Here is a 55,942-nt window from a genome sequence, read left to right on the forward strand (position 1 = left end):
CAACCCCCCACAAGAGAGGATTGGACTTGATCCAAAGGAATCTCACCCCACCAAAAAGATGGAGTCGAGGTTATTTGGCATTTGACAAGTGCACGCTGTTGAGTTCTCAAGGATCGGATGCTCCCGCTGCTCAGTCTCTCGACCTCGCCCACGGGGCAACTTCCTGTTTGTGGTTTCGTATCGATGGAGCCGGCGCTTCGAACGATCGAGATCGTTCAGTGGTCCCTGGCTCCGTGATGGAAACCGGATCCCTACCTTAGCACATGCGTGCCGCTCCTCTTGCGAGAAGTTTTCGGTGGGGAGTGGTTCTCCGCTTGAGGGGGCGAGGCCTTTCGGCTTCTCGCTCTTCCCTGTGGGGCGAACAACAAGAACATTACGTGGGATCGGGCACGGTGCCAAATCACGCCGTCCGCCCGGGCGTGTCGCGCGTGTTTCCGCGGGTCGGCGTACCGTGTGCGCATGGACGATCGCGTGCCGCTGCCGGCTCACACCGACGTCGCCGGCTTCGCCGCGGCGTGCGTGCAGAACCTGGCCGCAGCGGTCGCGGAGATCGGGAGTGCTCCCCCGCCGGTCGACCCGCAGGCGGTGGCGCTCGCCTACACGGCGGAGCGGCACCTGCGCATCGCGGGTGAGCGCCCTGCCCCGTTCGCCGAGCTCTCGGGCTTCTTCGCCTGTCGTGACGGGTGGGTGCGCACCCACGGCAACTACCCGCACCACGCCCGCGCGCTGCGGGAGGCGCTCATGCTCCCCGCGGAGGCCGGTCGCGCCGAGGCGGCCGTGCGGATGGCGACCTTGCCGGCCGCGGAGGTCTCGGCCGCCGTCGCCCGGGCCGGCGGACTGTGCGCGGTGGTGGCACGGGAGGACCCCGCCCGCGACGCGGCGCTGCGCTCACTCCCCCTCGTGCGACTGTCCCGGCTCGGCGACGCCCCGGCGCGTGCCGTGCACGCCCGCGTGGGCGCACCCCCGCGTGATGCGCCGCTGCGCGGCATCCGCGTGCTCGATCTCACCCGCGTGCTGGCCGGCCCGACCTGCACCCAGACCCTGGCGCTGTGGGGCGCGACCGTGCTGCGGATCGACCCGCCGGCGCTCCCCGAGATCGCCTGGCAGCACGTGCTCACCGGCCACGGCAAGCGCTCCGCGCTGCTCGACATCGGCACGGCGACGGGACGGGCCCGTTGGGATGAGCTGCTCGCGTCGGCCGACGTGGTCGTGCTGGGCTACCGCCCCGCCGCGCTCGCGCGCCTGGGACTGTCACCCGCTGCCCTGGCCGCACAGCGCCCGGGCGTGATCGTCGCCGAGCTGCGCGCGTGGGAGCAGGCCGATCGGCGCGGATTCGACAGCATCGTGCAGGCGGCGAGCGGGATCTCGTGGATCGAGGGCGACGCCGATGCTCCGGGCGCGCTGCCCGCCCAGGCCCTCGACTACAGCGCGGGCTTCCTCATGGCTGCGGCAGTGCTGCGACTGCTGCGGCGACGGGCCGCCGAGGGCGGATCGTGGCTGGCGCAGACATCGCTGCGGCGGGTGGCGGCCGAGCTGCTGGGCAGAGCGCGCACACCCCGCGCCGAGCCGGCCGACGCGCGGCCGGATGCCACCGGTCGGCTGCAGCACTTCACCGTGGGCGGACGGAGCGTGATCACTGCGGCACCGCCCATCCGGCTCGGCGGCCGCGGATTCGCGGCGCCGCGCCCCTGGGGCGAGGACGAGCCGCGGTGGGACGAACCGTTCGACGAGCCGGTCAGCGCCGGGCGCGGCGGATGAGCACGATCACGCACAGCACCACCGTGATCGCCCCCCACACCGCGCACGCCGGGGGCAGCACGCGATATGCGAGGTGCTGCACCGTCCAGTCGGCGGTGATCGGGCCGTAGGCGGCGAGACCGATCAGCCACGCGGCGACGAGCGTCACCGGCAGCGACAGCCACCACAGCCACCGCACCGCGGCAGGGAACACGCGGTGCAGCGCCGACGACGACGCGCGTCGCCGCAGCCACACGAGCGCGGCGATGCCCAGGGCCGCGAGCCCGAGCACCCCCGACGCGTACTGCAGCCACTTGTATCCGGGCAGCGGCCCCCACGCGGCATCCAGGCCGGGTGCGAGCGCGACCCCCCAGCGCCCCTCGTGCGTGAAGGCGTCCCAGACGATGTGCGAGACGACACCCAGCAGCAGGGAGGCGGCGACGAGCACCGCGAACACCACCGGCTCCCGCCATACCTCGTGACGCGCGCCGGTCCGCGGCATCCGCACGCTGCGCCAGGCGGCGCCGCCGACGGCATCCCACTCCTCCGGGAGCCTCCGGGCCAGCCAGTCCGGCGACAGTTCGCGCACGGCGGGGCGCAACAGGCCGTACCAGGCCACCAGCAGCACCAGGGCGACCAGGCCCGACAGCAGCACGTTGGTGTGGGTCGCCTGGTAGGTCAGCGGCGTTCCGCGCAGGAACAGCGGCAGGTCGGGGGTCATCGCCCCCACCGCGATCGCCGCCGGCAGCAGCGGCGTGCGCACGAACGGCAGCGCCACGACGGCGTGCGACGGCGTGAACGGCATGGGCCGGCGTCAGGCGCTGACGAACAGGCCGGCGAGCGTCTTCTTGCCGCGACGCAACACCGACACGCCGCCGGGCAGCGACCCGGCGATGCCGGTCGCCTCGTCGTCGACCTTCACGCCGTCCAGCGACACCCCGCCCTGCGCGATCGCGCGCCGCGCCTCGGACAGACTCGCCACGAGCCCCGTCTCGACCAGCGCCTGCACGACCGACGTGCCGGCGGGCACCTCGGCGTGCGGCAGCTCGTCGAGCGCCGACCGCAGGGTCGCCGCATCGAGCGTCGACAGGTCGCCCTGACCGAAGAGCGCATCGGATGCCGCGACCACCGCCGCGGCGGCATCCGCACCGTGCACGAAGGTGGTGACCTCGAGGGCGAGGCGCTTCTGCGCGGCACGGCGGAACGGCTCGTCGGCCACCAGCGCGGCGTACTGCTCGATCTCGTCGCGGGTGAGGAACGTGAAGATCTTCAGGCGATCGACCACATCGGCGTCGGCGGTGGACAGCCAGAACTGGTACATCCGGTAGGGGCTGCACATGGCGGCATCCAGCCAGATCGCGTTGCCCTCGCTCTTGCCGAACTTGGTGCCGTCGGTGTTGGTGATCAGCGGCGTGCCGATCGCGTGGGCGGAGGCGCCCTCGACGCGGTGGATGAGGTCGGTGCCGCTGGTGAGGTTGCCCCACTGGTCGCTGCCGCCGGTCTGCAGCACGCAGTCGTACTGCCGGTAGAGCTCGAGGAAGTCCAGCCCCTGCAGGATCTGGTAGCTGAACTCGGTGTAGCTGATGCCCGCCTCGGAGTTCAGGCGCGCAGCGACGGCATCCTTCTTCAGCATCGTGCCGACGCGGTAGTGCTTGCCGATCTCGCGCAGGAAGTCGATCGCGCTCAGCGGCGCGGTCCAGTCGAGGTTGTTGACCATGCGCGCGGCGCTGTCGCCCTCGAAGCTCAGGAAACGCTCCACCTGCGTACGCAGGTAGCCCACCCACTCGGCCACCGTGTCCTTGGTGTTGAGCGTGCGCTCCGCGGTGGGGCGCGGGTCGCCGATGAGACCCGTCGATCCCCCGACGAGGCCCAGCGGCCGGTGCCCGGCCAGCTGCAGACGGCGCAGCAGCAGCAGCTGCACGAGGTTTCCCAGGTGCAGACTCGGCGCCGTGGGGTCGAACCCGCAGTAGTACGTGATCGGGTCTCCCGACAGCAGGGTGCGCAGGGCTTCCTGATCGGTGGACACGTGCACCAGGCCACGCCAGACGATCTCGTCCCACACGTTCTCGAAGGTGGGGTCGTTGGCGGGCGCCAGCGCTTTCACGACGGTTTCAGACACGCGTTTCAGGCTATCAGCGCGGCGCGTGCCGCCCGGATCAGGCGACGGCGACCTCGTCGTAGAGCCCGATGACGTTGCCCTCGCTGTCGCGGATGTACACCCAGCGCGAATCCTCGCCGAGGGGCTGGATCTCGCCGATCTGCTCGCCGCCGCGGGCCACGGCCCGCGCCACGACGTCTTCGATGCGCTCGACGGTGAACACGACGGTCGGATGCGGCACCCCGCCGCGCTGATGCAGATCGCCGTTGATGCCCTGCCCGTCGGGCTGGTTCAGCATGCCCATCTCCTCCCCCCACGGCTGATAGTCGAAGTCGAGGACGTCTTTGTAGAACGCCTGCGCGCGGGCGATGTCGTCGACGGGGATCTCGAAGTGCTCCACCTTGGCCATGGCCCCATCGTCGCGGGGATCGCCCGGGTGGGCAACCCTCGCGCCGGTCCGGCGGGGGTCAGCCGCGCCCCCACCAGATGAGGAAGGCGGCCGCCAGCGCAGTGACCCAGCTCACCAGGCTGCCGACGAGGAAGTACTCCGCGCGCACGCCGCCGTCGCCGTCGCGGGAGATCTCGGGGAAGCGCACGATGCCCTTCGCGGCGAGCACCGCCGCCAGCAGGGTGAAGGCGCCGGTGAGCGAGAGCGCGAACACCAGCAGGCGCTCGAGCGGGCCGATGAGCCGCCCGCCCTTGAGCATGGGGCGCTGCTCGTCGTCGGCGACGTCGCCGCTCTGCAGCGCGGCGCGCACGATCACGTTGCCCGACTCGAGGAGGAACACCATCGCCCCGACGACGAGCACCGCCACGTCGAGGCTGACGGCGCCGAGCGGCGTGGCCACGGGCCACAGCTGCCCGAGCGGTCCCTGATCGGCGCGCACGCCTCCCACCGCCACCGCGCCGGCGCACACCGCCGCCACGAGCACCACCGGCCAGAGCCCCGCCCGGCCGCCGCGGCGGTGCGGCATGGCCACGAGCCACAGGGCCGCCACCGCGATGGCGACGAACGCCCACACCGCGGCATCCGCCCCGGCAGAGCCGATGATCAGGAGGAGGGCCGCCAGGGCGAACAGCACGCCGCGCGCGCGGCGCGGCGCGGACAGGCGGATGAGGTCGGCCCCGCCGACGGCGAGGAGGACGAGCCCGGCGCCGATCATCGCGCCGCCTCGGCCGTCAGCGCCGCGAAGCCGGCGACCACGGCCCCCGACCCGGCGCGCAGCAGGGCCTGCGACACGGCCGACTGCGAGATGCCCTCGGCCTGCGCGAGGTCGCGCTGGGTGACCCCGAGGCAGCGCCCGTAGGTGAGCCGGCGCGCGCGCTCGCTCATGGCGCCGACCACTTCGTCGCGCGCGAGCAGGTAGGCGTTGGCGTAGAGCAGGTGCGCGTGCATGTCGGCATCCTCCTCCGGGGCTCCGACGATGCGCGTGCGCGCGCTCGGCACGGCGCGATCCTGCAGGGCGTGGACCTGCTCGATGGCGTCGCGCGCCGCCCACCAGCCGGGGCCGTCGGCGATGGCCACCGGCGTCGCGGCGACCTCGCGCAGCTGCCCCACCCCGATGCCGAACCGGCACGAGGCGCCGTCGGGCAGATCGAGCTGGATGAGCAGCAACGCCGCGAGCGCGGCCGGAAGGCTCGGATAGACCGCCTGGAACTCGTCGCCCACCGTGGCGGCGAGGGGCGTGCGGGCCGCAGGGCCCTCACGGTCGACGCGCCGGGCGGTGGTCTCGATCGCACGCTGCACGGCGGCGCGATCGGCGGCCTGGCGCGATCCGACGATGTCGGCGATCACAGCGATGTCCATGCGAGAAGCGTAACGCTTATCTGCGCGGAATATCAGTCCTGAGGTTATCTTTTCGAATGATCGGGTCAGGGCTGATCAGAAGTGCACGGCCTGCGCGGCCTGCTGGGCCCGCTCGACCAGGTGCAGCCGCTGCTCGGCCACCCGCACCGGAGCGGTGCCGCCGGCCCCCGTGCGCGAGGCCACCGACCCGGTGATCGACAGCACCTCCCGCACGGCGGGGTCGAGGTGCTCCGACACCGACAGCAGCAGTGCGTCGTCGGCATCCTCGAGCCCGATGCCGCGCTGCTCGCACGCGCGCACGAGCGCGCCCGAGACCTCGTGGGCGTCGCGGAAGGGCAGACCGCGCTTGACGAGCCACTCGGCGACGTCGGTGGCCAGGGAGAAGCCCTCGGGCGCCAGCGCCGCCATGCGCTCGGTGTCGAAGCGCAGCGTGGCGACCATGCCGGCGAAGGCGGGCAGCACGAGCTCGAGGGTGGCGACGGAGTCGAAGACCGGCTCCTTGTCCTCCTGCAGGTCGCGGTTGTACGCCAGCGGCAGCGCCTTGAGCGTCGCCAGCAGACCGGTGAGGTTGCCGATGAGGCGCCCCGCCTTGCCGCGGGCGAGCTCGGCGATGTCGGGGTTCTTCTTCTGCGGCATGATGCTCGACCCCGTCGAGTAGCCGTCGTCGAGGGTGACGAAGCCGAACTCGCGCGTGTTCCAGAGGATGATGTCCTCCGCGAAGCGCGACAGGTCGACGGCGATCATCGCGGCGATGAACGCGAACTCCGCGACCACATCGCGGGCGGCCGTGCCGTCGATCGAGTTCTCGGCGGGGCGGCTGAGGCCGAGTTCGTTGGCGACCAGCTGCGGGTCGAGGCCGAGGGTCGCCCCGGCCAGCGCACCGCCGCCGTAGGGCGACACCGACGCGCGCGCCGTCCAGTCGCGCAGCCGCTCGAGGTCGCGCACCAGCGGCCAGGCGTGGGCCTGCAGGTGGTGGGCCAGCAGGATCGGCTGCGCGTGCTGCAGGTGCGTGCGCCCCGGCATGATGGCATCCGGGTGGGCTTCGGCCTGCGCGACGATCGCGTCGACCAGCCGCAGCACGTCGCGCGCGATGAGCGCGGCGTGGTCGCGCAGGTACAGCCGCACGAGCGTCGCGATCTGGTCGTTGCGGCTGCGGCCGGCGCGCAGCTTGCCGCCGAGCTCGGCGCCGACCTCGGCGATGAGTGCGGTCTCGAGAGCGCCGTGCACGTCTTCGTCCTCGGGACGGGCGACGAGGATGCCGTCGGCGACGGCGCGACCGAGCGCGTCGAGGCCGGCGTGCATGCGCTCCGCCTCGTCGTCGGTGAGGTAACCCGCCGCGTGCAGCGCCGTCGCGTGGGCGTGGCTGCCGGCGAGGTCGTACGGCGCGAGCGTCCAGTCGAAGTGCGTCGAACGGCTGAGTGCCTGCAGCTCCGGTGACGGACCCGAGGCGAACCGGCCGCCCCAGAGTGCTCCCTCGTTCGTGCCATGCGCGCTGTTGTCTGTCACCGCCCCAGACTACCCGCCGCCCCCTCCCGCCCTCCGCCTCCCGCAACGCCGCCCCGCCGCGGCACGGCGGGTGGGCGGGGTCAGTGGATGCGGGAGGTCAGGGCGGCGATGCCGCGCTCGAGCGGGCCGCGGCCGAGCAGCAGCGCCCACGCGGTGCAGGCGACGAGGGTCGTGAGCAGGAACGGCCCGAGCAGCTCGAGGGCGCGGAAGCCGTCGAGGTCTCCGGTGTCGCCGAGGACGACGGCGGCCACGATCGCCCAGACCACGATCTGCCCGACGTAGACGGTGAGCGGCATCGACCCGACCGCGCGCAGCGGCAGCACGACCCAGCGCACCGCGGTGCGGCACACCAGCAGGCACAGCCCGATCGTCAGCAGCGCCCAGCCGCCCGAGCCGATCACCTCGAGCAGTCCGCTGGAGTGCGGCTGCGCCGTCCACACCTCGCCGAGGTAGCCGCCGGGGTCGGTGCCGACGGCATCCGCCCCGTAGGCGGCCAGGGCCGCGGCCGCGCCCCCGAGGGCCAGGGCGACCTGCGTGCGCGTGCGCCGCAGGTCGCTGCGCGCGGCGGCCAGGCCCGCCACGAGGAAGGTGAACCACACCGTGAACGGGTAGTGCCAGCCGATGAGCAGCGCCAGGTCGTTGCCGGCGACGGTCTGCCACATGTCGGGCGCGTCGAGCACCGGCTGCAGCCACGGCATCGCCAGCGCCGTGACCCCGGCGATGACCCACAGCGTGCGCGCCCGCAGCGCCAGCAGCGGCAGCGCCAGCACGAACAGCAGCGCGTAGGCGGGGAGGATGACGTAGACCGGCACCCCGGTGGCGATGAGCATGACGCCCAGCAGCAGCAGGATGACCGCGCGCACCGCGATCCGCTTTCCGGCGGTGACGAGCCCTCCGGCGCCCGGGCGCACCGCTCCCCCGGTCATCAGCCCGATCGACACGCCCGCGAGCGTGGCGAACACGATCGACGAGCGGCCGTCTGCCAGCGCGAGCCAGGTCGACGGGTCGCCCCACACGAGATCGGGCAGATCGATCAGGTGCGCGGTGAGCATCCCCAGCACGGCCAGACCCCGCGCCAGATCGACCCCCGCCAGTCGCGACGGGGCATCGAGGGCGATCGCCGGCACGGGCGGGTCAGGACTGACGCAGCAGCCAGACCAGCAGGGCCTTCTGCGCGTGCAGCCGGTTCTCGGCCTCATCCCACACGACGCTCTGCGGGCCGTCGATCACGTCGGCGTCGACCTCGTAGCCGCGGTCGGCCGGGAGGCAGTGGATGAAGATCGCCTCGGGGTCGGCTAGCGCCATGGTCTCGCCGGTGACCTTGTACTGCCCGAGGTCGCGCAGGCGCGAGAGCTTCTCCTCCTCCTTGCCCATCGACACCCACGTGTCGGTCACGACGACGTCGGCACCGGCAGCCGCCTCGAGCGGGTCGGTGTACAGCGTCACCGAGCCGCCGGTGGTCGCCGCGATGCGGTCGGCATCGGCCACGACGTCTTCGCGCGGCGCGTAGTCGGCGGGCGAGGCGACGCGCACGTGCATGCCGGCGGTGACGCAGGCGAGCACGTAGGAGTGGCCCATGTTCGACTTGCCGTCGCCGAAGAACGCGAGGGTGAGGCCCTTCAGCTCGCCCTTGTGCTCGCGGATGGTGAGCAGGTCGGCCAGCAGCTGGCAGGGGTGGAAGTCGTCGGAGAGGGCGTTGACCACGGGCACGCGCGTGTCGCGTGCCATCTCTTCGAGGCCGGCCTGCGCGTAGGTGCGCCACACGATCGCGGCGACCTGGCGCTCCAGCACGCGCGCGGTGTCGGAGGGGGTCTCCTTGCCGCCGAGCTGGCTGTTGGCGGTGGAGATCACCAGCGGCGAGCCGCCGAGGTCGGCGATGCCCACCGCGAAGGAGACGCGGGTGCGCGTGGAGGACTTGTCGAAGATGACCGCGACCGTCTGCGGACCGGCCAGCGGCTTCTGGGCCCACCGGTCCTTCTTCAGCTCGACCGCGAGATCGAGGATCTCGGACTGCTCGGCGGGGGTCAGGTCGTCGTCGCGCAGCAGGTGGCGGGTCATGCGGGCTCCTCGGTGTGGATGTCGTCGGTGGCGTCGGCGTCGAGCAGCAGAGCGCTCTCGACCGTGCGCAGCGCCTGGGCGAACAGGTCGGCGAACTCGTCGACCTCGACGTCGCCGATGGTCAGCGGCGGCGCGAGGCGGATGGTGGTGTCGTTGGCGGCGTTGACGATGAGCCCATGCTCCTGCGCGGCGGCGACGACCGCCTTGGCGACCGGATGCCGCAGGCCGATGCCGATGAGCAGTCCGGCGCCCCGGCACTGCTCGACCAGGCTCGAGTCGAGACCGTCGATCACCTCGCGCAGCTGCGCCCCGCGCGCGGCGGCGTTGGCCACCAGCCCGGCATCCTCGATCTCGGCGAGCACCGCGGAGGCCACGGCGGTGCCGAGCGCGTTGCCGCCGAAGGTCGAGCCGTGCGTGCCGGGGTAGAACAGCTCGCTCGCGGCCCCGAAGGTGATGAGCGCGCCGATCGGGAAGCCGCCGCCGATGCCCTTGGCCACCGTGATGGCGTCGGGGGTGATGCCGTCACGCTGGAAGGCGAACCACTCGCCGGTGCGTCCGGCACCGGTCTGGATCTCGTCGACGATGAGCAGCGCCCCGTGGCGGGAGGTCAGCTCGCGCGCCGCGCTGAGGAACCCCTCCGGCAGATCGATGACGCCCGCCTCGCCCTTGATGGGCTCGACGAACAGCGCCGCGACGCGGTCGTCGAGGGCGGCCTCGAGCGCCTCGATGGTGGTGTCGATGTGCTCGACCCCCGGGGTCATGGGGGCGAACGGCTCTTGCATGTAGGGCTTGCCGGTGAGGGCGAGCGTGCCCATCGTGCGCCCGTGGAACGCGTCGCGCAGCGACAGGATGCGGGGCCGGTCGGCGCCGCCGTGCAGCCGCGCGAGCTTGAACGCGGCCTCGTTGGCCTCGGCGCCCGAGTTGCCGAAGTACACGCGCCCCTCCGGGCCGGTGCCGGCCAGGCGCTTCAGCCGCGCGGCGAGCTCGAGCTGCGGCGGGGTGGCGAAGTAGTTGGAGACGTGCGCGAGGGTCGCCGCCTGGCGGGCCAGCGCATCCACGAACACCGGGTGGGCGTGACCGAGCGAGTTGACGGCGATGCCGGCCAGGAAATCGAGGTAGCGCCGGCCGTCGGCGTCCCACACCGACGCGCCCTCGCCGCGCACGAGCAGGGCCAGGCGGTCGCCCGTGCTCGCCATCAGGTCGCGTCCGACGTCCTGCTGCCACTCCATCGCGTCGCTCATGACGCCACCACCTCGGTTCCGATTCCCTTTTCCGTGAAGATCTCGACGAGCACCGAGTGCGGCTGACGGCCGTCGATGATGGCGGCCGTGTCGACGCCGCCGTCGACGGCATCCAGGCACGCCTGCATCTTGGGGATCATCCCCGATTCGAGCGTCGGCAGCAGTCGGCGCAGCTCGGATGCCGTCAGGTGCGAGACCAGCGAGTCGCGGTTCGGCCAGTCGGCGTACAGCCCCGGTACATCGGTGAGCACGACGAGCTTGGTCGCGCCGAGGGCGACGGCGAGGGCGGCCGCGGCCGCGTCGGCGTTGACGTTGAGCGACGACCCGGGGTTGTCGAGGTCGGGGGCGATCGACGAGACGATCGGCACCCGGCCGGCGGCCAGCTGGTCGAGCACGGGCTGCGGGTCGACGGTGACGACGTCGCCGACGTGTCCGAGGTCGTGCTCGAGCCCGTCGACCACCACTCCGCGGCGACGGCCGCCGAAGAGCCCGGCGTCTTCGCCCGACAGGCCGACGGCGAACGGGGCGTGGGTGTTGATGCGGGCCACCAGCTGCGGGTTGATCTGACCGGTGAGCACCATCCGCACGACGCTGATCGCCTCGGTGGAGGTGACGCGGTAGCCGCCCTTGAACTCGCTCGGGATCGCCAGGCGGTCGAGCATCTGCGAGATCTGCGGGCCGCCGCCGTGGACGACCACCGGGTGGACGCCGGCGAAGCGCAGGTAGGCGATGTCTTGGGCGAACGCGTTCTGCAGCTCTTCGGACACCATGGCGTTGCCGCCGTACTTGATGACGATGATCTGCTCGCGGAAGCGCTTGAGCCACGGGAGCGACTCGATGAGCACGGCGGCCTTCTCGGCCGCCTCTTCGGGCGTGGTCTGCTGCAGGTCGGTCATGACGAGTAGGCGCTGTTCTCGTGGACGTAGTCGTGGGTGAGGTCGTTGGTGCGGATGACCGCGCTGTGCTGGCCGGCCTTCAGGTCGATGAGCACGCTCGTGGCCCGCGGGGTGAGGTCGACCTCTTCGCGGGGGCGGTCGGGGGCGCCGGCGCTGCACAGTCGCACGCCGTTGAACGAGACGTCGACGGCGTACGGGTCGAACTCGGCTGCGGTGGTGCCGATGGCCGCCAGCACCCGGCCCCAGTTGGGGTCGTTGCCGAAGATCGCCGCCTTGAACAGGTTGTTGCGGGCGACCGAGCGGCCGACCTCCACGGCATCCGCCTCGTCGGCGGCGCCCACGACCTCGATGGTGATGTCGTGGCTGGCGCCCTCGGCGTCGCCCTGCAGCTGCACGGCGAGGTCGGCGCACAGCTCGGTGAGGGCGGCGCGGAAGGCCGCAGCCTCGGGAGTGACGCCGCTCGCGCCGCTGACCAGCAGGGTCACCTGGTCGTTGGTCGACATGCAGCCGTCGGAGTCGAGCCGGTCGAAGCTGACCCGGGTGGCCGCGCGCAGGTGGGCGTCGGCCTCGGCCGAGGTGAGCACGGCGTCGGTGGTGAGCACGACGAGCATCGTCGCCAGACCCGGGGCCAGCATGCCGGCACCCTTGGCGATGCCGCCGATCGTCCACCCGTCTGCGGTGACCGTGGCCACCTTGCGCACCGAGTCGGTGGTCATGATGGCATCGGCGGCGGCGACACCGCCGTCGGGGTCGAGGGTGGCGATGGCCTGTTCGGTGCCGGCGAGCACCTTGGCTCGGAACACCTCGTCACCGGTGCCGATGAGCCCTGTGGAGCACACGAGCACGTCGCCGGGGCTGACGCCGAGCAGCTCGGCCGCCTTCTCGGCGGTCTGGTGCGTGGTCTGGAAGCCGAACGAGCCGGTGAAGCAGTTCGCTCCCCCGGAGTTGAGCACGATCGCCTCGACCACGCCGTCCTGCACGGCCTGCTGCGACCACAGGATCGGGTTGGCCTTGGCCCGGTTGGAGGTGAAGACGGCCGCCCCCACCTTCAGCGGGCCGCGGTTGACGACGACGGCCACGTCGGACTTGCCGGTGGACTTCAGCCCCGCGGCGACGCCCGATGCCTCGAATCCCTGCGCTGCGGTGACGCTCACGGTGCCACTCCGTTCACACTCAGGCCCGTGGCCTCGGGGAGGCCGAGGGCGATGTTCATCGACTGGATGGCAGCGCCGGCGGTGCCCTTGACGAGGTTGTCGACGGCGGCGACCACCACGACGCGCCCCGCGGCGCGGTCGATCGCGAGCCCCATGAGCGCGGTGTTGGCCCCCTGCACGTCGGCGGTGCGCGGAAAGCGCCCCTCGGGCAGGAGGGTGACGAAGGTCTCGTCGCCGTAGGCGTCCTCCCACGCCGCGCGGATCTGCGCGTCGGTGGCGCCGCCCGCGATCGGGGCCGACGAGGTGGCGAGGATGCCGCGGGCCATCGGCACCAGCACGGGGGTGAACGACACGCGCACCGGGCCGGTGGCGCCGGCGCCGGTCAGCGCCTGCTGGATCTCGGGGATGTGTCGGTGCGTGCCGCCCACGGCGTAGGGGTTGGCCGAGCCGAGGATCTCGGCGGCGAGGAGGTTGGTCTTGAGGCTCTTGCCGGCGCCGGAGGGTCCGACCGCCAGCACGCTGACGATGTCGGACGGGTCGATCACGCCGGCGGCGACGCCCGGGGCGAGGCTCAGCGCGACGGTGGAGGCGTTGCATCCGGGTGCCGCGATGCGGCGGGCACCCGCCAGACGGGCGCGCTGCGTGCCGCCGGCGACGGGGAGCTCGGGCACGCCGTAGGTCCACGGGTCGTGGAACGGGCCGCCGTAGAACTGCTCCCACGCGGCGGCCGAGGTGAGCCGGTGGTCGGCGCCCGCGTCGATGACCAGCGGGGTGTCGGCCAGCGCGTCGGTGTACTGCCCCGACTGGCCGTGCGGCAGCGCGAGGAAGACGATGTCGTGGCCGGCGAGCACCTCGGGGGTGGTCGGCTCGAGCACCAGGTGCGCGAGCGAGCGCAGGTGCGGCTGATGGTCGATGAGCGGGTCGCCGGCGTTGGAGTGCGCGGTGACGGTGGTGATCTGCACATCGGGGTGAGCGGCGAGCAACCGCAGGATCTCACCGCCGGCGTAGCCGGAAGCGCCGGAGACGGCGACCGAATAGGTCATTGTCCAACCTTATTGTCTGGGGTGGCGCCGCCGATGACGGCGGCAGGGACCGGAGACGGCGACACCGGCGGCTCGACCCGGATGCCGGGGAGCGCGGGGTCGCCTAGAGTCGGCGGCCGCCCTGACGTCGACGCGCGCGCAGCACCGTGGAGACGGCGGCGAGGGTCGAGCGCATGTGGTGAGGCTAACGCCCGGCCGGGCGATGCCGCAAATCCGGCGCGGTCACGGCAGCTCGCGGAGGAGGGCGAGCTCGTCGGCGCGGGTCAGCCCCGCACGGCGCGGCCGGTCGAGGCCCCGCACCCGTTCGTCGGCGAGGGTGCGCTCGAGGGTCGTGCGCAGGGGCCGCAGCCTCCCGCCGAGGATGCGGAAGGCGGCGTTGGAGCGGCTCATGAACCCCGGCATGTCGGCCGGGAGCCACAGCGGCAGGGAGCGCGGCCCCGCCCAGTGGGCGACCTCGTGTGCGGTCAGCCATGCATCCGGCGCGGTGACGACGGTGCCGGTGTGGCCCGCGGCCTCGCGCGCGTCGGCGATGACCGAGGCGAACGGATGCGGGTCGCCCACGGCGTTGACGGCGCCGGTCCAGCGCTCGCGCCCGAGCGCCACTGCGAAGGCGGCGAGGTCGTCGACGTCGATGACCTGCACGAGGGCATCGGCCGCGCGCGGCACCAGCACGGGGCCGGCGGCGGCCAGCGCGAACCGCGACACCCAGTAGCCGAACCGGTCGCTGGGGTCTCCCGGTCCGGCGATCAGCCCGGGGCGGATGATCACCGCGCGGCGTCCCATGCCGTGGCGCACCGCCGCCTCGGCGCCCGACTTCTGCCGCGCGTAATCGTCGTCGTCTCCCTCGGCGGGCTCAGCCGGCGCGGCCGACTCGTCGGCGCCGGGCCGATCGTCGTCGGCATACACCGAGACGCTCGAGATGTAGGTCCAGTGGCGGGTGGCGAGCCCGAGCGCGGCGACGGCGGATGCCACGTGCCGCGCGCTCGAGGAGACGTCGACGATCTCGTCCCACTCGCGGTCGGCGAGCGCCGCATACGGGTCGGCGCCGTCGCGGTCGGCGACGACGAGCCGGGCGCCGGCGGGCGCGTCCCGCCCGCCGCGGGCCGCACAGGTGACGCGCGCACCGGCGTCGAGCCAGTGCTCCGCGATGCGGGAACTGAGCCACCCGGTGCCGCCGAGGAGGAGGACGTCGGTCATGACGCCATCTCACCAGATGGGGACGGCCGACTCCACCGTCGCCGCTGCCGCAACGGGGTCTTGACGCAAAGTACTTTGCTTTGCAAAGTGGATGCATGAGCGATGCACAGGAGACACCGCAGGACCCGCGCGAGATGCTCGCGCTGATGGAGCGCACCCGCCGGGCCACCGCGCGACGACTCAACGGCCGCTACGTCGGGCTGCTCGTGCTGTGGGCCGTGGCCTGGGCCATCGGCTTCACCGCGCTGTGGCTCACCGACGGCGTCGGCGGCGTCGCGCTGCTGCCGACGGCCGTCGGCTGGATCGTGTTCGCCGCCGCCATGATCATCGCCATGGTGTGGTCGGCGGTCGTCGGCATCGGCGCCTCGCGCGACGGCATCCGCGGGCGCAGCCAGCTGCAGGGGGCGCTCTACGGGTGCTCCTGGTCGATCACCATGTTCGCGGCGTGGCTGCTGATCGCGGGGTTGCAGCGCAACGGACTCGACAACGAGATGTCTCTCCTCGTCTACCCCGGCGTCTACGTCTTCCTCGTCGGCGTGCAGTACCTCGCCGGAGGCGCACTGTGGCGCGAGGTCCCGATGTACGTGCTCGGCGCCGCTTTGATCGTCGTCGCGGTGATCGCCACCTTCGTCGGTGCGCCCGTGCACTTCCTCGTGTACGCGACGGCGGCGCCGATCGCGATGCTCACCGTCGCCGTTCTCCTCTACGCGGGACTTCTGGGCTCGGGCGAGCCTCGCCCGACGCGCTCCGGCGCGGCCACGGACCCGCGGGAGTCGCTGTGACCGAGCTGGACCCCGTCATCCACGCTCCCGCCCGCCTGCGCATCATGACGACGCTCGCGGAGGTCCTGGTCGACGGCGACGAGATCACCTTCCCGGCGCTGCAGAAGCTGCTGGATCTGACGCCCGGCAATCTCACGACGCACCTCGCCCGGCTGGAGGCGGCGGGCTACGTCACGAGCACCAAGACCTTCGCGGGGCGCAAGCCGGTCACGTTCGTCTCGATCACCCCCACCGGACGCGCGGCCTTCCACACCTATCGCGCGCGCCTGCTCGACCTGCTCGGAGGAACCCGATGACCGGCACCGTCCCCGCCGATGTGCTCGTGCGCGCCGACGCGCTCGTCAAGCGGTTCGGCGACACCACGGCACTGGATGGCGTCACGCTCGACTTCCGCAGCGGCGAATGCGTCGGGCTGCTGGGACCGAACGGTGCGGGCAAGACGACACTCCTGACCCTGATCGAGGGGCTGCGTCAGCCCACCTCGGGCACGGTGTCGCTCTTCGGGGGCGACCCCCGCGACACCCGGTCGCGCGTGCACCTGGGCACCACCCCGCAGGCGACGGCGCTGCCCGAGTCGCTGCGGGTGCGCGAGGTGCTGCAGTTCGTCGCCGCGCACTATCCCTCCCCCGCCGACCGCTCCGCCCTGATCGAGGAGTTCGACCTCGGCGATCTGCTCGCCCTGCAGTGCGGCGCGCTCTCGGGCGGTCAGCAGCGCCGGGTCGCCGTCGCGCTCGCCTTCGTCGGCGATCCGCGGCTCGTGCTCCTCGACGAGCCCACCACGGGTCTCGACGTCGACGCGCGCCGGGCGCTGTGGGAGGCCGTGCGCGCCCGCCATGCCGCCGGCTGCACCATCGTGGTCACGAGCCATCATCTGGAGGAGATCGAGCGGCTCGCCCACCGCGTCGTCGTCATCGACGACGGCCGCGTGCGCGCCGACGACAGCCTCGAGTCGATCGTGTCGGGTGTGGCGCGCCGGCGGGTGACCGTGGCCGGCGTCACCGCCGACCAGGTGCGCGCCCTCGCCCCCGATGCCGCCGTCACCGTCGACCGCACGGCCGGCGACGTGCCGGCCGTGACCGCGGTGCTGGCCGACTCGGATCGCTTCGTCCGCGACCTCGTGGCATCCGCACTGCCCTTCTCTCGACTGAGCGTGCGCGGTGCGACGCTCGAGGAAGCGTTCCTCACGATCACGAAGGGAGCCCGCTGATGTCGACGCTGCGCCTGGCCGCGGTCCATACGACCTACAACCTGCTCGAGACGGCGCGGGTGCCCATCGCGGTCATCGGCTCGATCGTGTTCCCGACCCTCGCCTTCTGCCTGTTCGTGCTGCCGCAGCGCCTCGTGGTCGAAGACCCCGAGTTCGCCACCGCCGCCGTCGCCTCGATGGTCGTGTTCGCCTTCATGTCGGCGGGGCTGTTCTCGATCGGTCTCGACCTGGCCGATCAACGCGCGAAGCCGTGGGCGCCGTATCTGCGCACGCTGCCCGGCGCGCCCGCGGCGCGGATCATCGGGCTCATGGCGTGCACCCTGATCATCGCCGCCGCCGCGATGATTCCGCTGCTCGTCATCGGCGGCGTGCTCACCGCCGCCCGGCCCGACCCGTTCGCACTGCTGACCGCGATCGCACTCGTCATCCTCACCGCCGTCCCGTCCGCGCTGATCGGGGTCATCATCGGCACGACCTGCGGGCCGAAGGCGGCGATCGCCGTCACGCAGGTGGCGATGTTCCTCCTCGCCTTCGGCGGCGGCCTGTTCCTGCCGCCGCAGCTGTTCCCGCAGTGGCTCGACGTCGCCTCGGCGCTGCTGCCGGTGCGACAGGCGCGCGAGATCGTCGTGGGTGCAGCCCTCGGCACCGGTGCCCCACTGTGGGCGGTGGTGGGCATCGTCGCCTGGACGGTGGTGCTCGGCGCCCTGTCGGTGTGGCTCTACCGCCGCGACGAGGGGCGACGCTACCGCTGAGCCGGATGCCGCGCCGCCGCGCGATCAGCTGGTCGGGAAAGCCTTGATGCGCTGCAGCAGGTCGGGCCCGGTGCGCTCGATCGTGCGGCCGCCGACGAGCACCCCGACGATGACCACGCCGATGCCGACGACGATGCCGACGGCGAGCGCGATGGCGCCCAGGGCGGTCGAGTTCGTGGTGAGCGACACGATCGCCAACACCAGGGCGGGCGCGGACAGCACCGCGCACACGCCCCACACCACGAACACCAGCAGGCCGTTGAGGAAGGTCTGCCCCGGCACCGACTTGAACGGGCTGTCACCGGGGGCGGCGACGGGCACCACCAGCACCGCCGACGAGACCGCGCACACGCCGTAGCCGGCCAGCAGCAGACCGAGCGCGCCGCCGAGCACGGCGGGGAGCCGTTCCCACGCACCGGTGATCGCGGTGGTCACCACGGCCACGGCCACCACCGCCGGCACGCCGACGCTGGCCGCGCCCAGCACGCGCCCCCAGCGGTCGGCCCGCCCGCGCACACCGCTGGCGAGCACCGAGGCGAACGCGGTGCCGTCGTAGGAGACGTCGGCGTACCCGGCCACCGAGAGCATGAAGGCCACCAGCACCGCCGAGACGCCGAACGGCCAGCCGTCGACTCCCGAGGTGAACAGGAACAGCGCGGGGAACAGCGGCACGAAGATGAGCTGCCGCACGTACCGCGGGTCGCGCAGCCACGCGGTGAGCGCGCGCGCCCACGTCGCCCCCACCCCGCCCGAGGGCATGACCCCGAAAAGCCCCAGCGCCCCGGCGCGCACGGCGCGGGTCGCCCGGCGGGGCGAAGCCGACACCGACGCCGCCGACGCGCGCTCCCACACCACCCAGAGCACGACCACCGTCGCCACCGCGATCGCCGCGCGCGCGGCCGCCGCGCCCCAGGCTCCCGCGGCGAGATCACCGGGCACCGCCCAGGCCGCGCCCACCGGGCTCCATGCCAGCACGGCCGCCGCATCGGCGAACCGGGCGCCCATGTCGCCGGCGGCATCCACGAGCGCGATCACGCCGGTGAGGATCGGCCCGGTCATGATCAGCAGCGCCAGCACGATCGTTCCCACGATCTCGCGGGTGCGACGGTTGCCCCCGAGCCCGCGCGAGAGCGTCTCGACGAGGCGACTGGCCAAGACGCACGTGAGCAGCGCCACCGCCGCCATCGGCACCGCCGCGAGGGCGGCCACCGGCCAGCGCACCCAGAGGATGACGGTGGCCAGGGCCGCGAGGGCCGTGGTGATGCCGGGGATGCCCGAGATGCCGACGACGGTGAGCGCGCGCATGATCTCGCGCGTGGACAGCGGGAAGGGCGCCAGCCGCGCGGCATCCACGCTCGTGTCGGTACCGGCGATGAGCACCGGTCCGATCACCCAGCCGAGCACGAGCACCGAACCGCCGACGATCGCGACGGTCTGGGCGACCTCGAGCCCCTGGAACCCCGCGAGTGTGATGAAGACCGTCACGACGACGCCGAGCAGCCACAGCGCACCGAGCACCCCGAAGCAGAACCCGACGAGCTGCCAGGGGCGGCGCACGAGGCTGTTGGCGAGGATGCGGTACCGCAGCTTCAGGACTGTCGCAACCACTGCGGGCCCTCCGAGGTGTGGCGGCCGCCGACGAGCGCGACGAAGCGGTCTTGCAGGGTCTGCTCGCCGCGCACCTCGTCGACGGTGCCGGCGGCCAGCACCCGCCCGGCGGCGATCACGGCGACGTGGTCGCACATGCGCTGCACGAGGTCCATCGAGTGGCTGGAGACGATGACGGTGCCGCCCGAGCCGGTGTAGCTGCGCAGCACGTCTTCGATGTTGGCGGCCGAGACCGGGTCGACCGACTCGAACGGCTCATCGAGCACCAGCAGACGCGGGGCGTGCACGAGCGCGCACGCGAGGGCGACCTTCTTGGTCATGCCGGCCGAGTAGTCGGCCACGATCGTGCCCGCCGCCTCGCGCAGATCCATGAGGTCGAGCAGGTCCTGCACGCGTGCGGCGATCTCGGGGCGCGGCAGCCCGAACATCATCGCCGTGTAGGTGAGCAGCTGCTCACCGGTGAGCCGGTCGAACAGGCGCACCCCGTCGGCGAGGTTGCCGATCATGCGCTTGGCGGCCACCGGGTCGGCCCACACGTCGACACCGTGGACGTAGGCTGTGCCGGCGTCGGGGCGCAGCAGCCCCGTCGCCATCGACAGCGTCGTGGTCTTGCCGGCGCCGTTGGGGCCGACGAGGCCGAAGAACGACCCCTGCGGCACCTCGAGATCGATGCCGTCGACGGCGATCTTGCTGCCGAACCGCTTGACGAGGCCTGCAACCTGCAGCGCCGTGGACTCCGTGGGCACACTCACCGTCCCGAGCCTAGCGAGCGCGCCGACACCGCGACCACCGCCGGATGCCGGGGGCCCGGCACCGCGGCGCCGGTGGCCCCGCAGGCCGATGTGCCCGGACTACTCGCGCAGCGTGGCGCCGAAGCGCTCGGTCGCCACCGCGACACCGCCGAGCTTGGCCTCGGTCGCCTCGGCGGCGGTGAGGGTGCGATCGGGGGCGCGGAAGCGCAGGGCGAACGTGAGGCTCTTCGTCGCCTCCGCCACGCCCTGGCCGCGGTAGTCGTCGACGAGGCGGATGCTCTCCAGCAGCGCGCCGGCGCCCTCGGTGAGCGCGGCGGCCAGCTCGGCGGCGGTGACCGCGAGCGGTACGACCAGCGACACGTCCTGCGTCGCGGCAGGGTAACCCGACAGCGATCCGGCGACGACCCGGTCGCCGGCCGCGGCCAGCACCGCGTCGAGGTCGAGCTCGGCGACGATCACGCGGCCGGGCAGGTCGGCGTCGGCCGAGATGGTGGGCAGCACCTCACCGACGTAGCCGACCTCGACACCGTCGACGCTCAGCGCGCCGGCACGGCCGGGGTGCAGCGCCGCGCGGCGCGTCTGGGCGACGGTGATCTCCACGCCGGCGGCGGCGGCGATCACGCGCACCGCGTCGAGCGCGTCGGCCACGTCGAAGGGCTGGGCCTCCTGGCCCGGCTGCTTGGCGACGCGCGCGCCCGTCAGCAGCACGGCCACGTGGCGCGGCTGCGGCGGGATCGACGCGTCGAGGCGCGCGAGGGTCTCGGCATCCGGCCGCTCGGCCGCCGCGGGCACCGTCTCGGTGCCGTAGACGACGCCCGGGGCGGGAAGGAACACGGCGCCCGACTCGAACAGCGCCAGATCGGTGAAGCCGCGCGACAGGTTGCGGTGCGCCACCTGCAGCAGCCCCGGCACCAGCGAGCGGCGCAGGAACGGCGCCTGGCCGTCGAGCGGGTTGGCGAGCTTGACGGAGGGCAGATGCTCCCCCGACGCCGACCCGTGCAGGTCGTTGAGCTCGGCGGTGGTGAAGCCGAACGAGGGCGTCTCGACGTAGCCGGCCGCGGCGAGCGCGTTCGACACGCGGCGCCGGCCCTGCTGCAGCGGCGTGAAGCCGTTGCCCGAGGGGGGAAGCGGCAGCTCCGACGGGATGCGGTCGTAGCCGTCGATGCGGGCGACCTCTTCGGCGAGGGTCCACTTGTCGGTCAGGTCGGGGCGCCACGACGGCGGGATGACGCTCCAGCCGTCGCCGTCGACGGTCACCTCGCAGCCGATCTGCTGCAGGGCGCCGGTGATCTCGGCATCCGTGTAGTCGACGCCGATGAGGCCGGGGATGAACTCCCGCGGCAGCGCGATCGCCTCGAGGAACACCTCGGTGAACAGCGCACCGCCGGCCTCGTCGAGGGTGCCCCCGGCCAGCTCGACCATCAGGTCGGCCACGCGGCGGGCCGCCACGAACGGGATCAGCGGGTCGACACCGCGCTCGAAGCGGCGCGACGCCTCGGAGGGCAGCTTGTGACGGCGTGCGGTGCGCGCGATGGTGACGGTGTCGAAGATCGCCGCCTCGATGAGCACGTTGCGCGTCGCAGCGGTCATCTCGGTGGTCGCCCCGCCCATGACACCGGCCAGGCCGATGGGGCCCGACGCGTCGGTGATGAGCAGATCTTCGACGTGGAGCGCGCGCTCCTTGCCGTCGAGGGTGGTGAGCTTCTCCCCCGGCTGCGCGCGGCGCACCGTGATGCCGCCGGTGAGGGTGTCGAGGTCGTAGCCGTGGATCGGGTTGCCGAGCTCGAGCATCACGTAGTTGGTGATGTCGATGAGAATGCCCAGCGACCGGATGCCCGCCAGCTGCAGCCGCGCGACCATCCAGGCTGGGGTGGGCAGGCTCGGGTCGACCCCGCGCACCACGCGCACCACGAACTCGCTCGCGCCGACGCGGCCGCGGATGGGCGCCTCGTCGACGACGGCGACCTCGAACCCGCCGGTGGGCTGGGCGAGATCCTCGAAGGCGCGATCGCCCGGGTCGCGGTAGTCGGCGCCGGTGGCGTGGGCGTACTCGCGGGCGACGCCGCGCAGGCTCAGCGCGTAGCCGCGGTCGGGGGTGACGTTGATCTCGACGGCGACATCGTCAAGGCCCAGCAGCGCGATCGCGTCGGTGCCGACCTCGGGGTCCAGCCCCAGCTCGGTCAGACGCAGGATGCCGGAGTGCTCCTCGCCCAGCCCGAGCTCGCGCGCCGAGGCGATCATGCCGTCGGAGACGTGCCCGTAGGTCTTGCGCGCCGCGATCGGGAACGGCCCGGGCAGCACCGCGCCGGGCAGGGTCACCACGACCTTGTCGCCCTCGAAGAAGTTGCCGGCGCCGCACACGATGCCGCGCACGCCCCCGTGGGCCTCCCCCACGTCGACCTGGCACCACCGGATGGTCTTGCCGTTGGACTGCGGTTCGGGCACGAACGAGACGACGCGGCCGACGACGATGGGGCCGGTCAGGCCGAAGCCGTGCACGTCCTCCTCTTCGAAGCCGACCGACACGAGCGAGGCCAGCACGTCCTCAGGGGTGGCATCGGGTGCCACATCGACGTACTCGCGGAGCCACGAGAGCGGGACGCGCATCAGACCACCATTCCGAACTGCTCACTGAAACGCACATCGCCTTCGGCCATGTCGCGCATGTCCTTCACATCCGAGCGGAACATCAGAGTCCGCTCGAAACCCATCCCGAACGCGAAGCCCGAATAGACCTCCGGGTCGATGCCGGCCGCGCGCAGCACGTTGGGGTTGACCATGCCGCAGCCGCCCCACTCGATCCAGCGCGCGCCGCCCTTGAACGTCGGATGCCAGAGGTCGAACTCGGCCGACGGCTCGGTGAACGGGAAGTAGTTGGCGCGGATGCGGGTCTTCGCGTCGGCGCCGAACAGCTGGCGCGCGACGTGGTCGAGCGTGCCGCGCAGGTGCGCCATGGTGATGCCCTTGTCCACGACGAGACCCTCGAACTGGCTGAACACCGGCAGGTGGGTCGCGTCGAACTCGTCGGTGCGGAACACCCGCCCGGGCGAGACGATGTAGATGGGCAGCTCGCGAGTGAGCATCGAGCGCATCTGCACGGGGCTGGTCTGGGTGCGCATCAGCAGGTGCGCGGCGACCGGGTCGACGTAGAAGGTGTCCTGCATCTGGCGGGCGGGGTGGTCGGCGTCGAGGTTCAGCGCGTCGAAGTTGTACCACTCGTGCTCGAGCTCGGGGCCTTCGGCGATCTCCCACCCCATGCCGACGAACAGGTCGCCGATCTGGTCCTGCAGCAGGGTGAGCGGATGCCGCGCACCCACGCGCGCGCGCTGCGGCAGGGCCGTGATGTCGATCGCCTCGGCGTCGAGCTTGGCGGCCGTCTCGGCGGCGGCGAGCTCTTCCTCACGGGCGGCGAGCGCCTGGTTCACCCGGCCGCGGGCCTGGCCGACGAGCTTGCCGAACGCGGCCTTCTGGTCGTTGGGCACGGAGCGCAGCTGGGCGTTCAGACGCGCCAGGGGCGAGCCTTCGGCCGTGTGGGCGCTGCGGGCCGCCTTCAGCTCGGCGGTGCTGTGGGCCGCGTCGATCGCCGCGAGGGCGTCGGCCACGGCGGACTCGACCGCGTCGGGCGTGATGGCGGGCGCGTTCTCGGGCGCGTTCTCGGAGGGGGAAGCTGTGGCGTCGGACACGAGTGTCGAGTCTACCGGCGGCCCTTCCCCCGCCCCGACCCGTCAGTGGGCCTGGCCGCCGGGGCGGCGCCGCCCGGTGTCTTTCTGCGCGGCGATCAGCTCGGTGTCGGTCGTGGCCGGCACCGGGTGGTGCAGCGGATCGACGGCCGACTCGGTGCCGTCCACCCGGTGCGCGCGGCGTTCGACGACGCGGGCGATGTAGCTCAGCAGCAGACACAGCGCGATGTAGATCGCCCCGGCGATGAGGGCGGCCTGGATGAGCGGCGAGCCGTACTGGGCGTTGGAGCCGAGCAGCTTGGCGAAGTACAGCAGCTCGGGGTAGGTGATGATGAAGCCCAGCGCGGTGTCCTTGAGGGTCACCACGAGCTGCGCGATGATCACCGGAAGCATCGCGCGGATCGCCTGCGGCAGCAGCACGAGGCGCATGACCCCGGCCTTGCGCAGGCCGATCGCGTAGCCGGCCTCCTTCTGACCGCGGGGCAGCGACTCGACGCCCGCGCGGATGACCTCGGCCAGCACCGACCCGTTGTAGGCGATGAGCGCGATGACGACGGCCCAGTAGTTGGGCATCTTCACGCCGATGACCGGCAGGCCGTAATAGAGCAGCAGCATGAAGATCAGCACCGGCACGGCGCGCAGCAGCTCGATGATCCAGGCGAACGGCACCCGCACCCAGGCGTGGTCGGAGAGGCGGCCGAGGGCCAGCACGAATCCGAGCACGACGGCGCCGACGGCGGCGGCACCGAACGCGGCGAGGGTGGCGATCGTGGCGTCGAGGAATCGCATCCAGACGGCCGAGAAGGTGAAGACGTACCACTTCTCCGCCGAGAACTGACCGGTCACCGCGAAGCGCCAGACCACGAAGCCGATGCCGGCCAGCACGACGAGGATCGTGATGATCCCGAGAATGCGGTTGCGCGCCCGGGCGCGGGGCCCGGGGACGTCGTAGAGGACGGAGGTCATCGGGCCACCTGCCATCTGCGCTCGAGAACGCGTTGGAGCCACGCCAGCACGAGCACGAGGGCCACGAACACGACCATGACGAGGAGGATCGTCACCAGCTGGTTCTCGCCCTTCTCGCTCATGTTGGCCCGGATGCTGCCGAGGTTGACGACCGAGAAGCCGGCGGCGACGGTCGTGTTCTTCAGGAGCGCGATGAACACGCTCATCATGGGCGGGATGACCGAGCGGGCGGCCTGCGGCAGCACGACGAGCCCCATCACCTGGGTGAACGGCATCCCGAGGGCACGGGCGGCTTCGGCCTGCCCGACGGGCACCGTGTTGATGCCCGAGCGGAGGGTCTCGGCGACGTAGGTGGCCGTGTAGATGCCGAGCCCGGTCGTGGCGAGGATCAGGTAGCTGCCCCGCGGCACCGAGAACAGCAGCGGCACCGCGAAGGCGAAGAAGAAGAGCACGAGGGTGAGCGGGGTGTTGCGGATCCAGTTGACGTACACCGTTCCCACGGCCCGGGCGACCGGGATCGGGGAGACCCGCATCGCGCCGATGATGAAGCCGAGGACGAGAGCGATGAGAGCGCCGCCGAAGAACAGGATCAGCGTCCCGACGAGGGCTTCCTGCCACAGGTCGGGATAGTCGAAGATCTGGTTCACCGTGCTCCTTCCGAGAGCCGTGCTCCGTGCGGAGCGTTACGCGAGCGTTGCGGGCCGATCGGGTGCGGGGCGGCGCTGACGCCGCCCCGCACCACAGGTCAGCTGACCGGGTCGGGCTCGGGCTGGGTGCCGGTCACACCGGCCGGGCCGAGGTTCTTCTCGAAGATCGCGTCCCAGATGTCGGGGTTGTCGACCATCGTGGTGTTGATGAACTCCGCGAACGCGGTGTCGCCCTTGGCGACGCCGATCCCGTAGCGCTCCTCGCTGAAGGGCTCGCCGGCGATCTTCAGGTTGTCGGGGTCTTGGGCGGCGTAGCCGATGAGGATCGCCTCATCGGTGGTGACGGCGTCGGCCTGCCCGTTCTTGAGCGCCTCGACGCACTGCGAGTACGTGTCGAACTCGCTGGTCTTGGCCGGGGTCTCGTCCTTGATCCGCTGGATCGAGGTCGAGCCGGTCGCCGAGCACACCGTCATGTCGGCCGTCAGCGCGTCGACGCCGGTGATGGTGTCGTTGTCGGCGGCCACCAGCAGACCCTGACCGGTGATGAAGTACGGTCCCGCGAACGAGATCGACTCCTTGCGCTTGTCGGTGATCGAGTAGGTGCCGACGTAGTAGTCGATGTCGCCGTTGATGATCGCCTGCTCGCGGTTGGCCGACGGGATCGCGGTGAACTCGATCTTGTCCTCGTCGTAACCGAGCGAGGCGGCGATCCAGCGGGCCATGTCGACGTCGAAGCCGGTGCGCTCGTTGGTGGTCGGGTCGAGGTAGCCGAGGTTGGGCTGGTCTTCCTTGACGCCGATCTTCACGGTGCCGCGGGCGGTGATCGCCTCGACCGTGGGGCTGCCGTCGACGGTGGGCGCCGGGTCGGCGACCGTGAACCAGGCAGCCGCCTCGCCGGTGGACTCGCCGCCCTCGGTGGGCGTCGAGGTGGGCGTGCCGCTGTTGCACGCGGTCAGGGCCAGGCCGGCGGCGGCCAGCAGGCCCAGGCCTGCGGCGATTTTGGTGCGTCGCATGTGATCTCCTTCGGTTCTGTATCTCGGTGTGGGGTCGGGAAGGCGGGGGGATCGCTGTCGGTGACGGGCGGCAGGGCCGCTCAGTGGGTGATCAGCTTGGAGAGGAAGTCCTTCGCGCGCTCGCTCTTGGGGGCGGTGAAGAACGTCTCGGGCGACGACTCCTCGACGATCTGACCGTCGGCCATGAACACGACGCGGTCGGCGGCCTTGCGGGCGAAGCCCATCTCGTGGGTGACGACGATCATCGTCATGCCCTCGTGCGCCAGGTTCACCATGACGTCGAGCACCTCGTTGATCATCTCGGGGTCGAGCGCACTGGTGGGCTCGTCGAAGAGCATGACCTTCGGCTTCATCGCGAGAGCGCGGGCGATCGCGACGCGCTGCTGCTGGCCGCCGGAGAGCTGCGCCGGGAGCTTGGAGGCCTGGTGGCCGACCCCCACGCGGTCGAGGAGGATCTTGGCATCGGCCTCGGCATCCGCCTTCTTCATCTTCTTGACCTTGATGGGGCCGAGCGTGACGTTCTCGAGGATCGTCAGGTGCGAGAAGAGGTTGAACGCCTGGAAGACCATGCCGACATCGGCACGCAGCGTCGCCAGCGCCTTGCCCTCGGCGGGGATCTCGACGCCGTCGATGGCGATGGAACCGCTCGTGATGGTCTCGAGACGGTTGATCGTGCGGCAGAGCGTGGACTTTCCCGACCCGGACGGACCGATCACCACGACGACCTCGCCGCGGTTGACCGTCAAGTCGATGTCCTTCAAGGCATGGAAGTCGCCGTAGTGCTTCTCGACGTGCGAGATCACCACGAGCGGGTCACCACGGCGGACGGTGATGTTCGACGTCTTGGGTGCCGAACCGTCATCAGAGGGCGTCATCTGGTCAGCCTGTCACGCGGCGCCCCGCAGGGGCAGGGTCTTTACCGAGTTGTAACAGGTCTGGTATGCGACTGTTCGCGCTCAGGCGCGCTGCGAGAACGCGGTCTCGTACAAGCACACCGACGCCGCGGTCGCGAGGTTGAGCGACTCGGCGCGCCCGTAGATCGGCAACCGCAGCGACAGATCCACCAGGGCCAGCGCGTCGGGCTCGAGTCCGCGCGCCTCGTTCCCGAACAGCCAGGCCGTGGGCCGGGCGAGGGTGGCGCGGTGGGCGAGGAAGTCCTCCCCCTCGACGTCGGCGGCGACCACCTGCATTCCGGCGGCGTGCGCGCGGTCGATGGTCGTCGACAGGTCGGCGGCCACGGCCACCGGCACGTGGAAGAGCGACCCGGTCGTCGCGCGCACCACCTTGGGGTTGTACGGGTCGACGGTGCGCCCCGTGAGCACGACCGCGTCGGCCCCCGCGGCGTCGGCGGCGCGGATGATGGTGCCGAGGTTGCCGGGGTCGCGCACCTCTTCGCAGATGGCGACCAGCCGCGGCGAGCCGGCGAACACGTCGCGCACCGAGGTGGGCGACTGCCGGGCGACGGCGACGATGCCCTGCGGGGTGACCGTGTCGGCCATGGCGGCCAGCACCGCCTCGGTCGTGAACACGACCTCGACACCGCCGGCGGATGCCGCGTCGCGGATGTCCTGGTGCCGTTCGAGCGCCGACGGGGTGGCGAACACCTCGACGAGCGTGTCGGGACGGTAGGCCAGCGCCTCACGGGCGGCCTGCGGCCCCTCGAGCAGGAAGAGCCCCGTCTCCTGTCGGGCGCTGCGCTTGGTCAGCTTCGCGACCGCGCGCACGCGCGGGGACCGGGGGTTCTCGAGCACGTCCCTCAGTGTACGGTTCGCGCCCCGCGCCCCGTACGACGGCGCGCTGTCACGCTCTCGGGTCCCGGGGGTCGCGCCGGCGGGTCGGGTCGGCGGACCGGCCGCGGGTCGGCGGTCGTCCGCGAGAGAACAACGGGGCGCCGAGGGAACGGGTGACGACCGTTCTCTCGGCATCCAGGTGTTCTCTCGCCGGATGCTGCGGGGCGGACTGCGAGGCGGATGCCGCGGGGCGGAGGGACGACGAAGGGCGCCCTCCGGGGAGGACGCCCTTCGTGCGGTGCGAGAGGTGTTACGCCTTGGGGGCGTTCACGTCGGCCGGCAGGCCCTTCTTCGCGGTCTCGACGAGCGAGGTGAAGACGGCGGGCTCGTTGACGGCCAGCTCGGCGAGCATGCGGCGGTCGACCTGCACACCGGCCAGGTTCAGGCCCTGGATGAAGCGGTTGTACGTGATGCCGTTCTGGCGGGCAGCGGCGTTGATGCGCTGGATCCACAGACGACGGAAGTCGCCCTTGCGCTTGCGACGGTCACGGTATGCGTAGACCAGCGAGTGGGTGACCTGCTCCTTGGCCTTGCGGTACAGGCGCGAACGCTGACCGCGGTAACCGGAGGCGCGCTCGAGGATGACGCGACGCTTCTTGTGGGCGTTGACGGCCCGCTTGACTCTAGCCATTTCTATCTTTTCCTAACGTGCGTCGGCGCTCAGATGCCGAGAAGCTTCTTGGCGACCTTCGCGTCACCCTTGGCGAGGACCTGCTCCTGGTCGAGGCGACGCGTACGACGGGTCGCCTTGCCCTCGAGGTTGTGGCGGAGGTTGGCCTGCTGCTTCATCAGCTTGCCGCTACCGGTGACCTTGAAGCGCTTCTTGGCGCCCGAGTGGGTCTTCTGCTTGGGCATATCTCTTCCTTCGTTGTGCTACCCGACGGAGCGGGAGTCTGTGGGGCGCTTACTCCGCCGGTGCGGCGGGCGCGTCGTCTTCGGCCGGTCCACCCGGGTTGCGGGCGTCGCGGGCGGCCTGCTTGTTCGCCGCACGAACGGCGTTCTGCTCGGTCTTGACCTCGGACTTGTTCTTGTGCGGCGCGATCACCATCACCATGTTGCGTCCGTCGATCGTGGGGTTGGACTCCACGGTGCCGAACTCGGCGACATCCTCGGCGAACTTGCGCAGCAGACGCACACCCTGCTCGGGACGCGACTGCTCGCGACCACGGAACAGGATCATCGCCTTGACCTTGTCGCCGGTCTGGAGGAAGCCCTCCGCGCGCTTGAGCTTGGTCTGGTAGTCGTGCGCCTCGATCTTCAGTCGGAAGCGCACCTCCTTCAAGACCGTGTTGGCCTGGTTGCGACGTGCTTCCTTGGCCTTCTGGGCGGCTTCGTACTTGAACTTGCCGTAGTCCATTATCTTGACCACGGGCGGCTTCGAGTTGGGGGCCACCTCGACCAGGTCGAGGTCCGCCTCCTGCGCCAAACGCATGGCGACTTCGATGCGGACGACGCCGACCTGCTCACCGGCAGGACCCACGAGGCGGACCTCGGGGACGCGGATGCGCTCATTGGTGCGGGGATCGCTGATGCGGAACTCCTCTTCGTGCGGGATCGGCCACCGGGGCACAGGGCTGCGCCTCGGGCGGAAGAGCACGACATCCACCCCGCACGATGCTCGCGCATCGGCTTCATGTTCTGCACCCGGATCCGGCCTGCCGGACGACCTCTGACGAGGCGGAGTGCGAGACCCGGTAGCCTGGAACGGCAAGCGCGGGTGGGATGTGATCCTCTTTCGATCCGGAGTAGAACACTCCGGTGCCCGCCCAGTTTAGCAGAGAGCAGCACGTGGATACGATTCCCTCCCCCCAGCCGGATTCAGGCCCTTCGGGCGACGACCGTCAGGCCCGTTGGGAGGAGCAGGAACGCGCGGCCGCGAACACCGCCGGCCGCGACATCGCGGACGTCCCCGCGGTCGAGGTGATCACCACCACCTCCGTGCACCTCATGAGCGCGGCGGCCGTGAAGGTCGGCCTCGCCGACGACCCCGACACCCAGACCGACCTCGACGAGGCGCGCAAGCTCATCAACGCGCTGGCGGGTCTCATCACGGCCGGCGCCCCGGAGATCAGCGACATGCACGCCCGCTCGCTGCGCGACGGACTGCGCTCCCTGCAGCTCGCCTTCCGCGAGGCATCGGTCATCCCCGACCCGATCGGCAAGGGTCCGGGCGAGAAGTGGACCGGCCCCGTCACCTGACCGGCGCTGTCGGCTGACGGGCGCCCGTCATCTGACGGGCGCCGTCACGGCGCCGGTCAGGCGCGCAGCAGCTTGACGGTCAGCGAGTCGACGAGCACCGCGATGCGGTCGTCGGCGGCCCAGCGCGCGGCGAGGCGCTGCAGCACGGCATCCAGTTCGGACTGCTCGAGGCCGTCGACCAGGTGCAGGTTCACGACGAGCTCGGGCCCGCGCAGGCGCGCCTGCGGATCGCCTGCCGCCACCGACAGGTCGAGCACGCCGAGCTCGCTGCCGATCGACTCGTGCAGACCGGCGTAGACCTCGGGCGACGTGTGCGCGGGCTCCCAGGGCAGCCCCTGCCCGATCGCCCAGACGGCCGGTCGGCGCAGCACGAACTCGGTCTCCGAACCGGGGTCGACCACGATGAGGTCGGTGTCGTCGTCGGCTGCCGCCAGAGCGGTGCGGATGCCGTCGGCCGGGACGGGCCGCGCGCTCGGGTCCCAGGCGCGCATCGTGTCGACGCTGGTGAACACCGGCAGCACGCGGCGACCGTCGGGCGCGGCGACCGTGACGATCGACAGCTCCTGGGTCTTGTCGACCACGAGCCCGGTCGGGCCCACGCCCTCGTCGCCCTTCTCGGCCATGAGCGGGATCAGCAGCCGCGCCGTGCGGTAGGCATCGACGACCGCGGCCGGCGCGCCGCCGGCGCGGAACGCCACGAGCGCGGCGTGCAGCGCGGGATCGGCCGAGCCGTCGTCACCGGCGTGCGGGTTCGCCTCGAAGCTGCGCCCTTCCCACGGCACTCCCGCGGAGTCGGCGGGGTTGCCGCAGGCGTGGTCGCCGTGGGGGTGCGCGGCGTGGCCGTGGTCGTGGTCAGCCTGCGGCGACATCCAGCGCCTCGGCCAGCGTGAAGGCCCCGGCGTACAGCGCCTTGCCCACGATCGCACCCTCGACGCCCAGCGGCACGAGCTCGCGCAGCGCGGCGATGTCGTCGAGGCTCGACACGCCCCCGGAGGCGACGATCGGCTTGGGGGTGCGCGAGGTGAGCTCGCGCAGCAGCTCGATGTTCGGGCCCTTCAGGGTGCCGTCCTTGGTGACGTCGGTGACGACATAGCGGCTGCATCCGGCGTCTTCGAGACGGTCGAGCACCTGCCAGAGGTCACCGCCGTCGCGCGTCCAGCCCCGGGCGGCCAGGGTCGTGCCGCGCACGTCGAGGCCGACGGCGATGGCCTCGCCGTAGCGCCCGATGACGTCGGCGGCCCATTCCGGGTTCTCGAGGGCGGCGGTGCCGAGGTTGATGCGGGTCGCGCCCGACTCGAGCGCGGCCTCCAGCGACGCGTCGTCGCGGATGCCGCCGGACAGCTCCACCTGCACGCCGCGGACGGCGCGGATGGCCTTGCGCAGCACGTGGGCGTTGTTGCCGCGACCGAAGGCGGCGTCGAGGTCGACGAGGTGGATCCAGGTCGCCCCCTGGTCGGCCCACTGCTGTGCCGCGTCGACGGGGTCGCCGTAGTCGGTCTCGGTGCCGGCGGCGCCCTGGGTCAGACGCACCGCCTTGCCGTCGGCGACGTCGACCGCGGGCAGCAGGATCAGTTCAGGGGTGGACGCGAAATCGTTCATGGCTCCTGGGAGGGGTTCGGGGCGCGCCGGTGGCGCACGCGCACAGGGGACGAGCCTACCGGGACCCCGGCAGGGTCTCGATCCAGTTGGAGAGCAGCCGGATGCCGGCGTCGCCGGACTTCTCGGGGTGGAACTGCGTGGCCGACAGCGGCCCGTTCTCCACCGCCGCGAGGAAGGGCGTGCCGTAGTCGCACCAGGTGAGCACGGGCGCCCGGAACGGGCCGGTCGCCTCCAGCGACCAGTGCTGGGCCCCGTAGGAGTGCACGAAGTAGAACCGCTCGTCGGCGATCCCGCGGAACAGGCGCGAGTCGTCGCCGGCGCGGACGGTGTTCCAGCCCATGTGCGGCAGCACGGGTGCGTCGAGCTCGGTGACCGCTCCAGGCCACTGCGCGAGACCTTCGGTGTCGACGCCGCGTTCCACGCCGTGCTCGAACAGCACCTGCATCCCGACGCAGATGCCCAGCACCGGCAGTCCCCCGGCGAGGCGTCGCTCGATGAGCTCGTCACCGCGCTGGGCGCGGAGGGCGCGGGCGACCGCTTCGAAGGCCCCGACACCGGGGACGACGAGACCGGCGGCTTCTCTCACGAGACCGCGGTCGGCGGTCAGGCGGGCGTCGGCGCCGGCGGCGATGAGGGCTTTGACGGCGGAGTGCACGTTGCCCGACCCGTAGTCGAGCACCGCGACCAGCGGCCGCTCCCCCACCGCGCCGGACGCGTCGGGGCCGGGGGTGGGCTCGGATGCCGTGGCAGTCACAGTGCGCCCTTGGTGCTGGGCACCCCCACCACGAGCGGGTCCAGCGCCTTGGCCTGGCGGAACGCGCGGGCGAACGCCTTGTACTCGGCCTCCGCGATGTGGTGCGGGTCCCGACCGCCGAGCACGGTGACGTGCACGGTCAGGCCGCCGTTGAAGGCGAGGGCCTCGAAGGTGTGCCGCACGAGCGAACCCGTGAAGTGGCCGCCGATGAGGTGGTGCTCGAAGCCGAGGGGCTCGCCGGTGTGCACGAGGTAGGGCCGACCCGAGATGTCGACGACCGCCTGGGCCAGGGCCTCGTCGAGCGGCACGAGGGCATCGCCGTAGCGCGAGATGCCGCTCTTGTCGCCCAGGGCCTGACGGATCGCCTGGCCGAGCACGATCGAGACGTCCTCGACGGTGTGGTGCGCGTCGATGTCGGTGTCGCCGGAGGCGCGCACCGTGAGATCGGTGAGCGAGTGCTTGGCGAACGCGGTCAGCAGGTGGTCGAAGAACGGCACCGTGGTGTCGATGTGGCTGCGCCCGGTGCCATCGAGGTCGAGTTCGAGTTCGACGGTGGATTCGCTCGTCGCGCGGCGGATCGAGGCCGTACGGGATGCGGGGCTGCTCATGCCGCGAGTCTATCGACCCGCGGCATCCCTCAGAGCGAGGCCAGGGCGTCGAGGAACGCGGTGGTCTCCTCTTCGGTGCCGGCCGTCACCCGCAGCGAGTGCGGGATGCCCACGTCGCGGATCAGCACGCCGCGGTCGTAGAGGCCGCGCCAGGTGGCGTCGGGGTCGTCGACCCCGGAGAACAGCACGAAGTTGGTCCACGACTCGTAGGGCGTGTAGCCGAGGGCAGCGAGGGTGGCCGACATGCGGTCGCGCTGGGCGACGATGTCGTCGACCATGCGCAGCATCGTGGGCGCGTGACGCAGCGCCGCCGAGGCGGCCGCCTGGGTGAGGGCGCTGAGGTGGTAGGGCAAGCGCACGAGGCGCAGGGCGTCGATGAGACCGGCGTCGGCGGCGAGATAGCCCACGCGCGCCCCGGCGAAGGCGAACGCCTTGCTCATGGTGCGCGAGACGACCAGCCGCTCGCGCCCGGGCAGCAGGGTGAGGGCCGAGCGGGTCTCGCGCGGGGCGAACTCCTGGTAGGCCTCGTCGACGATGACGATGCCGGGGGCGGCGTCGTAGACCGCGGAGATCGTCTCGAGCGACAGCGGGGTGCCGGTGGGGTTGTTGGGGGCGCAGAGGAAGACGACGTCGGGGCGGGCCTCGTCGATCTGGGCCGCCGCATCGTCGGGCTCGAGCGTGTAGTCGTCGCCACGGCGGCCGGCGACGTAGTCGGCGCCGGTGGCGCGCGTGAGCAGCGGATACATCGAATAGGTGGGGCCGAACCCGAACGCAGTGCGGCCGGGACCGGCGAAGGCCTGCAGCAGGTGCTGGAGCACCTCGTTGGAGCCGTTGGCCGCCCAGATCTGATCGGCGGCCAGCCCGTGCCCGAGGTAGTCGGCGAACCCTTCGCGCAGCGCGGTGAACTCGCGGTCGGGGTAGCGGTTGACGTCGCGCAGAGCGTGGGCGATGCCGTCGAGGATGTCGTCGGCGACCTCTTCGGGCACCGGGTGGGTGTTCTCGTTGACGTTCAGCGCCACCGGCAGGGGCGCCTGCGGTGCACCGTAGGGGGTGAGGCCGCGCAGATCGTCGCGGAGGGGGAGGTCGTCGAGACTCGCGCTCATCCCACCCATGCTACGGGCCGCGTCAGCGACCCGACGCGTACTCGAGCGGGATCGACAGCGACTGCCCCGGCGTGATCTCACCGGTGCTGAGGGCGTTGAGCGACACGATCGCATCGACCACGTCGCGGCGGTCGGATGCGGGGGCCACCTCGGCGGCGATCGACCACAGCGTGTCGCCGGGGAGCACGGTGACCGTCTCGAACGTGCCGGCGGGGGCGCCGCCGTCGTGGGAGGCGAGCGCGCTGCCGCCGGAGAGGATCGCGAAGCTGAGGGCGATCACGGCGGGCAGGGCGGCGAGGAACGCGACGACACGGCGACCCCGCACCGTGAGGCGCAGGCGGGTGGCGGGCACCGGTGCAGCGGCGCGGATGAGCGGTGCAGCGGTGATGTCGATCGTGGTCATGGTGTCCTCCTCGTTCCCTCGGATGGCGAGAGGTTCGCATCCGAGCCCTCGGCCGGGAGGGCCGGATGCGAACTTCTCTTCCGAAGCTATCTTCGATATTGTGCGGTTGTCAAGTGGTGCCGGAATCGGAACCCGATCGAAGACGACACGCGGCGAGGTGCTGCGGGCGGCTGCTGATTGCGGATACCGTTTCGATGACCAGAGCCCATCACCCACCTCCGACATTCGAAGTCGATGACGGCGGAGGGCAGCGTGAACGAGGAGACCCGGAGATGAACGAGAAGCCGCAGACGCGTCGCCGCAAGAGCCTCAGCGACAAGCAGATGGCGATCCTCGAGGTCATCCAGCGCTCCATCGCGCGCTACGGCTACCCGCCGAGCATGCGCGAGATCGGCGACGCCGTGGGGCTGAAGTCGCTGTCGAGCGTGACCCACCAGCTCAACCAGCTCGAGCTGAGCGGGTACCTCCGCCGCGACGCGGGCAAGACCCGCGCCATGGAGGTGCTGATCGACCTGCCCGGCGCCGCCACCGAGAACCCCGCCGATGCGGCGCCCGCCGTGGGCGACGCCGCCCTGGTGCCGCTGGTGGGCCGCATCGCCGCCGGCGTGCCGATCACCGCCGATCAGCACGTCGAGGAGATCTTCCCGCTCCCCCGCCAGCTCGTCGGCAAGGGTGAGCTGTTCATGCTCAAGGTCGTCGGCGACTCGATGATCGACGCCGCCATCTGCGACGGCGACTGGGTGGTCGTGCGCACCCAGTCCACCGCCGAGAACGGCGACATCGTCGCCGCCATGCTCGACGACGAGGCCACCGTCAAGGCGTTCCGCCAGCGCGACGGCCACACCTGGCTCCTCCCCCGCAACTCGGCCTTCGAGCCGATCCTCGGCGACGACGCCGTGGTGCTCGGCAAGGTCGTCGCCATCCTCCGCGCCGTCTGAGCCGTCGGTCGCCCGGACCGGGCGATGCGCGAGGCACCCGGCATCCGTCATGATGTGCTCAACCCACCCCGCGAGGAGCCTTCATGACCACCAGCGACGTCGCCGACCTGCACGCCCGACTCGATCGGCTGGAGCGCGAGAACGCCGCCCTGCGCGACCCCGGGACGGCACGGCCGGGGAGCGGCCGGTGGCGGGCCGTGCTCTCGGCGATCGTCATCGTCGTCGCGGCCATCCTCGTGCCGGTCTCGATCGTCGCCGCGTGGGCGCGGGTGCAGCTGGTCGACGAAGACGCCTTCGTGCAGACCCTGGCGCCGCTGGTCGACGACCCGAGCGTGCAGCAGCTGGTGATCGACGAGACGATGGATGCCGTCTCGGCACAGGTCGACTTCGATCAGCTGACCGCCGACGTGTTCGCCGGCGTGAAGGACCTCGGCCTGGGGCCGCGCGCCTCGGCCGCCCTCGACCTGCTGCAGCGGCCCGCTGCGGACGGCCTGACGAACCTCGTCGACCGCACCGTGACCACGGTCGTGCAGTCTGACGCCTTCTCCGACATCTGGGCCACGACCGTGCGCGGCGTGCACCGCGCGCTGACGGTCGCCTCGACCTCGGACGGCGGTGGCGTGGTCGTCATGACCGCCGACGGCGTCGGCATCCAGCTCGGCCCGATCGTGGAGCAGGTCAAGCAGCGCCTGATCGACCAGGGCGTGGGCGTGGCCGCGATGATCCCGGCCGTCGACCGCACCGTCATCGTCGGCACCGGTGAGACCCTCACCCTCGTGCGCACCGGCTACGCCGTGGCGGCGACGATGGGTTGGTGGCTGCCGGTGATCACACTCGCCCTGTTCGCCCTCGGCATCGCCCTGGCACGTCGACGCTCGGTCGCCGTGGTCGGCACCGGTGTCGCCCTGGCGATCGGCGGCGGCTCGCTCGGGGCCGCCCTCGGGATCGGGGCGACGGCGATGACGATGGTCGGCGGGCAGCTGGACCTGTCGCCCGCGGCGCTCGAGGTCGTCTACGGCCGCCTGGTCGACGACATGCGCCAGACGGCATGGGTGCTCGCGCTGCTGGGCGTCGTCGTCGCCGTCATCGGCTGGCTCGTGGGGCGCGGCACCGCCGCCCGCCGTGTGCGCGCGGCCCTCGACGCCGGCGGTGCCGCGGGCCGTCGCGCCCTTGCCCGGCGCGGCATCGACACCGGCGGCTTCGGGCGGTGGCTCGGGCGCAACCGCGTACTGGTGCGGGTGCTGCTGGCGGTGCTCGCCGTGCTGTGGCTGTTCGCGCTGCGCCCGCTGGGTCTCGGCGACATCCTGCTGGTGCTCGTGGTCACCCTCGCCGTGATGGCGATCCTCGAGCTGCTGCAGCAGCGCCCCGACGAGACGGTGGCGATCGTGGCGGCGGATGCCGACACCGCGGTCATCGTCGAGACGGATGCCGACACCGAGGTCGTCGTCGAGGCGGATGCCGACACCGCGGTCGTCGTCGAGACGGATGCCGACACCGCGGAGCTCGACCCCACGACGGACGACGCCCCGGCGGCCCCCACCGAGGGGAGCACCGGGGCGCCGACGCCGCGTACGCCTAGACGCTGACCTCGATCCGCTCCCGCGCGGCGCGGGTGGCGGTCACGAGGTTGCGCAGCGAGGCGACGGTCTCGTCGTAGCCGCGGGTCTTGAGCCCGCAGTCGGGGTTGATCCACACCTGGCGCAGCGGCAGCTCGCGGGCGGCGCGGTCGACGAGCTCGCCGATCTCCGCCACGGCCGGCACGCGCGGCGAGTGGATGTCGTAGACGCCCGGTCCGACGCCGTGCGCGAAGCCCGACGAGGCGATGTCGCCGATCACCTCGCCGCGGCTGCGGGCCGCCTCGATCGAGGTCACGTCGGCGTCGAGGGCCGCGATGGCGTCGATGACGACGGCGAACTCCGAGTAGCACAGGTGGGTGTGCACCTGCGTGGCGGCGTCGGCGGCGGCCGTGGCGAGCCGGAACGAGCCGACCGACCAGTCGAGATAGGCCGGCTGGGCGTCCTGACGCAGCGGGAGCAGCTCCCGCAGGGCCGGCTCGTCGACCTGGATGATGCGGATGCCGGCCGTCTCGAGGTCGGCGATCTCGTCGCGCAGCGCCAGGGCCACCTGGTTGGCCGTCTCGCCCAGCGGCTGGTCGTCGCGCACGAACGACCACGCCAGGATCGTGACGGGCCCGGTGAGCATGCCCTTGACGGGCTTGTCGGTGAGCGACTGGGCGAACACCGACCAGCCGACGGTGATGGGCGCCGGGCGGGAGACGTCTCCCCACAGGATCGACGGCCGCGTCGCGCGCGACCCGTAGGACTGCACCCAGCCGTGCTGGGTCACCGCGAAGCCGTCGAGGTTCTCGGCGAAGTACTGCACCATGTCGTTGCGCTCGGCCTCGCCGTGCACGAGGACGTCCAGCCCGAGGTCCTCCTGCAGGCGGATGACCTGGGCGATCTCGTCGCGGAGGAACTGCTCGTAGCCGTCGCGGTCGAGCTCGCCGCGGGTGTGCTGCGCGCGGGCGCGGCGGATGTCGCCGGTCTGCGGGAACGAGCCGATGGTCGTCGTCGGCAGCAGCGGCAGGGCCAGGTCGGCGTCCTGCGCGCGCACGCGCTCGTCGTAGGCGATGCGCTGGAAGTCGTCGGCGCCGAGCGCGGCGGCGCGGGCGCGCACGGCGCCGTCGGCGACGCCGGGCGCCTCGCGACGGTCGGCCAGGGCGGCGGTGGCGGCCTCGAGGTCGGCGGTGATGGCCGCCTCTCCCTCCCGCAGGCCGCGGGCCAGCACCGCGACCTGCGCGACCTTCTGGTCTGCGAAGGCGAGCCACGAGCGCAGGCGGGGCGGCAGGGACGTCTCGTCGTCGACGTCGTGCGGCACGTGCTGCAGCGAGGTGGACGTGCCCACGGCGACGCCCACGCCGGGCACGGCGCCGAGCCGCTGCAGCGTCGTCCAGGCCGCGACCAGGTCGCCGCGCCAGATGTTGCGGCCGTCGACGACGCCGCCCACGAGGGTCTTGCCCTCGAGCCCCGCCACGGCGGCGGGCACGTCGCCGCGGTGCAGGTCGAGCGCGATGGCCTCGACAGGCGCGGCCGCCAGTGCGCGCCACGCATCGTCAGAGAGCGGGCCGTAGCCGGCGGCGACGAGGATCGCGGGCCGTTCGGCCGCGCCCCCCAGCACCGCGTAGGCCTCGGCGGCCGCGTCGGCGAGCTCCGCGTTGCCCAGGCCGAGGCTCTCGCTGACCAGGGCGTGCTCGTCGAGCTGCACCCACTCGGCGCCGGCGGCGCGCAGGGCGGCGAGCAGCTCGACATACACCGGCAGCAGGTCGGCCAGGCGCGACAGCGGCGAGAAGCCTTCGGGCGCGGCGTCCGTGGCCTTCGCGAGGGCGAGGAGGGTGACGGGTCCCACGATCACGGGACGCACCGTCACGCCGTCGGCGCGGGCTTCGGCGACCTGGCGAGCGGCGCGGTCGCTCGACAGCGAGAAGACCGTCTCGGGGCCGATCTCGGGCACGAGGTAGTGGTAGTTCGTGTCGAACCACTTGGTCATCTCGAGCGGGGCGAGCTCGCCCTCGCCGCGGGCGGCGGTGAAGTATGCCGACAGTGGAATGGTGCCGTCGGCCTCGCGCAGCGCCGCGAAACGCTCGGGCAGGGCGCCCACCGTGACGGCGGCGTCGAGCACCTGGTCGTAGAAGGAGAACGACTCGGGGATCGACGAGTCGCTCCGGCCGAGACCGAGGGCGGCGAGCCGCTCGCGCGTGGTGCGGCGCAGCTCGGCGGCGGTGGCCTCGAGGCCGGCCTCGTCGAGGGCTCCCGACCAGTGGCGCTCGACGGCCTGCTTGAGCTCACGGCGACGGCCGATGCGGGGGTAGCCGAGGATCGTCCCGGCGGGGAAGGTGGCGGTCATACGAGGATCTCCTGCTCGGGACACAGACCCGCCGCGCGCAGCACGGCCAGCACGGTGTCGTGGTTGTTGAAGGCGTACAGATGGATGCCGGGGGCCCCGCCCTGCAGCACCGCACGGGCGAGCCCGGCGGCGTGGGCGGTGCCGACGGCGCGGCCGGCCTCGCCGGGCCCCGCCTGGTCGAGGGCGGCGCCGAGGTCGGCGGGGCGCGCGTCGCCGGTGAGCTCCAGCACGCGGCGCAGCCGCGCCGGCGAGGTGATCGGCATGATGCCGGGGAGGATCGGCATCCGCACGCCGGCGGTGCGGGCGCGATCGACGAAGTCGAGGTACTCGTCGGGGCGGAAGAACAGCTGCGTGATCGCCAGGGTCGCCCCGGCGGCCTCCTTCGCCAGCAGCGCGTCGATGTCTTCGTGGGCGTGCCGCGAGCGGGGGTGGCCGTTGGGGAAGGCCGCCACCGCGATCTGCACGCGCTCGCGCGGGGCGACCACGGCCGCCCGGTCCAGACCCGGCACCGGGGTCTCGGCGTACGGCACCCGCTCGGCCTGCACGCGGTCGATGAGCTGCACCAGCTGCGCGGCCGACTCCAGGTCTCCCAGGAACGCGTCGTCTTCGCCGAGACCGACCGGCGGGTCGCCGCGGAGGGCGAGGAAGCGGGTGATGCCGGCATCCAGGAACTCGCGGATGACGGCGCCGGCGTCGGCGTAGGTGCTGCCCACGCAGGTGAGGTGCGCCAGCGGCGGCACCGAGGTCTCGCGCAGGATGTGGGTGAGAACACCCAGCGAGCGGTCCCGCGTGGAGCCGCCGGCGCCGAAGGTGACCGAGATGAACTGCGGGTCGATCGCGGCGAGGTGACGGATGGTCTCGTACAGCGCAGGCAGCCCGTCGTCGGAGCGCGGCGGGTAGATCTCGAACGAGATCGGAGGCGGAACGGTGGTCATGGAGACTCTCGGGTCACGACGATGGTCAGGGCGGTGGCCGGGCGGCCGCGGACACGCACCGATGGTGCGGTCATCGCGGGCGGGTGCCGGGCTCGGCTGTCGCTCCTGCCCGTGTGACGGGCGTTCGATACGACGACTGTAGGACCCCCGCGCACCCGGCGACAGTGTGTGACGTGGTGTTTCACCCCCGCGGCCGACGGCCCTGGGCGGCGCGCGCCCCCGCGCCCGGGTCGCGCACGGGGGTCGGGCTAGCGTGGAGGCATGGTCGCCACCCTCCCCTACGGCTCCTGGCCGTCGCCCCTGTCCGCCGCCTGGGCCGCCGCGGCCTCGCCGCGCTTCGAGGGCGCCGCCTTCGTGGGCCCCGAGATCTGGTGGGGGCAGTCGATCCCCGCCGAGGGCGGTCGCACCGCGGTGCTGCGCCGCGCTGCCGACGGCACGGTGACCCCGGTGCTGCCGGCCCCGTGGAGCGCCCGGTCGCAGGTGCACGAGTACGGCGGCGGCAGCTGGGCGGCCACCGCCGACGGGCGCCTGTACTTCGTGGAGAAGTCCGACCAGCGGGTGTGGCTGCTCGAGCCGGGCGCCGAGCCGCGCGCGCTCACCCCCGCAGACGGCGTCACCCGGTACGGCGGCCTGCGCCTGCAGAGCGGGGTGCTGCTCGCGGTGGCCGAACGCCACGGCGAAGGCGCTGTGCCGCGACGGTCGATCGTGACGATCACCGACGACGGGCCGCGCGAGCTCGTCGCCGGCAGCACCTTCCTCGCCCAGCCCGCCCTCTCACCCGACGGCAGCCGGCTCGCGTGGATCGCCTGGAACCACCCCGACATGCCGTGGGACCGCGCCGAGCTGCGCATCGGCCGGATCGACGACGGCGTCGTCACCGACTGGACGGCCGTCACGGGCGGCCGCACGGCGGCGCTGCAGCCCGAGTGGGTCGGCGACGAACTGCTCTACCTCGACGACCCCGACGGCCGCTGGAACCTCTGGCGACTGCACGCCGACGACCCGCTGCGCCACGAGCCGGTCTCCCCCGCCGACGCCGACACCGGCGGTCCGCTGTGGGTGCTCGGCCCCCGCTGGTACGCGCCGCTGCACGGCGAGCGCATCGCGGCGGTGCGCACGAACGGCGCCGACCGCCTCGAGCTCATCGCGCCGGACGGCACGGCATCCGCCCTCGACGTGCCCGCCACGGCGCGGGTGCTCATCGAAGACGCCGACGGCGAGCGCCTGCTCGTCTCGGGCGCGGCGACCGGGATCACCGGCATCTGGCTGGTCGCCCCCGGCGCCGCGCCCGAGCTGGTGGCCGGCGGCGGCGGGCAGACGGATGCCGAGTGGTACCCGGCGGCACGTGAGCTCACCGTCGACGGCACCCACGGCACCGTGCACGCGTACGACTACCCGCCCACCAGCCCCGAGCACACCGGGCCCGCCGACGCCCTGCCGCCCTACCTCGTCTTCGTCCACGGTGGGCCCACCGCGCACGTGGGCGGGGTCGCCGACAGCAAGATCGCCTACTTCACCAGCCGCGGCATCGGCGTGCTCGACGTCAACTACGGCGGCTCCAGCGGCTACGGCCGCGCCTACCGTGAGCGGCTGCGCGGCCAGTGGGGCGTCGTCGACGTGATCGACGTCGCCGCAGCGGCGTCGGGCCTGGCCGCGGCGGGCCTGGCCGATCCGGAGCGGATCGCCATCGAGGGCGGGTCGGCCGGCGGCTGGACGGTGCTGGGCGCCCTGGTGGGCACCGACGTGTTCGGCGCGGGCATCTCGCGCTACGGCGTGGGCGATGTGCGGGCCCTCGCCGCCGACACCCACGATTTCGAGGCGCGCTACTTCGACGGGCTCATCGGCCCGCTGCCGGAGGCCGAGTCGGTCTACCTGGAGCGCTCGCCCCTCAGCCGGCCCGAGCGGTTCCGCGTGCCGCTGCTGCTGCAGCAGGGCGCCGAGGATGCCGTCGTCCCGCCCTCCCAGGCCGAGGCGATCCGCGACGCCCTCGCCGCCCGGGGCGTCCCCCACGCCTACGTGCTGTACGAGGGCGAGGGGCACGGGTTCCGCCGCGCGGAGACGATCGTGCACGCGCTGGAGAGCGAACTGGCCTTCCTCGGGCAGGTCTTCGGGTTCGAGACCCCCGGCGTCGAGCCGGTCACCCTCGTCTGAGCAGGCGCCTCAGGAGGCGAAGGGAGCCAGTCGCCCGGCCAGCACGGCCGGCACGTGGGCGTGCAGCACGGTGCCCTCGGCGGCGTGCTCCTGGCTGAGGATGATGCCGTGCTCGTGCACCGCCGAGACGAGCTCGCCGCGGTCGTAGGGCACCACCGCGCGGATCTCGACGGCGGGAAGCGGCAGCGTGTCTTCGATCCGCGCGCGCAGCTCGTCGATGCCCTCGCCGGTGCGCGACGAGACGAACAGCGCCTGCGGGGCCAGTCCGCGCAGCACGAGGCGGGTGTCGTCGTCGAGCAGGTCGGCCTTGTTGAAGACCACGATCTCGGGGATCTCGCGCGCGCCGACGTCGCCGATCACATCGCGCACGGTGGCCAGCTGCGCCGACGGGTCGGGGTGCGAGCCGTCGACGACGTGCACGATCACGTCGGCGTCGCCGACCTCTTCCAGCGTCGACCGGAAGGCCTCGACCAGCTGATGCGGCAGGTTGCGGACGAATCCGACCGTGTCGGTGAGCGTGTAGACGCGGCCGTCGGCGGTCTCGGTGCGGCGCACCGAGGTGTCGAGGGTCGCGAACAGCGCGTTCTCGACGAGCACGCCGGCACGGGTGAGGCGGTTGAGCAGGCTCGACTTGCCGGCGTTGGTGTACCCGGCGATGGCGACAGCGGGGATCGTGTTGCGCTTGCGCTCGGCGCGCTTCGCGTCGCGGGCGGGCGCGAAGTCGCGGATCTGGCGGCGCAGCTGCGCCATACGGGTGCGGATGCGACGGCGATCGAGCTCGATCTTGGTCTCACCCGGTCCGCGCGAGCCCATGCCCGCACCGCCGGCGCCCACCTGGCCACCGGCCTGCCGGCTCATCGAGTCACCCCAGCCGCGCAGGCGCGGCAGCAGGTACTCGAGCTGGGCGAGCTCGACCTGCGCCTTGCCCTCGCGGCTCTTGGCGTGCTGGCTGAAGATGTCGAGGATGACGGTGGTGCGGTCGATCACCTTCACCTTGACGACGTCCTCCAGCGCACGGCGCTGGCTGGCGGCGAGCTCGGCGTCGGCGATGACGGTGTCGGCGCCGACGGCGGCGACGAGGTCCCGCAGCTCGTCGGCCTTGCCGCGGCCGATGTAGGTGGCCGGGTCGGGGTGGGGGCGGCGCTGGAGCACACCGTCGAGCACGACGGCGCCCGCGGTCTCGGAGAGGGCGGCCAGCTCGCGCAGCGAGTTCTCGGCATCCTCCTGCGAGCCCTGCGGATAGACCCCGATGAGCACGACGTTCTCGAGCCGCAGCTGGCGGTACTCGACCTCGGTGACGTCTTCGAGCTCGGTGGACAGTCCGGGCACGCGCCGCAGCGCGGCGCGCTCCTCGCGGTCCCACTGCTCGCCGTCGGTGTCGGCGTACGAGACGGTCGACTCGTCCTGCAGCGCCTGCGCGGCGCCGAACACGCGCACCCCCGAGCGCGCTTCGGCGCTCGCGAGCACGCGGTCCACCGGGTCCACCGGCGTCTCGTCGGTGCTCGAATGGGTGGTGGTGTCTGTCATGTCATCCTTTCGGGGCGGCTGCGCCGTGGGGCGGAGCCATCCGTGAACTCTAGTCTCCGCGCCTGTGCGCGGCCTCCGGTAATCTCGCTGTCATGGGCAGCGACCACTATTTCAGCGCGTCCCCGTCCAGTCCCGAGAACCTCCGTCGCATCCGTGTGCACCTCGCCGGTCGCGACGTCGACGTCATGACGGCTGGCGGGGTGTTCAGCCCCGATCATGTCGACTCGGGGACTGCGGTGCTGCTGGCGAACACTCCCCCCGCCCCGCCGGGTGGTCATCTGCTCGACCTCGGCTGCGGCTGGGGGCCGATCTCGCTGTCGCTGGCTCTGCAGTCGCCGCACGCCACGGTGTGGGCGGTCGACGTCAACGAGCGCGCCCTCGACCTCGTGCGCCGCAACGCCGAGGCTCTGGGCCTCGAGAACATCAACGCCGTGCGCCCGGAGGATGTTCCCGACGACATCGCCTTCCGCTCCCTGCGCTCCAATCCGCCCATCCGCGTGGGCAAGAACGAGCTGCACGGCATGCTGGAGCAGTGGATCCCGCGGCTGGATGAGCGCAGCGACGCGTGGCTGGTGGTGGCGCGCAACCTCGGTGCCGACTCGCTGCAGCGCTGGCTGTCGGCCACTTTCGACGCCGGCTACTCGGTGACCCGCACCGCGACCGGCCGCGGCTTCCGGGTGCTCAAGGTGCGCCATCACGGCACCCCGCCGACCGGGTCGATCACCCTGCCCTGACCGGGCGTGCCTGCGGCGACCGATCGGCCGGCCTCAGGCGGGGCCTGCTCAGGCGAGGGTGATCTCGCCGGAGTAGACGAGGGTGGCCGGGCCCGACAGGAACACGTGCCCGTCGTCGACGCGCACGCCCAGCACGCCGCCGGGAACCTCCACGCTCCACCGGTCGGGCGCCGCCTGCCCCGCCCAGTGGCGCACGGCGAGGGCGGATGCCGCCACGCCGGTACCGCAGCTGAGGGTCTCCCCCACGCCGCGCTCGAACACGCGCATGCGGATGGAGCCGACGCCGCCGCGCACGAGCGGGTCGGCGGGCACGACGAACTCGACGTTCGCACCGTGACGCGGAACCGGGTCGAGCACGGGCTGCACGGTCAGGTCGATCTCCTCCAGCTCGCTGATCGAGCCGAGGGCGACCACGACATGGGGGTTGCCGACGTCCACACCCGCACCGGGGCGGGCGATCGACAGGCCGCGCGCCCGCACCAGGATGTCGTCGTCGTCGACGCGGAACACCCCCAGGTCGACCTCGAAGCCGAGGTCGCTGCGGGTCACCGTCTTGACGCCGGCGCGCGTGCCGATGCGCAGCGGGGCCGCGTCGATGTCGGCGAGCCCGGCCTCGACCAGGTAGCGCGCGAACACGCGGATGCCGTTGCCGCACATCTCGGCGGCGGAGCCGTCGGCGTTGCGGTAGTCCATGAACCACTCCGCGTCGGCGGTCGCCGCCCCTTCGGCGATGCCCGCGGAGCGGACCACGCGCAGGGTGCCGTCGGCGCCGATCCCGAAGCGGCGGTCGCACAGCGCCGCCACCTGGTCGTCGCTGAGGTTGATCGCACCGTCGGGGTCGGCGACGATCACGAAGTCGTTGCCGGTGCCGTGCCCCTTGGTGAACGGGAGGGTCTGCGCCATGCCTCCATCCTACGAGCGGCGCGCGCGGGGGCGCCGCCGGGCGCTCAGTCGGCGATGAGGCGCTTGCCGGTCGCCCAGACCTCGAAGGGCTCGTACCCCAGGGCCTCGTAGAACCCCTGGGCGACCCCGTTCTCGGGTCGCACCATCAGCTGCACCTTGGGACATCCCATCTCGAGCAGGGCGTCTTCGGCAGCGGCCACCAGCCGGCGGCCGATGCCCTCACCGCGCCGGGACGGTTCGCTGGCGAGGTAGTACAGCCAGCCGCGGTGACCGTCGTAGCCGGCCATCGCCGTGCCGATGAGGGTGTCGCCGTCGACGGCGACGAGGAACAGCTCGGGCTGCACCTGCATCTTGCGGCGGATGTCCTGGTAGGGGTCGTTCCAGGGCCGGGTCAGTCCGCACGTCTGCCAGAGCGCGACGGCGGCGGCGGTGTCGGCGGGCTGGAACGGACGGATCGAGACGCTCATGCCGTCGAGTCTGCCAGGGCACCGGCATCCGTCGGCGGCGTCACCCAGTGCACGTCGGCGTAGCGACGGAACCACGACACCTGGCGCCGGGCGTAGCGCCGCGTGAGCGCCTGGGTCTGCGCGATCGCCTCGGCTTCGGTGAGCTCGCCGGTCAGCTGGGCGAGCGCCTGCGCATACCCGATCGCCCGGCGGGCGGTGACACCGTCTTCCAGCCCGCGGCCGCGGAGCGTCTCGACCTCGGCGAGCAGTCCCTGCCGCCACATCTCCTCCACCCGTTCGTCGAGGCGGGTGACGAGATCGGCGCGCTCCGCCTGCACCCCCACGATCGTGGTGGCGGGATGCCACAGGACGGGCCGCTCGGGAAGGGCGGCCCCGTGGGTGTCGGCGCCCTGCAGCACCACTTCGAGGGCGCGCACGACGCGCCGGCCGTTGCGGGCGTCGACGCGGGCCGCCGTGGCGGGGTCGAGCTGCGCCAGCCGGGCCAGGAGCGCCGCCGGACCGTCCGTTTCGAGGTCGGCCTCGAGGCGGGCGCGCAGCTGGGCGTCGCGCGGCGGGAAGCGGAAGTCGTACAGCACGCTCGACACGTACAGCCCGGAGCCGCCGACGAGCACGGCGTCGGACCCTCGCGCGAAGGCGGCGTCGATGGCGGCGCGGGCCGCAGGCTGGTACCAGGCCACGGCCGCCTCGTCGGTGACCTCGCGCACGTCGAAGAGGTGGTGCGGGATGCCGCGGCGCTCGGCGACGGGGAGCTTGGCCGTGCCGATGTCCATGCCGCGGTACAGCTGCATGGCGTCGGCGTTGACGATCTCGGCGCCCCGGCCGCGGGCCCGGAGCGCGTCGGCCAGGTCGAGCGACAGCGACGTCTTGCCGGTGCCGGTGGCGCCCACCACGGCCCAGAGCCGCGGCCCGCGGGCGCTCACGGCCCCGGTCTCGGTCTCGGCGCCGAGCGAGGTCGGCGCGGCGGTCACGGCGTGGTGAGGCGCAGCGTGGGCAGCCCGAGGGAGACGGCGCGGGGCGCGCCGGCCCCGCCGGCCGGTGCCGGCACGCCGCACGATTCCGCCTGCGAGCGGTCCCATGCGTCCCCGGCGCGCGTGCGCCTGATGGGCAGCGCGGACCCGTCGGGACGGTCGGCGAGCAGGTGGAACGGGGCGGCGCGGGTGATGACGACCGAGACGACGTCGCCCGGACGCGGCAGCGCGGAGCCGGCGGGCACCTCGAAGTGCACGAGTCGGTTGTCTTCGGCACGACCGGTGAGGCGGTGCGTCTCGGCATCCTTCTTGCCCTCGCCGGTGGACACCAGCACCTGCACCTCGCGGCCCACCTGCGCCTGGTTCTCTTCGAGCGAGATGCGCTCCTGCAGGGCGATGAGGCGCTCGTAGCGCTGCTGCACGACGTGCTTGGGCACCTGGTCGGGCATCGTCGCAGCGGGTGTGCCCTCGCGGATGGAGTACTGGAAGGTGAAGGCGCTCGCGAAGCGGGCCTGCTCGACGACGCGCATCGTGTCTTCGAAGTCGTCGTCGGTCTCGCCCGGGAACCCGACGATGATGTCGGTGGAGATCGCCGCGTGGGGCATCTGCGCACGGACGCGCTCGAGGATGCCGAGGAAGCGCTCGCTGCGGTACGACCGGCGCATGGCCTTGAGGATGCGGTCGGAACCGGACTGCAGCGGCATGTGCAGCTGCGGCATGACGGCGGGGGTCTCGGCCATCGCGTCGATCACATCGTCGGTGAAGGCGGCCGGGTGGGGGCTGGTGAAGCGGATGCGCTCGAGGCCCGGGATCTCGCCGGCCGCGCGCAGCAGCTTGCCGAAGGCCTGGCGGTCGCCGAACTCGACGCCGTAGCTGTTGACGTTCTGACCGAGGAGGGTGACCTCGATCGCGCCGTCGTCGACGAGCAGCTTGATCTCGCTGAGGATGTCGCCGGGGCGGCGGTCTTTCTCCTTGCCGCGCAGGTGCGGCACGATGCAGAACGTGCAGGTGTTGTTGCAGCCCACCGAGATCGACACCCAGCCGCTGTGGATGGCGTCGCGCTTGGTGGGGAGGGTGGACGGGAACGTCTCGAGCGATTCGAGGATCTCCAGCTCGGCCTCGCCGTTGTGACGGGCGCGTTCGAGCAGGCTCGGGAGCGACCCCATGTTGTGGGTGCCGAAGACGACGTCGACCCAGGGGGCCTTCTGCTGGACGGTGTCCTTGTCCATCTGCGCCAGGCACCCGCCGACGGCGATCTGCATGCCCGCACGGGCGTCTTTGCGCGACTTCAGGTGGCCGAGCGTGCCGTAGAGCTTGCCGGCGGCGTTGTCGCGCACGGCGCAGGTGTTGATCACGACGACGTCGGCTTCGGTGCCGGCGTCGGCGCGCACGTAGCCGGCCGATTCGAGCGAGCCGGAGAGGCGCTCGGAGTCGTGCACGTTCATCTGGCAGCCGAACGTGCGCACCTCGTAGGTGCGCGCGCGCCCGTCGACACCGGTCGCCGCCGGCGACGGGGCGATGAGCGTGGGAAGCGATGAGGGCGTGGTCATAGTGCCCCCAGTCTACGAGCCGGTCGCCGTGACCGAGCCGGATGCCGCGGCGGCGCCGAGCCGCTCGAGGGCGAGGGCCAGGTTGGTGCGGGCGGTCGCCTCGCACCACTGGCCGAACTCGCCGTCGTACCCCCGGATGGTGCACTCGACGACCAGCAGCGTCGCGTAGTAGAGCCGGCACAGGTGCAGGCGCGCCACGCCCGCGGGGGTCTCGAGCAGGGCGGCGAGCTCCCCGCCGGCGGCCCGGTCGCCCGCGAGGATGTCGGCGTCGGGGGCGGCGGCGGAGAACTGCTCGGCGCCGGCGAGGTCGAGCAGCGGATCGCCCCACACGGTGCGCTCGGTGTCGATGACCCCGGTGATGCGCCGCGCGGCGGTGTCGACGAACACGTTGCCGGGCCACAGGTCGGCGTGGACGACCACCGGATCGGCGACCGTGTCGAGCGCGGCGTGGTGGGCGGCCACGGCGGAGCGGATGGCCGCGGCCGGCAGCGGGACGCCCCAGCGCTCCCCGTCGGCGAGGATCGCCGCCAGCATTGCGGCGTAGGCCGCTCGCCACGACGGCCCCTGCAGCGCGGGCGAGGCCGGGTAGCCGAATCGCGGCGCGACCACCCGGTGCGCGTCGGCCATCAGCGCGCCCAGCGCGCGGCGGAGCCCTGCCGACTCATCGTCGGGCAGCCGGAGCGACTCCCACACCACGCCGTCGAGGTGGGCCGCCACGACGACGTCGCCGTCGACGCGGGCGCGGGTGAAGTCGGTCAGCAGCACCTCGGGAACGGGCACGCCCGACCCGGCCAGCATCCGGTACACCTCGGCCTCGGTGCGGAGGATCCCGTGCTCGTAGGTGGCCATGCGGCTGGTGTCGGCGCCGACGATCTTCACGACGGCGCGGCGGCCGTCGCGGAAGCGCACCCGGTGCGCCGTGGCGAACATGCCGCCGCCGAGGGCTTCGAAGGCGTCGACCTCGCCCAGCGGCGCGACGATCTCACGCAGCACGTCGTCGTCGACGACGAGGCGGCCGCTCATCGGATGCGAAGCCCGGTCATTGCTCGTCGATCGCGCGGCGCGCGGCGTCGAGGGCGTGGGCGCCGAAGCCGCGGCGCGACAGCTGCCCGACCAGGCGGCGCACGGCCACCTCGCGGTCGAGCCCCCGCACCGAGCGCACCTTCGTGCGGGCGACCTCGAGCGCGCGCTCCGCGTCGTCGTCGGGAAGCGCGTCGAGGGCGGCCTGGGTGACCTCGCGCGGAATGCCGCGCTGGCTGAGGGTCTGGGCCAGGGCGCTGCGCCCCTGGGCCTTGCGATCGACACCGGTGTGCACGAGCTGCTCGGCCAGCCGGGCATCGTCGAGGTAGCCGTGGCGCAGGAGCCGGTCGATCAGCACCTCGACGTCGTCGGGGGCGAGTCCCTGCTCGGCGGCCAGGGCGCGTGCCTCGCGCTCGGACAGCGACCGCGAGCGGAGCTTGCGCATCAGCACCCGCTCGGCGTCGTCGCGCTCCTGCGCGGTGTCGGGGTCGCCCGCCGGGGCGGCCTCGTCGAGCCAGCTCGCATGCCACTGCCCCGCCGCCGGCCGCGGCGCGCCACCCGCACGCGGGACGCGCTCCCGGACGGGCAGCGCGGACGCTGCCGGTGACACCGGCGCAGCGTCGTCAGCGCGGTCGGCACGGTCGGCGCCACCCGCGCGGTCGGCGCGATCCACGCCGCGGTCAGCACGGTCGCCCCGGGCGACGCGGTCGCCGAAGAGGGGCGTGACGGGGGCGAGCTCGTCGCCCCCGTCCACCTCGAAGCGGACCATCAGGCCGGGCGACGCGCAGCGAGCTCGTCGGACGTGGCTTCGGCGACCTTGGGCTGACCGATGCCGAGCTTCTGCTTGATCTTCGTCTCGATGTCGGCCGCGATGTCGGTGTTCTTCAGCAGGAAGTTGCGGGCGTTCTCCTTGCCCTGCCCGAGCTGCTCACCGTCGTAGGTGTACCAGGCGCCGGACTTCTTGACGATCGCGTGCTCGACGCCGAAGTCGATAAGCGAGCCCTCGCGCGAGATGCCGACACCGTAGAGGATGTCGAACTCGGCCTGCTTGAACGGCGGCGCCATCTTGTTCTTGACGACCTTGACGCGGGTGCGGTTGCCCACGGCATCCGACCCGTCTTTCAGGGTCTCGATGCGACGGATGTCGAGACGCACCGACGCATAGAACTTGAGCGCCTTGCCACCCGCGGTGGTCTCGGGCGATCCGAAGAACACGCCGATCTTCTCGCGGAGCTGGTTGATGAAGATCATCGTGGTGTTGGTCTGGTTGAGCCCACCGGTGAGCTTGCGCAGGGCCTGCGACATGAGGCGCGCCTGCAGGCCGACATGCGAGTCGCCCATCTCGCCCTCGATCTCGGCCTTGGGCACGAGCGCGGCGACCGAGTCGATCACAACGAGGTCGATGGCCCCCGAGCGCACCAGCATGTCGGCGATCTCGAGCGCCTGCTCACCGGTGTCGGGCTGCGACACCAGCAGCTGGTCGATGTCGACGCCGAGCTTCTGCGCGTAGTCGGGGTCGAGGGCGTGCTCGGCGTCGATGAACGCGGCGATGCCGCCGGCGCGCTGCACGTTGGCGATGGCGTGGAGGGTCAGGGTCGTCTTACCCGACGACTCGGGGCCGTAGATCTCGATGATGCGGCCGCGCGGCAGTCCGCCGATGCCGAGGGCGACGTCGAGGGCGATCGAGCCGGTGGGCACGACCTCGACGGGCGCGCGCTCGTCGCTGCCCAGTCGCATGACCGAGCCCTTCCCGAACTGACGGTCGATCTGGGCGAGGGCCGATTCGAGGGCCTTCTCGCGGTCTGCGGGTGATGGCATGACGTGCTCCTTCGTGGTCGCATCTCGGTCGCCTGTAGGCTGTCGCGCTCCTCCCCGACGGGGCGGATGCTGCGACAAGGCAGTGGGTGTCTCGCGACGTCGTCCACGATACGAAGGGCCTCCGACATCGGTCGGAGGGTGCGGCCGGAACCGCTCATACCGGGGATGACGCCTGCGCGACACCGCTTGTGGAGGACACTACGCGGGTCGAACACACTTTCGATGCTCCGACACGCCGCGTTCGAAGATCAGCGTCGGGGTTCGAGGCGTCCCACGCCGTGACGGCGGGCGATCGGTACGTCGGTCTCAGCACAGAGCGCGAGCCACACCGTGCGCGGATCCACGCCGGCGGCGAGGGCCTGCTGCGGGGTGCGGTGTCCCAGTTCGGCGATGACGAGGTCGTCGACGAAGGCACCGCCGCGTGGGCCGAACTCGGCCTCGACGGCGCGGGTGAACTCGCTCAGACGCATGGAGTCAGGACGGGCGCGCGGCTCAGCGCAGCGACAGCTCGGGCTGCACCGCGTCGAGCGATGCCAGGTCGTCGGGGACGACGTCGGCGAAGGTCTGCAGCCCCTCGAGCACCGAGATGCGGTCGCCGACCTCGCGCATGATGACCGAGATGGGCACATCGAGGGCGTCGGCCACGGCGGAGAGGATCTCGCTGGAGGCTTCCTTCTGACCGCGCTCGACCTCGCTGAGGTAGCCGAGGGCCACGCTCGCACGGCCGGCGACCTGACGGAGCGTCTTGCCCTTCTGCAGGCGGAGGTCTCGCAGAACGTCGCCGATCTCTTCACGAACCAGGATCATGGTGCGCCCCCTCCTCCGATGTCCCTGCTGTCCCCGAGTGGACCACAGTACCTCACTTGCCAGTCACGATAGCCCCCACCCGCTGGATGATGGGTGGGAATCGCTCAGGTGTAACCATGAGGAAACACTGCGCATTCCCGCCGCGCGGCAGGCGGTCGAAGACGCGCCTCGGATGCCGGGTGCGCGAGGCTCAGAGGGCGTCCAGCGCCAGGCGCACCGCCCGCGCCGTCGCCTCGGCGCGGATCTGCTCCCGCGTGCCGCTCAGCTGCAGCGACTCGACGCGGGAACCCAGCGGGGTCGACACCGCCAGGTGCACGGTGCCCACCGGCTGCCCGTCCGGCGAGATCGGGCCGGCGATGCCGGTGGTGGCCACGCCCACATCGGCCGGGTCCTCGCCCCGCCCGAGGCTGCGGCGCACCCCGTCGGCCATCTGCCGGGCCACGCGCGGGTGCACCGGCCCGTGGGCCTCGAGGAGGGTGGCATCCACGCCGAGCAGGGACTGCTTGAGGTCGGTGGCGTAGGCGACCACGCCGCCGCGGATCACCGCCGAGGCCCCCGACACCCCGATCAGGCTCGAGACCACGAGGCCGCCGGTGAGCGACTCGGCGACGGCGGCCGTCCAGCCGAGCTCCTTGAGCCGCGCGATGAGGCGCTCCGCGTCGGAGCGGGGCCCGCTGGCGACCAGGGTGTTCTCGAGGTCGTCGGGCAGGTCGAGCGGCCGGTTCACGACGCGCTCTTCCGCCGCGAGGCGCGCACCTCGCTGAGGATGTAGTCGAGGCCGCTGGCGACGGTGAGGATCACCGCGATCCACATGGTGACGGTGTTGACGACGTGGATCCAGTCCCCCACCACGGTCCACAGCGGCAGCAGCGCCAGGGACAGGGCCACAGCCTGTGCGACCGTCTTGAGCTTGCCCATCCAGGCGGCGGCCAGCACGTGGTCGCTGACGACGGCGAAGCGGTAGACGGTGATGCCCACCTCGCGCACGAGGACGATGATGGTCACCCACCACGGCAGCTCGGCGAGGATCGACAGCCCCACGAACGCGCAGCCGGTGAGCGCCTTGTCGGCGATCGGGTCGAGCAGCTTGCCCAGATCGGTGACGATCTCGTAGCGGCGCGCGAGGTAGCCGTCGATGCCGTCCGTGGCGATCGCCACGATGAACAGCACGGCCGCCCACCAGCGCAGCGCACTGTCGGTGCCGCCGTCTGCCAGCAGCATCCAGAGGAAGACCGGGGCGCACAGGATGCGCACGATCGTGATCGCGTTGGGCAGCTGCCGGGGGATGGACACGCTCAGACTCTAGTCGCGCCCGGTGAGGCCCCACGCGTCCTCGGAGTCGTCGTCGCCGTCGACGACCTCGAGGCCGTCGAACTGGGCGGAGACGGCATCCGGGCCGTAGGGGTCGGCCGAACCGGCGGCCGCGGCGGACGCCGGCGGCTCGTCGCCGCGCAGGCGCGCCAGCACGGCGGGCAGGTCGTCGGGGGTCACGAGCACGTCACGGGCCTTCGAGCCCTCGGAGGGCCCGACGATCTCCCGCGACTCGAGCAGGTCCATGAGCCGGCCGGCCTTGGCGAACCCGACGCGGAGCTTGCGCTGCAGCATCGAGGTCGAGCCGAACTGCGTGGAGATGATCTGCTCCGCCGCCGCCAGGAGCAGTTCGAGGTCGTCGCCGATGTCGGCGTCGATCTCCTTCTTCTCCACGGTCGCCTCGACGTCTCTGCGGTACTCGGGGCGCGCCTGGTCTTTGACGTGGGCGACGACCTTCTCGATCTCGCTCTCGGCGACCCAGGCGCCCTGCACGCGGATCGCCTTCGAGGCGCCCATCGGCAGGAACAGGCCGTCGCCCTGACCGATGAGACGGTCGGCGCCGGGCTGGTCGAGGATGACCCGCGAGTCGGTCACGCTGGTGACGGCGAACGCGAGACGCGAGGGAACGTTGGCCTTGATGAGACCGGTGACCACGTCGACCGAGGGCCGCTGGGTGGCCAGCACCAGGTGGATGCCGGAGGCACGGGCGAGCTGGGTGATGCGCACGATCGAGTCCTCGACGTCGCGCGGGGCCACCATCATGAGGTCGGCGAGCTCGTCGACGACCACCAGTAGGTACGGGTAGGGCTTGAGCACGCGCTCGCTGCCGGCGGGCAGCTGGATCTCGCCGGCGACCACGGCGCGGTTGAAGTCGTCGATGTGGCGGAACCCGAACGACGCGAGGTCGTCGTAGCGCATGTCCATCTCCTTCACGACCCACTGCAGCGCCTCGGCGGCCTTCTTGGGGTTCGTGATGATGGGCGTGATGAGGTGCGGCACCCCGGCGTAGCTGGTGAGCTCGACGCGCTTGGGGTCGATGAGCACCATGCGCACCTCGCTGGGCTTGGCGCGCATGAGCAGGCTCGTGATCATCGAGTTGACGAAGCTCGACTTGCCCGACCCGGTGGAGCCGGCCACCAGCAGGTGGGGCATCTTGGCGAGGTTGGCCACGACGAAGCCGCCGCCGACGTCCTTGCCGACGCCGATGGTCATCGGGTGGGTCTGCGAGGTCGTCGCCGGCGAACGCAGCACGTCGCCGAGGGTCACGATCTCACGGTCGGTGTTGGGGATCTCGACGCCGATCGCGCTCTTGCCCGGGATGGGGGCGAGGATGCGCACCTCGTTGGAGGCGACCGCGTAGGCGATGTTGTTGGTGAGCGCGGTGATGCGCTCGACCTTCACGCCGGGGCCGAGGGAGATCTCGTACTGGGTGACGGTCGGCCCGCGCGAGAAGCCGGTGACGCGCGCGTCGATGGAGAACTGCTCGAACACGCCCATGATGGCGCGCACGATGGCGTCATTGGCCTCGGAGCGTGCCTTGGGAGGCGTGCCGGCGGCGAGGGCGGCCACCGACGGGAGCCGGTAGGGGGCGGAGGGCGGCTGGCCCTCGTGGTCGGCGCCCAGGCCCGACAGGCCGGGCAGCAGACCGTCGTCCTCGATCACCTCGGTGGCGTCTTCGCGGATCGACGTCGCGTTGGTGCGCCCCGCCTTGCGCACGTTCTCCACGACGATCGGATCGATGATCTCGGTGGGCGCGTCGGGCATCGGCGGGGTCTCGACGACCTGGTCGAAGCCGCCGTGCCCGGACGAATCGAGCAGCGCCGTGAGGTCGTCGCTGCCGAGGTGGCCGTCGGCATCCTCTTCGCGCCCCGACGAGTTGCGCCGCCACCACGGCAGCGACTTCTCCTTCTCGGCCTCGTCGGCATCGGCGGCGAACGCGACGCCGGGCTCGGCGGGGGCCGGGCGCTCGGCGCCGAACATCCACGCGTACAGGTCGCCGAGGCGGCGCCCGATGCGGTTGGGCGGCGTCTTGGTGATGATGAGCACGCTGAGGATCGACAGCAGCGCGAGCACGACGCCCGCCCCGATGTCGGTGAGGATCGTGAGGGGCTCGCCGACCATCCAGCCGAACAGACCGCCCGCCTCGCTCAGCGCCGGCAGGCCCTGCTTGGGCTGCGGCCGGCCGCCGCCGATGTGGCAGAAGCCGGCGATGGTGAGGATCAGCAGGCCGAAGCCGATGCCGATGCGGCCGTTGTCGTGCACCGACGACGGATGCCGGAACAGCCAGCCCGCCAGGAGCAGGAGGAACAC

At 72.2% G+C, this 55,942-nt stretch carries 56 protein-coding genes (1 of these 56 cut by a window edge); 10 read left to right on the forward strand and 46 right to left on the reverse strand.

Annotation, left to right across the window (positions count from 1 at the left end; all coding sequences use genetic code 11):
• Window positions 1–459: 459 nt before the first annotated feature.
• Window positions 460–1,758, forward strand: a complete 1,299-nt coding sequence (locus N3K63_RS14275; RefSeq protein WP_261580876.1) for a CoA transferase — start codon at window positions 460–462, stop codon at window positions 1,756–1,758.
• On the opposite strand, the gene N3K63_RS14280 is transcribed toward N3K63_RS14275, so the two are convergent.
• The 13 genes from N3K63_RS14280 to N3K63_RS14340 form a co-directional block, all read right to left on the reverse strand.
• Window positions 1,736–2,542, reverse strand: a complete 807-nt coding sequence (locus N3K63_RS14280) for a DUF4184 family protein (protein ID WP_261580877.1) — start codon at window positions 2,540–2,542, stop codon at window positions 1,736–1,738. The genes N3K63_RS14275 and N3K63_RS14280 overlap by 23 nt on opposite strands.
• Window positions 2,543–2,551: 9 nt before the next feature.
• Entirely contained in the window at window positions 2,552–3,856 is a 1,305-nt protein-coding gene (tyrS, locus tag N3K63_RS14285; RefSeq protein WP_261580878.1) for a tyrosine--tRNA ligase, read from the reverse strand.
• Between the two features lie 37 nt (window positions 3,857–3,893).
• Window positions 3,894–4,244, reverse strand: a complete 351-nt coding sequence (locus tag N3K63_RS14290) for a VOC family protein (RefSeq protein WP_261580879.1) — start codon at window positions 4,242–4,244, stop codon at window positions 3,894–3,896.
• A gap of 58 nt (window positions 4,245–4,302) precedes the next feature.
• Complete coding sequence (locus N3K63_RS14295) at window positions 4,303–4,998, reverse strand: hypothetical protein (RefSeq protein ID WP_261580880.1); 696 nt, start codon at window positions 4,996–4,998, stop codon at window positions 4,303–4,305.
• The gene (locus tag N3K63_RS14300) at window positions 4,995–5,642 is read right to left on the reverse strand and encodes a SatD family protein (RefSeq protein WP_261580881.1); all 648 of its coding nucleotides are present in this window, start codon (window positions 5,640–5,642) and stop codon (window positions 4,995–4,997) included. Before N3K63_RS14300 ends, N3K63_RS14295 begins: the two co-directional genes overlap by 4 nt.
• Before the next feature lie 75 nt (window positions 5,643–5,717).
• On the reverse strand, window positions 5,718–7,148 hold the full coding sequence (argH, locus tag N3K63_RS14305) for an argininosuccinate lyase (protein WP_261580882.1): 1,431 nt from the start codon (window positions 7,146–7,148) through the stop codon (window positions 5,718–5,720).
• Between the two features lie 80 nt (window positions 7,149–7,228).
• Window positions 7,229–8,275: a DUF1624 domain-containing protein gene (locus N3K63_RS14310; RefSeq protein ID WP_261580883.1), complete on the reverse strand. Its 1,047-nt coding sequence runs from the start codon at window positions 8,273–8,275 to the stop codon at window positions 7,229–7,231.
• A 7-nt stretch (window positions 8,276–8,282) separates the two neighbouring features.
• Window positions 8,283–9,206 carry an ornithine carbamoyltransferase gene (argF, locus tag N3K63_RS14315; protein ID WP_261580884.1) on the reverse strand — a complete coding sequence of 308 codons (924 nt, stop codon included), beginning with the start codon at window positions 9,204–9,206 and terminating at the stop codon, window positions 8,283–8,285.
• Entirely contained in the window at window positions 9,203–10,447 is a 1,245-nt protein-coding gene (locus tag N3K63_RS14320) for an acetylornithine transaminase (protein WP_261580886.1), read from the reverse strand. The genes argF and N3K63_RS14320 overlap by 4 nt, the downstream gene beginning before the upstream one ends.
• Window positions 10,444–11,343 (reverse strand): acetylglutamate kinase, encoded by a 900-nt coding sequence (argB, locus tag N3K63_RS14325; protein WP_261580887.1) that lies wholly within the window; start codon window positions 11,341–11,343, stop codon window positions 10,444–10,446. Before argB ends, N3K63_RS14320 begins: the two co-directional genes overlap by 4 nt.
• A complete protein-coding gene (argJ, locus tag N3K63_RS14330) occupies window positions 11,340–12,497 on the reverse strand; it encodes a bifunctional glutamate N-acetyltransferase/amino-acid acetyltransferase ArgJ (RefSeq protein WP_261580888.1) in 1,158 nt (385 codons plus the stop codon). Before argJ ends, argB begins: the two co-directional genes overlap by 4 nt.
• On the reverse strand, window positions 12,494–13,540 hold the full coding sequence (argC, locus tag N3K63_RS14335; RefSeq protein ID WP_261580889.1) for an N-acetyl-gamma-glutamyl-phosphate reductase: 1,047 nt from the start codon (window positions 13,538–13,540) through the stop codon (window positions 12,494–12,496). The genes argJ and argC overlap by 4 nt, the downstream gene beginning before the upstream one ends.
• A gap of 222 nt (window positions 13,541–13,762) precedes the next feature.
• Window positions 13,763–14,737: an NAD-dependent epimerase/dehydratase family protein gene (locus N3K63_RS14340; protein WP_261580890.1), complete on the reverse strand. Its 975-nt coding sequence runs from the start codon at window positions 14,735–14,737 to the stop codon at window positions 13,763–13,765.
• Between the two features lie 95 nt (window positions 14,738–14,832).
• Here N3K63_RS14340 and N3K63_RS14345 point away from each other — a divergent pair, with 95 nt between their 5' ends.
• From N3K63_RS14345 to N3K63_RS14360, 4 genes are read left to right on the forward strand one after another with little or no spacing between them, the layout of a single operon-like run.
• Window positions 14,833–15,519: a hypothetical protein gene (locus N3K63_RS14345; RefSeq protein ID WP_261580891.1), complete on the forward strand. Its 687-nt coding sequence runs from the start codon at window positions 14,833–14,835 to the stop codon at window positions 15,517–15,519.
• Entirely contained in the window at window positions 15,516–15,815 is a 300-nt protein-coding gene (locus N3K63_RS14350; protein WP_261580892.1) for a transcriptional regulator, read from the forward strand. The genes N3K63_RS14345 and N3K63_RS14350 overlap by 4 nt, the downstream gene beginning before the upstream one ends.
• A complete protein-coding gene (locus N3K63_RS14355; RefSeq protein ID WP_261580893.1) occupies window positions 15,812–16,726 on the forward strand; it encodes an ABC transporter ATP-binding protein in 915 nt (304 codons plus the stop codon). Before N3K63_RS14350 ends, N3K63_RS14355 begins: the two co-directional genes overlap by 4 nt.
• Window positions 16,726–17,478 (forward strand): ABC transporter permease, encoded by a 753-nt coding sequence (locus N3K63_RS14360; RefSeq protein ID WP_261580894.1) that lies wholly within the window; start codon window positions 16,726–16,728, stop codon window positions 17,476–17,478. The genes N3K63_RS14355 and N3K63_RS14360 overlap by 1 nt, the downstream gene beginning before the upstream one ends.
• Before the next feature lie 24 nt (window positions 17,479–17,502).
• Here the strand turns inward: N3K63_RS14360 and N3K63_RS14365 are convergent, their stop codons facing one another.
• From N3K63_RS14365 to infC, 12 genes are all read right to left on the reverse strand, one after another.
• Window positions 17,503–19,086: a hypothetical protein gene (locus tag N3K63_RS14365; protein WP_261580895.1), complete on the reverse strand. Its 1,584-nt coding sequence runs from the start codon at window positions 19,084–19,086 to the stop codon at window positions 17,503–17,505.
• The gene (locus tag N3K63_RS14370; RefSeq protein WP_390895281.1) at window positions 19,068–19,838 is read right to left on the reverse strand and encodes an ABC transporter ATP-binding protein; all 771 of its coding nucleotides are present in this window, start codon (window positions 19,836–19,838) and stop codon (window positions 19,068–19,070) included. Before N3K63_RS14370 ends, N3K63_RS14365 begins: the two co-directional genes overlap by 19 nt.
• 99 nt (window positions 19,839–19,937) lie before the next feature.
• Complete coding sequence (gene pheT / locus N3K63_RS14375) at window positions 19,938–22,445, reverse strand: phenylalanine--tRNA ligase subunit beta (RefSeq protein WP_261580896.1); 2,508 nt, start codon at window positions 22,443–22,445, stop codon at window positions 19,938–19,940.
• Window positions 22,445–23,521: a phenylalanine--tRNA ligase subunit alpha gene (gene pheS / locus N3K63_RS14380; RefSeq protein ID WP_390895283.1), complete on the reverse strand. Its 1,077-nt coding sequence runs from the start codon at window positions 23,519–23,521 to the stop codon at window positions 22,445–22,447. The genes pheT and pheS overlap by 1 nt, the downstream gene beginning before the upstream one ends.
• A gap of 42 nt (window positions 23,522–23,563) precedes the next feature.
• Complete coding sequence (locus tag N3K63_RS14385; RefSeq protein ID WP_261580897.1) at window positions 23,564–24,484, reverse strand: amino acid ABC transporter permease; 921 nt, start codon at window positions 24,482–24,484, stop codon at window positions 23,564–23,566.
• The gene (locus N3K63_RS14390; protein WP_261580898.1) at window positions 24,481–25,131 is read right to left on the reverse strand and encodes an amino acid ABC transporter permease; all 651 of its coding nucleotides are present in this window, start codon (window positions 25,129–25,131) and stop codon (window positions 24,481–24,483) included. Before N3K63_RS14390 ends, N3K63_RS14385 begins: the two co-directional genes overlap by 4 nt.
• A 98-nt stretch (window positions 25,132–25,229) precedes the next feature.
• A complete protein-coding gene (locus N3K63_RS14395; protein WP_261580899.1) occupies window positions 25,230–26,144 on the reverse strand; it encodes a glutamate ABC transporter substrate-binding protein in 915 nt (304 codons plus the stop codon).
• Window positions 26,145–26,224: 80 nt separating this feature from the next.
• On the reverse strand, window positions 26,225–27,019 hold the full coding sequence (locus tag N3K63_RS14400; protein WP_261580900.1) for an amino acid ABC transporter ATP-binding protein: 795 nt from the start codon (window positions 27,017–27,019) through the stop codon (window positions 26,225–26,227).
• 81 nt (window positions 27,020–27,100) lie between these two features.
• The gene (locus tag N3K63_RS14405) at window positions 27,101–27,895 is read right to left on the reverse strand and encodes a TrmH family RNA methyltransferase (RefSeq protein WP_261580901.1); all 795 of its coding nucleotides are present in this window, start codon (window positions 27,893–27,895) and stop codon (window positions 27,101–27,103) included.
• Window positions 27,896–28,184: 289 nt separating this feature from the next.
• The gene (rplT, locus tag N3K63_RS14410; RefSeq protein ID WP_261580902.1) at window positions 28,185–28,565 is read right to left on the reverse strand and encodes a 50S ribosomal protein L20; all 381 of its coding nucleotides are present in this window, start codon (window positions 28,563–28,565) and stop codon (window positions 28,185–28,187) included.
• A 29-nt stretch (window positions 28,566–28,594) separates the two neighbouring features.
• Window positions 28,595–28,789: a 50S ribosomal protein L35 gene (gene rpmI, locus N3K63_RS14415; protein ID WP_018187228.1), complete on the reverse strand. Its 195-nt coding sequence runs from the start codon at window positions 28,787–28,789 to the stop codon at window positions 28,595–28,597.
• 49 nt (window positions 28,790–28,838) lie between these two features.
• Window positions 28,839–29,504, reverse strand: coding sequence for a translation initiation factor IF-3 (infC, locus tag N3K63_RS14420; protein WP_261580903.1), 666 nt, complete (start codon window positions 29,502–29,504; stop codon window positions 28,839–28,841).
• A gap of 218 nt (window positions 29,505–29,722) precedes the next feature.
• Here infC and N3K63_RS14425 point away from each other — a divergent pair, with 218 nt between their 5' ends.
• Window positions 29,723–30,133 carry a DUF1844 domain-containing protein gene (locus N3K63_RS14425; RefSeq protein WP_261580904.1) on the forward strand — a complete coding sequence of 137 codons (411 nt, stop codon included), beginning with the start codon at window positions 29,723–29,725 and terminating at the stop codon, window positions 30,131–30,133.
• Window positions 30,134–30,189: 56 nt separating this feature from the next.
• Here N3K63_RS14425 and N3K63_RS14430 read toward each other — a convergent pair whose 3' ends face one another.
• Genes N3K63_RS14430 through N3K63_RS14455 form a run of 6 tightly spaced genes read right to left on the reverse strand, consistent with a single transcriptional unit; the run spans window position 30,190 to window position 34,600 of the window.
• Entirely contained in the window at window positions 30,190–31,002 is an 813-nt protein-coding gene (locus tag N3K63_RS14430; RefSeq protein ID WP_261580905.1) for an SseB family protein, read from the reverse strand.
• A complete protein-coding gene (gene priA, locus N3K63_RS14435; protein ID WP_261580906.1) occupies window positions 30,986–31,732 on the reverse strand; it encodes a bifunctional 1-(5-phosphoribosyl)-5-((5-phosphoribosylamino)methylideneamino)imidazole-4-carboxamide isomerase/phosphoribosylanthranilate isomerase PriA in 747 nt (248 codons plus the stop codon). Before priA ends, N3K63_RS14430 begins: the two co-directional genes overlap by 17 nt.
• Window positions 31,733–31,787: 55 nt before the next feature.
• Entirely contained in the window at window positions 31,788–32,435 is a 648-nt protein-coding gene (gene hisH / locus N3K63_RS14440) for an imidazole glycerol phosphate synthase subunit HisH (protein WP_261581025.1), read from the reverse strand.
• A gap of 47 nt (window positions 32,436–32,482) precedes the next feature.
• A complete protein-coding gene (hisB, locus tag N3K63_RS14445) occupies window positions 32,483–33,094 on the reverse strand; it encodes an imidazoleglycerol-phosphate dehydratase HisB (protein ID WP_261580907.1) in 612 nt (203 codons plus the stop codon).
• A 29-nt stretch (window positions 33,095–33,123) separates the two neighbouring features.
• A complete protein-coding gene (locus N3K63_RS14450) occupies window positions 33,124–34,197 on the reverse strand; it encodes a histidinol-phosphate transaminase (protein WP_261580908.1) in 1,074 nt (357 codons plus the stop codon).
• A gap of 22 nt (window positions 34,198–34,219) precedes the next feature.
• A complete protein-coding gene (locus N3K63_RS14455; protein ID WP_261580909.1) occupies window positions 34,220–34,600 on the reverse strand; it encodes a LysM peptidoglycan-binding domain-containing protein in 381 nt (126 codons plus the stop codon).
• Between the two features lie 272 nt (window positions 34,601–34,872).
• Here N3K63_RS14455 and lexA point away from each other — a divergent pair, with 272 nt between their 5' ends.
• Window positions 34,873–35,538: a transcriptional repressor LexA gene (gene lexA, locus N3K63_RS14460; RefSeq protein ID WP_261580910.1), complete on the forward strand. Its 666-nt coding sequence runs from the start codon at window positions 34,873–34,875 to the stop codon at window positions 35,536–35,538.
• Window positions 35,539–35,621: 83 nt separating this feature from the next.
• The gene (locus N3K63_RS14465; RefSeq protein WP_261580911.1) at window positions 35,622–37,124 is read left to right on the forward strand and encodes a hypothetical protein; all 1,503 of its coding nucleotides are present in this window, start codon (window positions 35,622–35,624) and stop codon (window positions 37,122–37,124) included.
• Here the strand turns inward: N3K63_RS14465 and metE are convergent.
• Both metE and N3K63_RS14475 read right to left on the reverse strand, forming a co-directional pair.
• Window positions 37,114–39,441: a 5-methyltetrahydropteroyltriglutamate--homocysteine S-methyltransferase gene (gene metE, locus N3K63_RS14470; protein ID WP_261580912.1), complete on the reverse strand. Its 2,328-nt coding sequence runs from the start codon at window positions 39,439–39,441 to the stop codon at window positions 37,114–37,116. The two genes, N3K63_RS14465 and metE, sit on opposite strands and share 11 nt — an antisense overlap.
• Window positions 39,438–40,376 (reverse strand): methylenetetrahydrofolate reductase, encoded by a 939-nt coding sequence (locus tag N3K63_RS14475; protein ID WP_261580913.1) that lies wholly within the window; start codon window positions 40,374–40,376, stop codon window positions 39,438–39,440. The genes metE and N3K63_RS14475 overlap by 4 nt, the downstream gene beginning before the upstream one ends.
• Window positions 40,377–40,637: 261 nt before the next feature.
• On the opposite strand from N3K63_RS14475, the gene N3K63_RS14480 reads away from it, so the two are divergent.
• The gene (locus N3K63_RS14480; protein ID WP_261580914.1) at window positions 40,638–42,527 is read left to right on the forward strand and encodes a prolyl oligopeptidase family serine peptidase; all 1,890 of its coding nucleotides are present in this window, start codon (window positions 40,638–40,640) and stop codon (window positions 42,525–42,527) included.
• A 9-nt stretch (window positions 42,528–42,536) separates the two neighbouring features.
• Here the strand turns inward: N3K63_RS14480 and hflX are convergent, their stop codons facing one another.
• The gene (gene hflX, locus N3K63_RS14485) at window positions 42,537–44,054 is read right to left on the reverse strand and encodes a GTPase HflX (protein ID WP_261580915.1); all 1,518 of its coding nucleotides are present in this window, start codon (window positions 44,052–44,054) and stop codon (window positions 42,537–42,539) included.
• A gap of 92 nt (window positions 44,055–44,146) precedes the next feature.
• On the opposite strand from hflX, the gene N3K63_RS14490 reads away from it, so the two are divergent.
• Window positions 44,147–44,788, forward strand: coding sequence for a class I SAM-dependent methyltransferase (locus N3K63_RS14490; protein WP_261580916.1), 642 nt, complete (start codon window positions 44,147–44,149; stop codon window positions 44,786–44,788).
• Between the two features lie 48 nt (window positions 44,789–44,836).
• Here the strand turns inward: N3K63_RS14490 and dapF are convergent, their stop codons facing one another.
• From dapF to N3K63_RS14550, 12 genes are all read right to left on the reverse strand, one after another.
• Entirely contained in the window at window positions 44,837–45,691 is an 855-nt protein-coding gene (gene dapF, locus N3K63_RS14495) for a diaminopimelate epimerase (protein ID WP_261580917.1), read from the reverse strand.
• A 44-nt stretch (window positions 45,692–45,735) separates the two neighbouring features.
• A complete protein-coding gene (locus N3K63_RS14500) occupies window positions 45,736–46,158 on the reverse strand; it encodes a GNAT family acetyltransferase (RefSeq protein ID WP_261580918.1) in 423 nt (140 codons plus the stop codon).
• Window positions 46,155–47,078 (reverse strand): tRNA (adenosine(37)-N6)-dimethylallyltransferase MiaA, encoded by a 924-nt coding sequence (miaA, locus tag N3K63_RS14505; RefSeq protein ID WP_261581026.1) that lies wholly within the window; start codon window positions 47,076–47,078, stop codon window positions 46,155–46,157. Before miaA ends, N3K63_RS14500 begins: the two co-directional genes overlap by 4 nt.
• A gap of 44 nt (window positions 47,079–47,122) precedes the next feature.
• On the reverse strand, window positions 47,123–48,676 hold the full coding sequence (miaB, locus tag N3K63_RS14510; RefSeq protein WP_261580919.1) for a tRNA (N6-isopentenyl adenosine(37)-C2)-methylthiotransferase MiaB: 1,554 nt from the start codon (window positions 48,674–48,676) through the stop codon (window positions 47,123–47,125).
• Between the two features lie 12 nt (window positions 48,677–48,688).
• Window positions 48,689–49,699, reverse strand: coding sequence for a phosphotransferase family protein (locus N3K63_RS14515; RefSeq protein WP_261580920.1), 1,011 nt, complete (start codon window positions 49,697–49,699; stop codon window positions 48,689–48,691).
• 16 nt (window positions 49,700–49,715) lie between these two features.
• Window positions 49,716–50,465, reverse strand: a complete 750-nt coding sequence (locus tag N3K63_RS14520; protein WP_261580921.1) for a regulatory protein RecX — start codon at window positions 50,463–50,465, stop codon at window positions 49,716–49,718.
• Window positions 50,465–51,514: a recombinase RecA gene (gene recA / locus N3K63_RS14525; protein WP_261580922.1), complete on the reverse strand. Its 1,050-nt coding sequence runs from the start codon at window positions 51,512–51,514 to the stop codon at window positions 50,465–50,467. Before recA ends, N3K63_RS14520 begins: the two co-directional genes overlap by 1 nt.
• 248 nt (window positions 51,515–51,762) lie before the next feature.
• Complete coding sequence (locus N3K63_RS14530; protein WP_261580923.1) at window positions 51,763–51,984, reverse strand: DUF3046 domain-containing protein; 222 nt, start codon at window positions 51,982–51,984, stop codon at window positions 51,763–51,765.
• Window positions 51,985–52,006: 22 nt separating this feature from the next.
• Window positions 52,007–52,321, reverse strand: coding sequence for a helix-turn-helix domain-containing protein (locus N3K63_RS14535; RefSeq protein WP_261580924.1), 315 nt, complete (start codon window positions 52,319–52,321; stop codon window positions 52,007–52,009).
• Window positions 52,322–52,511: 190 nt separating this feature from the next.
• Window positions 52,512–53,048 carry a CinA family protein gene (locus N3K63_RS14540; RefSeq protein WP_261580925.1) on the reverse strand — a complete coding sequence of 179 codons (537 nt, stop codon included), beginning with the start codon at window positions 53,046–53,048 and terminating at the stop codon, window positions 52,512–52,514.
• Complete coding sequence (gene pgsA / locus N3K63_RS14545) at window positions 53,045–53,614, reverse strand: CDP-diacylglycerol--glycerol-3-phosphate 3-phosphatidyltransferase (protein ID WP_261580926.1); 570 nt, start codon at window positions 53,612–53,614, stop codon at window positions 53,045–53,047. The genes N3K63_RS14540 and pgsA overlap by 4 nt, the downstream gene beginning before the upstream one ends.
• A 9-nt stretch (window positions 53,615–53,623) precedes the next feature.
• Window positions 53,624–55,942: the 3' portion of an FtsK/SpoIIIE family DNA translocase gene (locus N3K63_RS14550; protein WP_261580927.1), read on the reverse strand. Its footprint extends 348 nt past the window's final position; 2,319 of the gene's 2,667 nt are visible here — the last part of the coding sequence; its start codon lies beyond the right edge, outside the window; the stop codon is at window positions 53,624–53,626.

The sequence above is a fragment of the Microbacterium festucae genome, assembly GCF_025421715.1.
Taxonomy (GTDB): domain Bacteria; phylum Actinomycetota; class Actinomycetes; order Actinomycetales; family Microbacteriaceae; genus Microbacterium; species Microbacterium festucae.

Coding starts and splice junctions, on each gene's coding strand:
- N3K63_RS14275 (WP_261580876.1), top strand. CDS start 460: ATGGACGATCGCGTGCCGCTGCCGGCTCACACCGACGTCGCCGGCTTC.
- N3K63_RS14280 (WP_261580877.1), bottom strand. CDS start 2,542: ATGCCGTTCACGCCGTCGCACGCCGTCGTGGCGCTGCCGTTCGTGCGC.
- N3K63_RS14290 (WP_261580879.1), bottom strand. CDS start 4,244: ATGGCCAAGGTGGAGCACTTCGAGATCCCCGTCGACGACATCGCCCGC.
- N3K63_RS14295 (WP_261580880.1), bottom strand. CDS start 4,998: ATGATCGGCGCCGGGCTCGTCCTCCTCGCCGTCGGCGGGGCCGACCTC.
- N3K63_RS14300 (WP_261580881.1), bottom strand. CDS start 5,642: ATGGACATCGCTGTGATCGCCGACATCGTCGGATCGCGCCAGGCCGCC.
- argF (WP_261580884.1), bottom strand. CDS start 9,206: ATGACCCGCCACCTGCTGCGCGACGACGACCTGACCCCCGCCGAGCAG.
- N3K63_RS14320 (WP_261580886.1), bottom strand. CDS start 10,447: ATGAGCGACGCGATGGAGTGGCAGCAGGACGTCGGACGCGACCTGATG.
- argB (WP_261580887.1), bottom strand. CDS start 11,343: ATGACCGACCTGCAGCAGACCACGCCCGAAGAGGCGGCCGAGAAGGCC.
- argC (WP_261580889.1), bottom strand. CDS start 13,540: ATGACCTATTCGGTCGCCGTCTCCGGCGCTTCCGGCTACGCCGGCGGT.
- N3K63_RS14340 (WP_261580890.1), bottom strand. CDS start 14,737: ATGACCGACGTCCTCCTCCTCGGCGGCACCGGGTGGCTCAGTTCCCGC.
- N3K63_RS14345 (WP_261580891.1), top strand. CDS start 14,833: ATGAGCGATGCACAGGAGACACCGCAGGACCCGCGCGAGATGCTCGCG.
- N3K63_RS14355 (WP_261580893.1), top strand. CDS start 15,812: ATGACCGGCACCGTCCCCGCCGATGTGCTCGTGCGCGCCGACGCGCTC.
- N3K63_RS14360 (WP_261580894.1), top strand. CDS start 16,726: ATGTCGACGCTGCGCCTGGCCGCGGTCCATACGACCTACAACCTGCTC.
- pheT (WP_261580896.1), bottom strand. CDS start 22,445: ATGCGCGTCCCGCTCTCGTGGCTCCGCGAGTACGTCGATGTGGCACCC.
- N3K63_RS14385 (WP_261580897.1), bottom strand. CDS start 24,484: ATGACCTCCGTCCTCTACGACGTCCCCGGGCCCCGCGCCCGGGCGCGC.
- N3K63_RS14395 (WP_261580899.1), bottom strand. CDS start 26,144: ATGCGACGCACCAAAATCGCCGCAGGCCTGGGCCTGCTGGCCGCCGCC.
- N3K63_RS14400 (WP_261580900.1), bottom strand. CDS start 27,019: ATGACGCCCTCTGATGACGGTTCGGCACCCAAGACGTCGAACATCACC.
- rplT (WP_261580902.1), bottom strand. CDS start 28,565: ATGGCTAGAGTCAAGCGGGCCGTCAACGCCCACAAGAAGCGTCGCGTC.
- rpmI (WP_018187228.1), bottom strand. CDS start 28,789: ATGCCCAAGCAGAAGACCCACTCGGGCGCCAAGAAGCGCTTCAAGGTC.
- N3K63_RS14430 (WP_261580905.1), bottom strand. CDS start 31,002: ATGTCGCCGCAGGCTGACCACGACCACGGCCACGCCGCGCACCCCCAC.
- priA (WP_261580906.1), bottom strand. CDS start 31,732: ATGAACGATTTCGCGTCCACCCCTGAACTGATCCTGCTGCCCGCGGTC.
- hisB (WP_261580907.1), bottom strand. CDS start 33,094: ATGAGCAGCCCCGCATCCCGTACGGCCTCGATCCGCCGCGCGACGAGC.
- N3K63_RS14450 (WP_261580908.1), bottom strand. CDS start 34,197: ATGAGCGCGAGTCTCGACGACCTCCCCCTCCGCGACGATCTGCGCGGC.
- N3K63_RS14455 (WP_261580909.1), bottom strand. CDS start 34,600: ATGACCACGATCGACATCACCGCTGCACCGCTCATCCGCGCCGCTGCA.
- lexA (WP_261580910.1), top strand. CDS start 34,873: ATGAACGAGAAGCCGCAGACGCGTCGCCGCAAGAGCCTCAGCGACAAG.
- N3K63_RS14465 (WP_261580911.1), top strand. CDS start 35,622: ATGACCACCAGCGACGTCGCCGACCTGCACGCCCGACTCGATCGGCTG.
- metE (WP_261580912.1), bottom strand. CDS start 39,441: ATGACCGCCACCTTCCCCGCCGGGACGATCCTCGGCTACCCCCGCATC.
- N3K63_RS14475 (WP_261580913.1), bottom strand. CDS start 40,376: ATGACCACCGTTCCGCCTCCGATCTCGTTCGAGATCTACCCGCCGCGC.
- N3K63_RS14480 (WP_261580914.1), top strand. CDS start 40,638: ATGGTCGCCACCCTCCCCTACGGCTCCTGGCCGTCGCCCCTGTCCGCC.
- hflX (WP_261580915.1), bottom strand. CDS start 44,054: ATGACAGACACCACCACCCATTCGAGCACCGACGAGACGCCGGTGGAC.
- N3K63_RS14490 (WP_261580916.1), top strand. CDS start 44,147: ATGGGCAGCGACCACTATTTCAGCGCGTCCCCGTCCAGTCCCGAGAAC.
- dapF (WP_261580917.1), bottom strand. CDS start 45,691: ATGGCGCAGACCCTCCCGTTCACCAAGGGGCACGGCACCGGCAACGAC.
- N3K63_RS14500 (WP_261580918.1), bottom strand. CDS start 46,158: ATGAGCGTCTCGATCCGTCCGTTCCAGCCCGCCGACACCGCCGCCGCC.
- miaB (WP_261580919.1), bottom strand. CDS start 48,676: ATGACCACGCCCTCATCGCTTCCCACGCTCATCGCCCCGTCGCCGGCG.
- N3K63_RS14515 (WP_261580920.1), bottom strand. CDS start 49,699: ATGAGCGGCCGCCTCGTCGTCGACGACGACGTGCTGCGTGAGATCGTC.
- N3K63_RS14520 (WP_261580921.1), bottom strand. CDS start 50,465: ATGGTCCGCTTCGAGGTGGACGGGGGCGACGAGCTCGCCCCCGTCACG.
- recA (WP_261580922.1), bottom strand. CDS start 51,514: ATGCCATCACCCGCAGACCGCGAGAAGGCCCTCGAATCGGCCCTCGCC.
- N3K63_RS14530 (WP_261580923.1), bottom strand. CDS start 51,984: ATGCGTCTGAGCGAGTTCACCCGCGCCGTCGAGGCCGAGTTCGGCCCA.
- N3K63_RS14535 (WP_261580924.1), bottom strand. CDS start 52,321: ATGATCCTGGTTCGTGAAGAGATCGGCGACGTTCTGCGAGACCTCCGC.